Origin of the sequence: Mesorhizobium sp. AA22, from assembly GCF_001672375.2 — a bacterium.
Classification (GTDB): Bacteria; Pseudomonadota; Alphaproteobacteria; order Rhizobiales; family Rhizobiaceae; genus Mesorhizobium; species Mesorhizobium wenxiniae.
The window spans coordinates 1,302,661-1,355,956 of the sequence record NZ_CP048406.1; the positions used below are offsets into that span (position 1 = coordinate 1,302,661).

General features: G+C 62.3%; 66 protein-coding genes (2 of these 66 running past the window's edge). 30 read left to right on the plus strand and 36 right to left on the minus strand.

All coding sequences use genetic code 11. From position 1 onward, the window contains the following. Window positions 1–2,192: the 3' portion of an efflux RND transporter permease subunit gene (locus A9K68_RS06190; protein ID WP_065011287.1), read on the plus strand. 985 nt of this gene lie to the left of the window's left edge; 2,192 of the gene's 3,177 nt are visible here — the last part of the coding sequence; its start codon lies off the left edge, out of view; it ends in the stop codon at window positions 2,190–2,192. A 118-nt stretch (window positions 2,193–2,310) separates the two neighbouring features. Then, the gene (locus A9K68_RS06195) at window positions 2,311–2,469 is read left to right on the plus strand and encodes a DUF3309 family protein (protein ID WP_036267059.1); all 159 of its coding nucleotides are present in this window, start codon (window positions 2,311–2,313) and stop codon (window positions 2,467–2,469) included. 137 nt (window positions 2,470–2,606) lie between these two features. On the opposite strand, the gene A9K68_RS06200 is transcribed toward A9K68_RS06195, so the two are convergent. Further along, window positions 2,607–3,566 (minus strand): SDR family oxidoreductase, encoded by a 960-nt coding sequence (locus A9K68_RS06200; RefSeq protein ID WP_065011288.1) that lies wholly within the window; start codon window positions 3,564–3,566, stop codon window positions 2,607–2,609. A 94-nt stretch (window positions 3,567–3,660) separates the two neighbouring features. Between A9K68_RS06200 and A9K68_RS06205 the strand changes: the two genes are divergently transcribed. Then, window positions 3,661–4,572, plus strand: coding sequence for a LysR family transcriptional regulator (locus tag A9K68_RS06205; protein WP_065011289.1), 912 nt, complete (start codon window positions 3,661–3,663; stop codon window positions 4,570–4,572). On the opposite strand, the gene A9K68_RS06210 is transcribed toward A9K68_RS06205, so the two are convergent. The 3 genes from A9K68_RS06210 to A9K68_RS06220 all read right to left on the minus strand — a co-directional run bounded on the left by A9K68_RS06210 (window position 4,530) and on the right by A9K68_RS06220 (window position 6,961). After that, window positions 4,530–5,711 (minus strand): MFS transporter, encoded by a 1,182-nt coding sequence (locus A9K68_RS06210; protein WP_065011290.1) that lies wholly within the window; start codon window positions 5,709–5,711, stop codon window positions 4,530–4,532. The two genes, A9K68_RS06205 and A9K68_RS06210, sit on opposite strands and share 43 nt — an antisense overlap. Window positions 5,712–5,844: 133 nt before the next feature. Continuing rightward, a complete protein-coding gene (locus A9K68_RS06215) occupies window positions 5,845–6,153 on the minus strand; it encodes a DUF1244 domain-containing protein (RefSeq protein WP_065011291.1) in 309 nt (102 codons plus the stop codon). 10 nt (window positions 6,154–6,163) lie between these two features. Then, entirely contained in the window at window positions 6,164–6,961 is a 798-nt protein-coding gene (locus A9K68_RS06220; RefSeq protein WP_065011292.1) for an N-formylglutamate amidohydrolase, read from the minus strand. Window positions 6,962–7,248: 287 nt separating this feature from the next. Here A9K68_RS06220 and A9K68_RS06225 point away from each other — a divergent pair, with 287 nt between their 5' ends. Together A9K68_RS06225 and pyk are read left to right on the plus strand one after the other, a co-directional pair. Further along, window positions 7,249–7,695, plus strand: coding sequence for a DUF1036 domain-containing protein (locus A9K68_RS06225; protein ID WP_245316137.1), 447 nt, complete (start codon window positions 7,249–7,251; stop codon window positions 7,693–7,695). After that, a complete protein-coding gene (gene pyk, locus A9K68_RS06230; RefSeq protein ID WP_065011294.1) occupies window positions 7,692–9,128 on the plus strand; it encodes a pyruvate kinase in 1,437 nt (478 codons plus the stop codon). The genes A9K68_RS06225 and pyk overlap by 4 nt, the downstream gene beginning before the upstream one ends. Before the next feature lie 159 nt (window positions 9,129–9,287). Here the strand turns inward: pyk and A9K68_RS31600 are convergent, their stop codons facing one another. The 11 genes from A9K68_RS31600 to A9K68_RS06280 all read right to left on the minus strand — a co-directional run bounded on the left by A9K68_RS31600 (window position 9,288) and on the right by A9K68_RS06280 (window position 17,119). Then, window positions 9,288–9,491, minus strand: a complete 204-nt coding sequence (locus A9K68_RS31600; RefSeq protein WP_065011295.1) for a hypothetical protein — start codon at window positions 9,489–9,491, stop codon at window positions 9,288–9,290. Window positions 9,492–9,657: 166 nt separating this feature from the next. Continuing rightward, window positions 9,658–10,242 (minus strand): hypothetical protein, encoded by a 585-nt coding sequence (locus A9K68_RS06235; protein ID WP_065011296.1) that lies wholly within the window; start codon window positions 10,240–10,242, stop codon window positions 9,658–9,660. A 112-nt stretch (window positions 10,243–10,354) separates the two neighbouring features. Next, window positions 10,355–10,480: a type B 50S ribosomal protein L36 gene (gene ykgO / locus A9K68_RS06240; protein WP_006327841.1), complete on the minus strand. Its 126-nt coding sequence runs from the start codon at window positions 10,478–10,480 to the stop codon at window positions 10,355–10,357. 180 nt (window positions 10,481–10,660) lie between these two features. Then, on the minus strand, window positions 10,661–11,737 hold the full coding sequence (locus tag A9K68_RS06245) for a 5-(carboxyamino)imidazole ribonucleotide synthase (RefSeq protein ID WP_065011297.1): 1,077 nt from the start codon (window positions 11,735–11,737) through the stop codon (window positions 10,661–10,663). Further along, window positions 11,734–12,231, minus strand: a complete 498-nt coding sequence (gene purE / locus A9K68_RS06250) for a 5-(carboxyamino)imidazole ribonucleotide mutase (protein WP_065011353.1) — start codon at window positions 12,229–12,231, stop codon at window positions 11,734–11,736. Before purE ends, A9K68_RS06245 begins: the two co-directional genes overlap by 4 nt. A 102-nt stretch (window positions 12,232–12,333) precedes the next feature. Then, window positions 12,334–13,539, minus strand: a complete 1,206-nt coding sequence (locus A9K68_RS06255; protein WP_065011354.1) for an aminotransferase class V-fold PLP-dependent enzyme — start codon at window positions 13,537–13,539, stop codon at window positions 12,334–12,336. 25 nt (window positions 13,540–13,564) lie between these two features. After that, on the minus strand, window positions 13,565–14,026 hold the full coding sequence (locus A9K68_RS06260; protein ID WP_065011298.1) for a RidA family protein: 462 nt from the start codon (window positions 14,024–14,026) through the stop codon (window positions 13,565–13,567). Window positions 14,027–14,062: 36 nt separating this feature from the next. After that, the gene (locus A9K68_RS06265) at window positions 14,063–14,857 is read right to left on the minus strand and encodes an amino acid ABC transporter ATP-binding protein (protein WP_065011299.1); all 795 of its coding nucleotides are present in this window, start codon (window positions 14,855–14,857) and stop codon (window positions 14,063–14,065) included. Between the two features lie 4 nt (window positions 14,858–14,861). After that, entirely contained in the window at window positions 14,862–15,512 is a 651-nt protein-coding gene (locus tag A9K68_RS06270; RefSeq protein WP_065011300.1) for an amino acid ABC transporter permease, read from the minus strand. 1 nt (window position 15,513) lies between these two features. Next, window positions 15,514–16,179, minus strand: a complete 666-nt coding sequence (locus A9K68_RS06275; protein WP_065011301.1) for an amino acid ABC transporter permease — start codon at window positions 16,177–16,179, stop codon at window positions 15,514–15,516. 70 nt (window positions 16,180–16,249) lie between these two features. Further along, window positions 16,250–17,119, minus strand: a complete 870-nt coding sequence (locus tag A9K68_RS06280; protein ID WP_065011355.1) for a transporter substrate-binding domain-containing protein — start codon at window positions 17,117–17,119, stop codon at window positions 16,250–16,252. A gap of 120 nt (window positions 17,120–17,239) precedes the next feature. On the opposite strand from A9K68_RS06280, the gene A9K68_RS06285 reads away from it, so the two are divergent. Further along, window positions 17,240–18,043: an IclR family transcriptional regulator gene (locus tag A9K68_RS06285; protein WP_065011302.1), complete on the plus strand. Its 804-nt coding sequence runs from the start codon at window positions 17,240–17,242 to the stop codon at window positions 18,041–18,043. A gap of 32 nt (window positions 18,044–18,075) precedes the next feature. Here A9K68_RS06285 and A9K68_RS06290 read toward each other — a convergent pair whose 3' ends face one another. Continuing rightward, complete coding sequence (locus tag A9K68_RS06290) at window positions 18,076–18,279, minus strand: YdcH family protein (protein WP_023797035.1); 204 nt, start codon at window positions 18,277–18,279, stop codon at window positions 18,076–18,078. Between the two features lie 239 nt (window positions 18,280–18,518). On the opposite strand from A9K68_RS06290, the gene A9K68_RS06295 reads away from it, so the two are divergent. The 6 genes from A9K68_RS06295 to A9K68_RS06320 all read left to right on the plus strand — a co-directional run bounded on the left by A9K68_RS06295 (window position 18,519) and on the right by A9K68_RS06320 (window position 23,470). After that, complete coding sequence (locus A9K68_RS06295; RefSeq protein ID WP_023797036.1) at window positions 18,519–18,704, plus strand: YdcH family protein; 186 nt, start codon at window positions 18,519–18,521, stop codon at window positions 18,702–18,704. A gap of 360 nt (window positions 18,705–19,064) precedes the next feature. After that, on the plus strand, window positions 19,065–20,318 hold the full coding sequence (ispG, locus tag A9K68_RS06300; protein ID WP_065011356.1) for a flavodoxin-dependent (E)-4-hydroxy-3-methylbut-2-enyl-diphosphate synthase: 1,254 nt from the start codon (window positions 19,065–19,067) through the stop codon (window positions 20,316–20,318). A 4-nt stretch (window positions 20,319–20,322) separates the two neighbouring features. Next, entirely contained in the window at window positions 20,323–21,195 is an 873-nt protein-coding gene (locus tag A9K68_RS06305) for a lytic transglycosylase domain-containing protein (protein ID WP_065011303.1), read from the plus strand. 38 nt (window positions 21,196–21,233) lie between these two features. Then, a complete protein-coding gene (locus A9K68_RS06310) occupies window positions 21,234–21,440 on the plus strand; it encodes a hypothetical protein (RefSeq protein WP_246811305.1) in 207 nt (68 codons plus the stop codon). A 108-nt stretch (window positions 21,441–21,548) separates the two neighbouring features. Beyond that, window positions 21,549–22,286 (plus strand): class I SAM-dependent methyltransferase, encoded by a 738-nt coding sequence (locus tag A9K68_RS06315; RefSeq protein WP_065011304.1) that lies wholly within the window; start codon window positions 21,549–21,551, stop codon window positions 22,284–22,286. A gap of 293 nt (window positions 22,287–22,579) precedes the next feature. Further along, window positions 22,580–23,470 carry a LysR family transcriptional regulator gene (locus tag A9K68_RS06320; RefSeq protein ID WP_065011305.1) on the plus strand — a complete coding sequence of 297 codons (891 nt, stop codon included), beginning with the start codon at window positions 22,580–22,582 and terminating at the stop codon, window positions 23,468–23,470. 25 nt (window positions 23,471–23,495) lie between these two features. Here the strand turns inward: A9K68_RS06320 and A9K68_RS06325 are convergent, their stop codons facing one another. Further along, the gene (locus A9K68_RS06325) at window positions 23,496–24,413 is read right to left on the minus strand and encodes a polyprenyl synthetase family protein (RefSeq protein ID WP_065011306.1); all 918 of its coding nucleotides are present in this window, start codon (window positions 24,411–24,413) and stop codon (window positions 23,496–23,498) included. A gap of 79 nt (window positions 24,414–24,492) precedes the next feature. Between A9K68_RS06325 and A9K68_RS06330 the strand changes: the two genes are divergently transcribed. The 3 genes from A9K68_RS06330 to A9K68_RS06340 all read left to right on the plus strand — a co-directional run bounded on the left by A9K68_RS06330 (window position 24,493) and on the right by A9K68_RS06340 (window position 26,230). After that, the gene (locus A9K68_RS06330) at window positions 24,493–25,263 is read left to right on the plus strand and encodes a transglycosylase domain-containing protein (RefSeq protein WP_065011307.1); all 771 of its coding nucleotides are present in this window, start codon (window positions 24,493–24,495) and stop codon (window positions 25,261–25,263) included. 138 nt (window positions 25,264–25,401) lie between these two features. Further along, window positions 25,402–25,584, plus strand: a complete 183-nt coding sequence (gene rpmF / locus A9K68_RS06335) for a 50S ribosomal protein L32 (protein WP_029348751.1) — start codon at window positions 25,402–25,404, stop codon at window positions 25,582–25,584. A 244-nt stretch (window positions 25,585–25,828) separates the two neighbouring features. Continuing rightward, on the plus strand, window positions 25,829–26,230 hold the full coding sequence (locus A9K68_RS06340; RefSeq protein ID WP_065011308.1) for a hypothetical protein: 402 nt from the start codon (window positions 25,829–25,831) through the stop codon (window positions 26,228–26,230). 236 nt (window positions 26,231–26,466) lie between these two features. Here the strand turns inward: A9K68_RS06340 and A9K68_RS06345 are convergent, their stop codons facing one another. Further along, window positions 26,467–26,700, minus strand: coding sequence for a hypothetical protein (locus A9K68_RS06345; protein ID WP_029348749.1), 234 nt, complete (start codon window positions 26,698–26,700; stop codon window positions 26,467–26,469). 78 nt (window positions 26,701–26,778) lie between these two features. Beyond that, window positions 26,779–27,306, minus strand: a complete 528-nt coding sequence (locus A9K68_RS06350; protein WP_029348748.1) for a helix-turn-helix domain-containing protein — start codon at window positions 27,304–27,306, stop codon at window positions 26,779–26,781. A gap of 96 nt (window positions 27,307–27,402) precedes the next feature. Between A9K68_RS06350 and A9K68_RS06355 the strand changes: the two genes are divergently transcribed. From A9K68_RS06355 to A9K68_RS06375, 5 genes are all read left to right on the plus strand, one after another. Next, on the plus strand, window positions 27,403–28,284 hold the full coding sequence (locus tag A9K68_RS06355) for an alpha/beta hydrolase (protein ID WP_065011309.1): 882 nt from the start codon (window positions 27,403–27,405) through the stop codon (window positions 28,282–28,284). A 159-nt stretch (window positions 28,285–28,443) separates the two neighbouring features. Further along, entirely contained in the window at window positions 28,444–28,788 is a 345-nt protein-coding gene (locus A9K68_RS06360) for a metalloregulator ArsR/SmtB family transcription factor (RefSeq protein WP_065011310.1), read from the plus strand. 10 nt (window positions 28,789–28,798) lie between these two features. After that, window positions 28,799–29,254: an SRPBCC family protein gene (locus A9K68_RS06365; protein WP_065011311.1), complete on the plus strand. Its 456-nt coding sequence runs from the start codon at window positions 28,799–28,801 to the stop codon at window positions 29,252–29,254. A gap of 43 nt (window positions 29,255–29,297) precedes the next feature. Further along, on the plus strand, window positions 29,298–29,906 hold the full coding sequence (locus tag A9K68_RS06370; RefSeq protein ID WP_065011312.1) for a glutathione S-transferase family protein: 609 nt from the start codon (window positions 29,298–29,300) through the stop codon (window positions 29,904–29,906). A 72-nt stretch (window positions 29,907–29,978) separates the two neighbouring features. Further along, on the plus strand, window positions 29,979–30,347 hold the full coding sequence (locus A9K68_RS06375) for a nuclear transport factor 2 family protein (protein WP_065011313.1): 369 nt from the start codon (window positions 29,979–29,981) through the stop codon (window positions 30,345–30,347). Window positions 30,348–30,498: 151 nt separating this feature from the next. On the opposite strand, the gene A9K68_RS06380 is transcribed toward A9K68_RS06375, so the two are convergent. From A9K68_RS06380 to A9K68_RS06390, 3 genes are all read right to left on the minus strand, one after another. After that, window positions 30,499–30,786, minus strand: a complete 288-nt coding sequence (locus A9K68_RS06380) for a metalloregulator ArsR/SmtB family transcription factor (RefSeq protein WP_065011314.1) — start codon at window positions 30,784–30,786, stop codon at window positions 30,499–30,501. A gap of 31 nt (window positions 30,787–30,817) precedes the next feature. Next, entirely contained in the window at window positions 30,818–32,065 is a 1,248-nt protein-coding gene (locus A9K68_RS06385; RefSeq protein WP_065011315.1) for an MFS transporter, read from the minus strand. A 76-nt stretch (window positions 32,066–32,141) separates the two neighbouring features. After that, window positions 32,142–32,336: a DUF1192 domain-containing protein gene (locus A9K68_RS06390; RefSeq protein ID WP_029348741.1), complete on the minus strand. Its 195-nt coding sequence runs from the start codon at window positions 32,334–32,336 to the stop codon at window positions 32,142–32,144. A gap of 187 nt (window positions 32,337–32,523) precedes the next feature. On the opposite strand from A9K68_RS06390, the gene A9K68_RS06395 reads away from it, so the two are divergent. The 3 genes from A9K68_RS06395 to A9K68_RS06405 all read left to right on the plus strand — a co-directional run bounded on the left by A9K68_RS06395 (window position 32,524) and on the right by A9K68_RS06405 (window position 34,896). Continuing rightward, on the plus strand, window positions 32,524–33,537 hold the full coding sequence (locus A9K68_RS06395; protein WP_065011357.1) for an NAD(P)H-quinone oxidoreductase: 1,014 nt from the start codon (window positions 32,524–32,526) through the stop codon (window positions 33,535–33,537). A gap of 132 nt (window positions 33,538–33,669) precedes the next feature. Continuing rightward, complete coding sequence (locus A9K68_RS06400) at window positions 33,670–33,810, plus strand: DUF1127 domain-containing protein (RefSeq protein WP_065011316.1); 141 nt, start codon at window positions 33,670–33,672, stop codon at window positions 33,808–33,810. A 390-nt stretch (window positions 33,811–34,200) separates the two neighbouring features. Continuing rightward, a complete protein-coding gene (locus tag A9K68_RS06405; RefSeq protein ID WP_065011317.1) occupies window positions 34,201–34,896 on the plus strand; it encodes a DUF1013 domain-containing protein in 696 nt (231 codons plus the stop codon). Between the two features lie 176 nt (window positions 34,897–35,072). Here the strand turns inward: A9K68_RS06405 and A9K68_RS06410 are convergent, their stop codons facing one another. The 5 genes from A9K68_RS06410 to A9K68_RS31245 form a co-directional block, all read right to left on the minus strand. Next, complete coding sequence (locus A9K68_RS06410; protein WP_065007507.1) at window positions 35,073–35,792, minus strand: YafY family protein; 720 nt, start codon at window positions 35,790–35,792, stop codon at window positions 35,073–35,075. Window positions 35,793–35,866: 74 nt separating this feature from the next. Then, entirely contained in the window at window positions 35,867–36,277 is a 411-nt protein-coding gene (locus tag A9K68_RS06415) for a hypothetical protein (protein ID WP_065007506.1), read from the minus strand. Between the two features lie 17 nt (window positions 36,278–36,294). Further along, window positions 36,295–36,660 (minus strand): VOC family protein, encoded by a 366-nt coding sequence (locus tag A9K68_RS06420; RefSeq protein WP_065007505.1) that lies wholly within the window; start codon window positions 36,658–36,660, stop codon window positions 36,295–36,297. Window positions 36,661–36,713: 53 nt separating this feature from the next. Further along, on the minus strand, window positions 36,714–37,316 hold the full coding sequence (locus A9K68_RS06425) for a DJ-1/PfpI family protein (RefSeq protein ID WP_065007504.1): 603 nt from the start codon (window positions 37,314–37,316) through the stop codon (window positions 36,714–36,716). Between the two features lie 85 nt (window positions 37,317–37,401). After that, a complete protein-coding gene (locus A9K68_RS31245) occupies window positions 37,402–37,569 on the minus strand; it encodes a hypothetical protein (protein ID WP_082982284.1) in 168 nt (55 codons plus the stop codon). 269 nt (window positions 37,570–37,838) lie between these two features. Here A9K68_RS31245 and A9K68_RS06430 point away from each other — a divergent pair, with 269 nt between their 5' ends. Together A9K68_RS06430 and A9K68_RS31250 are read left to right on the plus strand one after the other, a co-directional pair. Then, window positions 37,839–38,792 carry a ring-cleaving dioxygenase gene (locus A9K68_RS06430; RefSeq protein ID WP_065007503.1) on the plus strand — a complete coding sequence of 318 codons (954 nt, stop codon included), beginning with the start codon at window positions 37,839–37,841 and terminating at the stop codon, window positions 38,790–38,792. A 179-nt stretch (window positions 38,793–38,971) separates the two neighbouring features. Beyond that, window positions 38,972–39,133: a hypothetical protein gene (locus A9K68_RS31250; protein ID WP_082982283.1), complete on the plus strand. Its 162-nt coding sequence runs from the start codon at window positions 38,972–38,974 to the stop codon at window positions 39,131–39,133. 14 nt (window positions 39,134–39,147) lie between these two features. Here A9K68_RS31250 and A9K68_RS06435 read toward each other — a convergent pair whose 3' ends face one another. The 7 genes from A9K68_RS06435 to tkt all read right to left on the minus strand — a co-directional run bounded on the left by A9K68_RS06435 (window position 39,148) and on the right by tkt (window position 48,617). Then, window positions 39,148–39,879, minus strand: coding sequence for an SGNH/GDSL hydrolase family protein (locus A9K68_RS06435; RefSeq protein WP_065007502.1), 732 nt, complete (start codon window positions 39,877–39,879; stop codon window positions 39,148–39,150). A 99-nt stretch (window positions 39,880–39,978) separates the two neighbouring features. After that, on the minus strand, window positions 39,979–40,719 hold the full coding sequence (locus A9K68_RS06440; RefSeq protein ID WP_065007501.1) for a thioredoxin family protein: 741 nt from the start codon (window positions 40,717–40,719) through the stop codon (window positions 39,979–39,981). Between the two features lie 127 nt (window positions 40,720–40,846). Continuing rightward, window positions 40,847–41,872 (minus strand): class I fructose-bisphosphate aldolase, encoded by a 1,026-nt coding sequence (locus A9K68_RS06445; RefSeq protein ID WP_065007500.1) that lies wholly within the window; start codon window positions 41,870–41,872, stop codon window positions 40,847–40,849. Window positions 41,873–42,010: 138 nt separating this feature from the next. Next, window positions 42,011–43,207, minus strand: coding sequence for a phosphoglycerate kinase (locus tag A9K68_RS06450; RefSeq protein ID WP_065007499.1), 1,197 nt, complete (start codon window positions 43,205–43,207; stop codon window positions 42,011–42,013). A 109-nt stretch (window positions 43,208–43,316) separates the two neighbouring features. Beyond that, the gene (locus A9K68_RS06455; protein WP_065007498.1) at window positions 43,317–45,206 is read right to left on the minus strand and encodes a potassium/proton antiporter; all 1,890 of its coding nucleotides are present in this window, start codon (window positions 45,204–45,206) and stop codon (window positions 43,317–43,319) included. Window positions 45,207–45,460: 254 nt separating this feature from the next. Next, window positions 45,461–46,471, minus strand: coding sequence for a type I glyceraldehyde-3-phosphate dehydrogenase (gene gap / locus A9K68_RS06460; protein WP_065007497.1), 1,011 nt, complete (start codon window positions 46,469–46,471; stop codon window positions 45,461–45,463). Between the two features lie 154 nt (window positions 46,472–46,625). Beyond that, entirely contained in the window at window positions 46,626–48,617 is a 1,992-nt protein-coding gene (gene tkt, locus A9K68_RS06465) for a transketolase (protein WP_065007496.1), read from the minus strand. Between the two features lie 304 nt (window positions 48,618–48,921). On the opposite strand from tkt, the gene A9K68_RS06470 reads away from it, so the two are divergent. The 4 genes from A9K68_RS06470 (at window position 48,922) to A9K68_RS06485 (ending at window position 51,429) form a co-directional block, all read left to right on the plus strand. Beyond that, window positions 48,922–49,194, plus strand: coding sequence for a DUF4164 domain-containing protein (locus A9K68_RS06470; RefSeq protein WP_023797069.1), 273 nt, complete (start codon window positions 48,922–48,924; stop codon window positions 49,192–49,194). A gap of 19 nt (window positions 49,195–49,213) precedes the next feature. Beyond that, window positions 49,214–49,579 carry a cell division protein ZapA gene (locus A9K68_RS06475; RefSeq protein WP_023797070.1) on the plus strand — a complete coding sequence of 122 codons (366 nt, stop codon included), beginning with the start codon at window positions 49,214–49,216 and terminating at the stop codon, window positions 49,577–49,579. A gap of 167 nt (window positions 49,580–49,746) precedes the next feature. Continuing rightward, complete coding sequence (locus tag A9K68_RS06480; RefSeq protein WP_065007495.1) at window positions 49,747–50,406, plus strand: peroxiredoxin; 660 nt, start codon at window positions 49,747–49,749, stop codon at window positions 50,404–50,406. Window positions 50,407–50,556: 150 nt separating this feature from the next. Continuing rightward, on the plus strand, window positions 50,557–51,429 hold the full coding sequence (locus A9K68_RS06485; RefSeq protein WP_065007494.1) for an MBL fold metallo-hydrolase: 873 nt from the start codon (window positions 50,557–50,559) through the stop codon (window positions 51,427–51,429). A gap of 236 nt (window positions 51,430–51,665) precedes the next feature. On the opposite strand, the gene A9K68_RS06490 is transcribed toward A9K68_RS06485, so the two are convergent. After that, window positions 51,666–52,073: a hypothetical protein gene (locus A9K68_RS06490; protein WP_246811306.1), complete on the minus strand. Its 408-nt coding sequence runs from the start codon at window positions 52,071–52,073 to the stop codon at window positions 51,666–51,668. A gap of 34 nt (window positions 52,074–52,107) precedes the next feature. Between A9K68_RS06490 and A9K68_RS32235 the strand changes: the two genes are divergently transcribed. Beyond that, on the plus strand, window positions 52,108–52,473 hold the full coding sequence (locus tag A9K68_RS32235) for a DUF2274 domain-containing protein (protein WP_281409497.1): 366 nt from the start codon (window positions 52,108–52,110) through the stop codon (window positions 52,471–52,473). Between the two features lie 90 nt (window positions 52,474–52,563). On the opposite strand, the gene rpoH is transcribed toward A9K68_RS32235, so the two are convergent. Further along, on the minus strand, window positions 52,564–53,296 hold the 3' portion of the coding sequence (gene rpoH, locus A9K68_RS06500; RefSeq protein WP_029348727.1) for an RNA polymerase sigma factor RpoH. 179 nt of this gene lie beyond the right edge of the window; the window shows 733 of its 912 coding nt (coding positions 180–912); its start codon lies off the right edge, out of view; its stop codon occupies window positions 52,564–52,566.

Here is a 53,296-nt window from a genome sequence, read left to right on the forward strand (position 1 = left end):
GCGATCTGCAGAACCACGTCATGATCGCGGTGATCCTGGTGTTCATCGTCATTCTCTACGCGCTGTCGGGCCGCGCCTCGCTGCTGATTGGCCTCGCCATTCCATCGTCCTTCCTGATCGGCATCCTGCTGTTGGCGATGATGGGCTACACGATCAACATGATCGTGCTGTTCAGCCTCATCCTGGCGGTCGGCATGCTGGTTGACGACGCCATCATCGTCACCGAATTCGCCGAGCGGCGGATGAGCGAAGGCATGCCGAAGGCAGAGGCCTTCGCGCTGGCCGCCAAGCGCATGGCCGGTCCGGTCATCGCCGCGACGATGACGCGCATCGCCGCTTTTTCGCCGCTGCTGTTCTGGCCGGGCATTATCGGCGACTTCATGAAATACATGCCGATCACACTGATCGTCACGCTCTCGGCCTCGATGCTCTATGCACTGGTCTTTGCACCGGCGCTGGGCGCCTTGTTCGCCAAGGCGCCGCCGCATCACGAGAACGACAACCGCGACGGCTGGTACATGGCGGTGGTCAAGCAGGCGGTGCGCTTTCCCATCACCGTGCTCCTGCTCACCATCGGCCTCTTGTTCGGTGTCGGCTTTGCCTATTATAAATACGGCGCCGGCGTCGAGTTCTTCCCGAATGTCGAGCCTGACTACGGCCTGCTTTATGTGCACGCCCGCGGCAACCTTTCGCTCGCCGAAATGGATGCCGCCACGAAGACCGCGGAAAACCGGCTTCTCGGCTGGCCAGGCGTGAAATCGGTCTACACCCGCGTCGGCAAGACGCAAGGCGGCGGCCAGGACATTCCTGAAGACGTGGTCGGCGTGATCCAGTACGAGTTCGTCGACTGGCGCGAGCGCAAATCGGCGAACGCGATCCTGGACGAACTGCGCGGCGTCATGGCCGGCATTCCCGGCGTCGACGTCGAGGTTCGCGTGCCCGAGGCCGGCCCGCCCACCGGCAAGCCGATCCAGATCAGGCTTTCGGCCGTCGACCCGAAAGGCCTCGACGACAAGGCGCGCGCCGTCGCCGCGGGCATTGCCAAGGTACCCGGTGTCATCGATATTTCCGACGGCCTGCCGCCGCCCGGCGTCGACTGGGCGCTCGATGTCGATCGCGCTAAGGCGGCGCAATACGGCATCAGCCCGACCTCGGTCGGCACGGTGGTGCAACTGGTGACGAACGGACTGAAGCTCAGTGAATACCGGCCCGCCGGTGCGGACGACGCCGTCGACATCAGGCTGCGCCTGCCCGAGGACCGGCGCACGCTGTCGACACTCGACGACCTCAGGGTGCAGACTTCGCAAGGGTCGGTGCCGATCTCGAATTTCGTCGTGCGCAAGCCCGAGCCGACCGTCGGTATCCTCAACCGCATCGACGGCGCGCGCACCGTGGTTGTCCAGGCCAATGTCGCCGCCGGCGAGCAAGTCGCTTCTGTCCAGCAGCAGGTCACCCAGGCTGTCGCCGATATGGATCTCGGCAGCGGCATACGCTGGAAGCTTGCCGGCTCGAACGAGGACAGCGCCGAGGCCAGCGCCTTCCTCAGCAAGGCCTTCGGTGCCGCGATCTTCCTGATCTTCCTCGTACTTCTAATGCAGTTCAACAAGTTCACCAGCGTCTGGCTGGTGCTGTCCTGCGTGGTTATGGCGACGGTCGGGGTGTTCCTGGGATTGCTTTTGACAGGAGAGGCGTTCGGCATCGTCATGTCGGGCATCGGCGTCATCGCGCTCGCCGGCGTGGTGGTGAACAACAACATCGTGCTGATCGACACTTATGACCGGCTGCGCGAAGAGGGCTGGGACAAGATGGACGCGGTGCTGCAGACCTGCCGTGAGCGTGCCCGGCCGGTCGTGCTGACGGCGGTGTCGGCGATCCTCGGCGTGCTGCCGATCGCTTTCGGCCTCGGTCTCGAAATCTTCCATCACGAGACGACGATCAACGCGCCGTCGACGCAATGGTGGATATCGCTGTCGTCGGCGATCGTCTTCGGCCTGTCCTTCGCCACCTTGCTGACGCTGGTGGTGACACCGTCGATGCTGATGGTGTTCACGCGCAGTAAGAACAGCCGCTTCTATGCATTCTTCCGTCGGGTGTTCCGGCGCGGCAAGACAGTCGGGGCGACTGTCGAGGCGCCCGCAAGACCGGGCTCGCTTGACGAGTCGGCGATCGCCTTCCCGAAGGCCGCCGAATAGGCCAACTTTGCTTGGAGTGCCGAGCGTATTCTGATCGCGCAAAGAAAAGGCCGCCGGGAACAACCCAGCGGCCTTTTGCATTGTCTGTCATGCGACACCTCAAAGCGGGGAGTTTCTCATGACGCTCAGCACCATTCTCGTCATCATTCTGATCCTCATTCTGATCGGCGCGGTGCCGGCATGGCCTCATTCGCGTTCCTGGGGTTATGGTCCCTCCGGCATCGTCGGCGTCATCCTGATCGTGCTGCTGGTGTTGCTGCTGATGGGCAGGATTTGACCCGGACGTTGGTGCGCTCGACAACGTACAGCGCTGCGCGCCTTCTGAGGGCGCAGCGCTGTAGCATTTGATTTTCGCTTGGTTCTTTCCGAGCCTTCGGTTCGGATCATCCGCTGGGTAGTGACCACTTTCCGTTTTCAGGCAGCTTTCGAAAGGCCGTTAATCGTGGCGACACTGAGATCATCGAGAGCGCCTGCCACCGCCTTATGCAAGGGCGTATGCGGGATCGTGTCGATGATGCCTTCCAGCCTTGCCGAGACCAGCCGGTGCGGTTCGAAGCGCAGATAGGACATCGAGACGATCTCGCGCCACATTGCCACGAACGGGCTGCCAGCGCGCAGCACCCACCACGGCATCGACGTCAATTTCAGCGTGCGCCCGAGCGCTTTTTCCGCGGCCGCCTTGATCTCGAGATCGGTAACGGCGTGGCCGGGAAAGTTCAGCGCTTCGTAGGAGCCGAGCTTGTCGAGATTCTCGGCTAGCCCGACGAACACCTTGGCCAAGTCCGGAAGGTAGGCCCATTCATGCACGAGATCGACCGGCCCGGGAGCGGTATAGACGCCCTTGTCCATCTTGGCGGCGACGATCAGATCGAACCACGCTCCGCTGCCGGTGCCGCCGAAGAAATCGCCGGCCCGCAGCAGAATGGTGCGCACTCGACCCGCTTCGGCCTCGCGGCGAAAGAGGTCTTCCATGGCGACGCGGATGCGGCCCTTTTCGGTCGTCGGGTGGAATGGCGTGTCTTCGGTGATGACCTCCGGCATCGGCGAGCCGTAATTGTAAACGCTACCGGGAGCGAGGTGCAATGAGTCGTTCGCCCGGCACGCGGCCATGACATTCTCGGCCATCGGCAGGCACTTGCCCCAGTCGGTGTAGATCGGGTTGAGGCCGTTGAAGATGATGTCGACGCCTTCGGTGGCGCGGATAAGCGCTTCGCGATCGAGCCCGTCGCCGGCGACGGCGATGGCGCCTGTGAGTTCTGCCGCGATCTTGCCGCTGCGGGTGATGGCGCGGACTTCATAACCAGCGTCGATGAAGGCCTTGGCCACCACGCGGCCGAGCCGGCCATTGGCACCCAGAATTGCGATCTTAGTCATTTTTCGTCTCCGTGTTTGCGTTACAGTCACAATATGAGCCGTCTGCAAACGAATAGAAATTGACTGAATTTTGCGACGTGATATTCAGTTTTGAATGGAATTCGACTGGAACCTGATCAAGAGTTTCGTCACAGTGGCGGAAACCGGCAGTCTGTCCGCTGCCGCGCGCAAGCTGGCTGCAAGCCAGCCGACGCTCGGCCGCCATATCGCCGAGCTGGAGCAGGCGCTCGGCGTCACCCTGTTCCGGCGCGGGCGGCGCGGCTATGCGCTGACGGAAGCCGGCAGCACGCTCTACGAACGCGGCCGGGCAGTGAGCGAGCAGGCAAGCGCCTTTTCGCTATTGGCGCTGGGATCGGTCCAGGCGATCGAAGGCACGGTACGGATTGCCGCCAGCGAGGTGGTGGCTGCCTATGTCCTGCCCGAGATGACGGCTCGGCTGGGCGCCGAGGAACCCGGCATCGAGGTCGAGATCATCGCGTCGAACCAGGTCGAGAATCTCTTGCGCCGCGATGCAGACATTGCCATCCGCATGGTGAAGCCGGCGCAGAACGAGTTGGTGGCGCGTAAAGTGGCAGACATTCCGCTCCGCGCCTGCGCGGCAAAATCCTATCTCGACCGGTGTGGCCGTCCGCGCGAACCCGGCGATCTTGCCGGCCACGATCTGATCGGCTTCGACCGCAGCGATGAGATCATTCGCGGCTTTGCCCAGTTTGGTGTCCCGCTCACCCGCAATGCCTTCCGCTTCAGGACCGACAATCAAATCGTGCTTTGGGAGGCGGTGCGGGCGGGAAACGGCATCGGCTTCGGCCAGGAGCCGCTGGCCAATCGCGATCCGCTGGTGGAGACAGTGCTGCCGGCCCTCGCGCTGCCGACGCTGCCGGTATGGCTGGCCATGCACCGGGACGTGCGCACCAGCGTGCGCATCCGTCGTGTCGCGGATTTCCTCTATGAGGAGTTGAAACGCTATTCGGCTGGTGCTGGGTCGGGCGCGAATTCGGCGCGGTGAGCGAGCCCGGCCATCAAAAATACGACGACCAGCAGTCCCGACAAAGCCACGAAGATCGGACCGAAGCTTGAATGCTCGGCGATGAAGCCGATTGCCGACGGCGCCACCAGAATGCCGGAATAGCCCATGGTGGTGACGACGCTCATGCCGGTGCCGGACGACATGCCTTCCTGGTTGCCACCGGCCGAAAACAGGATCGGCACCATATTGGCGATGCCGAAGCCGCAAAAGGCAAAGGCTGAGATGGCGAGCCAGGGCGAGGGCGCCAGCCCGGCCACCAGCATGCCGGCGGCGGCGACAAGCGCCGAGACGCGCAGCGTCGTCACGGCACCGAAACGGTTGCGGACTCCGTCGCCAGCGAATCGCATGACGGCCATGACGCCGGAAAAAGCGGCGTAGGCCAAACCCGCTATGGCAAGGTCGGTGCCGAGTTCCTGTTGCAGGTAAAGCGCCGCCCAGTCGAGCACCGCACCCTCGGAGATCATCGTCAGCAGCGCCATCAGTCCGACCAGATAGACCAGCGGATTTCCAGGAAGGGCGAATTTGTGATAGTCGGTCACCTGAGGCCTATCCTCGGCGATCAGGTAGCGGACTGCCACTGCAATCACGGCGAAAGCGAGAGCCGTCACGACCATCGCATGGGCGAGATGACCGTAGTTCTGGATGGCGAAGCCGCCGAGAGCGCCGCCGGCGAAACCGCCAAGGCTCCAGAAGCCGTGCGAGGACGACATGATGGCGCGGGACAACCGCCGTTCCACCACGACCGCATTGGCGTTCATAGCGACATCCATGCCGCCGATCGAACCGCCGAAGATGAACATGGCTATGGCCGCCAGCGGCACGTTGGGGGCAAGCGCCACAACCAGCAGGCCGAAGCTGCCGATGAGACCGAACCAGCGCAGCACGGTGCGCGAACCATGCCTGGAGATCAGGTGGCCGCACCAAGTCATGGCTGTGACCGCGCCGGCGCCGAACAGCAAGATCAGCAGGCCAAGCGTAAATTTACTGATTTCCAGCCGGGTCAGGACCACCGGGATCTGCGGCGCCCAGGCGCCGGTCAGAAAACCATTGGCGAGGAAGATGGCCGCCACGGCCCATCGTCCACGAATGGCGGTCTGCATGATTTTTAGCGTGTCCATCGAGTAGAATCCGGTGCGAAAATAGCTTCGCGCGGCAAATTAGATCGATTCAATCCTCAGTCAAGCGCTCGTTGTTGAAAGTGCTTGGGCCAAGTGACTCGCTTGAACTCGAGGTTGGTGAGAGCCGATCGGGTTAGTGATCCCTGGGGCCTCTTGCCTCGAACTCCGCCTTCTTGGCATCGGAGGCATCAGTCTGGTTGAGCGCCTGCCATTCGGCATAGGGCATGCCGTAGATGATCTCGCGCGATTGGTCCTTGCTGAGATCGACGCCCTCGGCCTCCGCGGCGTCGCGATACCAGTTGGAGAGACAGTTGCGGCAGAAGCCGGCGAGGTTCATCAGGTCGATGTTCTGCACGTCCGTGCGTTCGCGCAGATGCGCGACCAGCCGGCGGAAGGCGGCGGCTTCGAAATCGCGTTTTTGCGCGTCGCTGAGTTCCGTCATCGAGACCTCCTTACAGCGGCCCGGTGCGCGAGCCGAATCGTTTGACGTGATGTATATCGGGACGGCGGTTGATCGCGTCAACGATCGGCGCCAGCCGTTCGGCCCAGGCGACCGCATCCTTCCGACCGGCGATCAGGTCCTGACGGATTTCGATCAGCGCATGGGCAAAGCCGTTGACTATGGCATGCCTGAACATGGTGTCGCCGCGCAATGCGCCGTCATAGGGCTCGTTGTCGCCAACGATAAGGCTTTTGTCCTCGGCAAGCATTTCGATCAGCGGTTGCGCCACCCGGTCGTCGCGATCCCACAAGACACCAACATGCCAAGGGCGCACGAATCCCTGCAAGGATGGGGTGAAGGAATGTACCGAAAAGATGAAGGGCGCGCTTGCGGAAGCCTGTGCCACCGAGGCGATCATAGCGCCGACCGCATCGTGATAGGGCCGATAGAAGCGGTCGAGCCGCCTTTCACGTTCTTTCAAGGCAAGTGGATAATTTCCCGAAATGACGGTGCCGTCATAGAGTTGGCGGATCAGCGTCGGATCGTCCTCGCCGCGATTGGGATCGATCAGAAGTCGCGAAAAATTGGCGAGTACCGCCGGCACGCCGAGCAAAGCTGCCAGTTCGCGCGTCACCGTCTCGACACCGATGTCGTAGGCGATATGGCGATCGAATTCCGCCGCCGGCAGGCCGAGGCTGCCATACTCTTCCGGCAAGTCGCGACGGGCGTGATCGGCCAAAAGCACGATGCCTCGCTTGCGGTCGCCCTCGACGATGTCGAAAGGCGCGAAAACTGTGGATCGGGTCATCGGCGGGAAATGGTCTGTTCGCTGGCTTCCGGGGAGGATGGTATCGTCATTCCACGAAGGGGATGATTACGCAATGCCGTCGTTTGGCCACGGTTTCTGCGGAAATCTGGCGGAAGGCAAAAGATCGTGCGCCGAAGCCTTTCTAAATCGATTGGAATTGAGCAAAAGGGCGCGTTGACATGCGCCCGGACTTTTCCGAAAAGGGGCGTTGAGAGATGCGAATGTGGTTCTTGAGGGATTTCAGGATGGGTTCCGCCGGCAGGCCGCGCGTGCGCTATGCCTTCGCCATGCCGCTCCTCACCCTTGCTGTGGGCCTGGCCGCGATGGTTGCGGCCTCGCCGGCGCGCGCCGACTTCCGTGTCTGCAACGCCACGCAGAACCTGGTCGGCGTCGGCATCGGCTATCGCGCCAAAGCCGGCTGGATCACCGAAGGCTGGTGGCACATCGAGGGATCGAGCTGCAAGACGCTGATCGAAGGGCCGCTGTCATCAAGATTTTACTATCTTTATGCAGAAGACGCCGAGCGCGGCGGGCGCTGGGATGGCCCGATCAACATGTGCGTGGCCGAAAAAGAGTTCAAGATCGCCGGCGTTACCGATTGCGTCGCTCGGGGCTTCCAGCGCGCCGGATTCCAGGAATATGACACGGGCGAGCAGGCAAGCTGGATGGTCCAGCTGACCGATGACCCCGCAACGGGGGGCGTTCCAGCCGCCCCGGGAACAAACAGTCAATGAGACGCAGCCGCAAGGTCAAGATACTCGCCACTATCGGTCCGGCCTCCTCCTCCGAGGACATGCTGAAGAAGCTCTTCGAAGCCGGCGCCGACGTGTTTCGCATCAATATGAGCCACACCGATCATGAATTGATGCGCACACTTGTCGGTCGCATCCGCACCGTCGAGAAAGCGGTCGGCCGGCCGATTGGCATTCTCGCCGATCTGCAGGGGCCCAAGCTGCGGGTCGGCAAGTTTGCCAACGGCAAAGAGACGCTGACACTCGGCCAGACCTTCACGCTCGACGACAATCCCGAGCCCGGCAATTCGACCAGGGTCTATCTGCCCCACCCGGAAATCCTGAGATCGGTCGAGGCCGGTCACCGCCTTTTGATCGACGACGGCAAGCTTGAGCTGAAGGCGGTGAAGAGCGACGGCAAGGCGATCGTCTGCACCGTCGTCGCCGGCACCAGCATCTCAGACAAGAAGGGCGTCAGCCTGCCCGACACCGATCTGCCGGTCGGCGCGCTGACCGAAAAGGACCGCAGGGATCTCGATGCGGTGCTGGCCACCGGCGTCGACTGGGTGGCGCTGTCATTCGTCCAGCGCCCGGAGGATTTGGCCGAAGCGCGCAAGATCGCGCGCGGCCGGGCGCTCATCATGGCCAAGATCGAAAAGCCTCAGGCCGTCGCCCGGCTGGCCGAGATCATCGAACTTTCGGATGCCTTGATGGTTGCCCGCGGCGATCTCGGCGTCGAAATGCCGCTCGAAGCCGTGCCCGGCATCCAGAAGCAGATCACCCGCGCCGCGCGCCGCGCCGGCAAGCCGGTGGTGATCGCCACGCAGATGCTGGAATCGATGATCACCGCGCCGGTGCCGACCCGCGCCGAGGTGTCGGACGTCTCGATCGCCGTGTTCGAAGGCGCCGACGCTATCATGCTCTCGGCCGAGTCCGCGGCCGGCGCCTACCCGGTCGAGGCAGTGGCGATGATGAACCGCATCGCCAGCAAGGTCGAAACCGACCCGACCTATGCCGGCATCATCAATGCGCAGCGCTCGGAGCCGGAAGCGACCGGCGCCGACGCCATCTCGCTCGCCGCCCGCGAAATCGCCGAGACGCTGAAACTGTCGGCGATCATCAGCTATACGGCGTCGGGCACGACCGGCCTGCGCGCCGCGCGCGAGCGGCCGCAGGTGCCGATCGTCGCGCTGTCGCCGATCGTCAACACGGCGCGGCGGCTGTCGCTTCTGTGGGGCACGCATTGCGTCGTCTCGCCCGACGCCATTGACCTCGACGACATGGTCGACCGCGCCTGCCGCATCGCTTTGGATGAAGGGTTCGGCAAGCCGGGCGATCGGGTCATCATCACGGCCGGCGTGCCGCTGAGGACGCCTGGCTCCACCAACATGCTGCGCATCGCTTATGTCGGGTCGGACGTGCAGGCCAGAGGCTAATGCAAGTCGCCCAAAATGCGCAGCGATCTAGGGATGAAAACAAACATCCAAAGCGCGTCGCATGAATCTCTTCAAACGCGACGGGCCTTAAGCCGCTCACCGGCGAATTCACCAAGCTGACGCCTTGCCTCTATGGGACCATGAGCGGCCGCGACCGAATCAAGTCGGTGAGGCGACAGCGAGTACGATCGAGATTATCAGCAAGAGCGGCCCCATCCATTTGAAATGGCTGGGAAGGCGTGCCAACCAGGCCCGTTGTCCAGCTTGGGGTTGGTTTGGCATCTGGAGAAACCCGTAGCCGATGCCCGACATCCATAGGCCGACGCAAAACATTATAAATTCGTCGATATAAGCTGCAATCATGATGCCTAACAACCCCAATCCTGGACAGGAAACCACACGTCGCGCTGACCGACAAGCAGTGCCGAGATAGGTCTAGCTAGATTGCAATGGCATGACCACCGCAAGAGGACAACAGTTTGAAATTACCGTGGCAGCGTCGCAGTCGAGGCGCACTGGCCTGCCGGTATTAAATACCTTCGCCGGCAAGTTCTTCCGAAAGCGTGCCGACCTGATCCTGCGCGCTGCGCATCATCGGGTAGATACTGAGCACGCGCTGCCACGCTTCCAGCGCCGACTGCTTGTGGCCGGTTACGGCCATGATCTGCGCCAGGCCGGACAGTGCGCCGAAATGGCGCGGCTCGAGCTGCAGTGTGCGGTCGATGTCCGCCATCGATTTTCCAAAGTTATTCATCATGAAATGTACGGTGGCGCGCCGGTTCCAACCTTCCGCATAGGCCGGTTGCAAGGTCACCACCTGGTCGAGGAAGTCGAGCGCCACGTCGAACTTTTTTTCTTCGGCCGCCTTTTGCGACCATTGCATCATCAGGTCGATCGAGGCGCTGCCGGATTGCGACCACTCGTGCGAGATGCGCGCGGCGATGCGCTCGGCGGCCTTTTCATTGCGCTCGCGCTTCAGGTCGACAAACAGCTGGTCGAGCCTTGCCTCCCTGGTCGTGGCAATCGGAGGGGCGACCGCATCGTCCGCTTGAGCCAGAAGCGAGGCGGAACCGAAAAGAAAAAGCGCCGCGAAGAATGCAAAGAGAATCCGCATGATCCGGAATCTAACCCCGGACAGCAGATCGTCAAACTGAATTTAGCGTGAGAGGGCCGGCAGGCCGGCAAATCATGCAAGCGCGGAGGCACGCGCCCCCACGCGAAAAGACTCAGCCCTGGCGCGCCTTGTAGCGCGGAGCGGTCTTGTTGATGATGTATACGCGGCCCTTGCGGCGAACCAGCTGGTTGTCGCGGTGACGCGCCTTGAGCGCCTTGAGCGAATTCTTGATCTTCATGGTCTTGCCCGTCGGTCTGGGCCCAGTCTTGGGCCGAATTATTAAGGCGCGCTCGGAAAGCGCGCCTCTGAACTTGTGCGTGGCTCATAAACGAGGAGCCTTGCCCGTGTCAACCGCAGCATGTGGCGAGTTTGAGTTTCCGCCCTATCGAAGGCATTAGAGCAGCGCCGTCCAATAGCCTCAAACGTGACGGCTCATTCGCGTAAAATGGCCCATCTTGCGGCCGGGACGCGCTTCGGCCTTGCCGTAGAGATGCAGCATCAGATCGGGCTCGGCGAGCAGGGCCGGGACGCCCAGGACATCGTCGCCGATCAGGTTCTCCATGACGCAGTCGAGATGGCGGCCGGGATTTCCCAGCGGCAGGCCGGCGACGGCGCGAATGTGCTGCTCGAACTGCGAGACAATGCAGGCGGCTTCCGTCCAGTGGCCGGAATTGTGAACGCGCGGCGCGATCTCATTGGCCAGCAGCGCGCCGTCGGCAAGGACAAAGAACTCGATACCGATGACGCCGACATAATCGAGCGCCGCAAGTACTTTTGCCGCCGCCGCCTGCGCTGCAGCGGCGGTTTCGGACCCTATCCTGGCCGGCAGGGTCGAGCGGTGCAAGATGCCGTCACGGTGGACGTTTTCTGCCGGATCGTAGGCGGCGAGCGAACCGTCCATGCCGCGCGCCGCGATCACCGAAATCTCGCGTTCGAAGCCGACGAAGGATTCGAGGATCAACGGCACGTTGCCCATCGACTCGCAGGTGCCGGCAAAGCCGCCCGTTTCCATGTTGCGGAACACCCGCTGGCCCTTGCCGTCATAGCCCATGCGCCGCGTCTTCAAAACGCCGCTGCCGTCGAACTTTTTCAGCGCCGCCGTCAACTCGTCGTCATTGTCGACGGAACAGAAATCTGCCGTGGGAATGCCGATGCCGTTGAGGAATTTCTTCTCCGCCACCCGGTCCTGCGCCACTTCCAGTGCGCGTGCCGGCGGATAGACCGGGACCGTGACGGCAAGCGCGCTGGCGGCCATGACCGGCACGTTCTCGAACTCATAGGTGACGACGGCGCTGACTGCCGCCAGTTCGGCGAGCGCAGCCGTGTCGTCATAGGCGGCGGCAATCTGCCGGTTGGCGACCTGTGCCGCCGGGCAATCCGGCTGCGGCTCCAGCACGACGGTACGATAGCCGAGGCGGGCCGCGGCCATGGCCAGCATGCGGCCGAGCTGGCCGCCGCCGATAATGCCGATGGTCGATCCGGCTGGCAGGCTCATGGCGTGTCCGTGGGCTCGGCGGCGACCTTGGCGGTCTGGGCGGCGCGCCAGGCATCGAGCCGGGCAGCGAGCTTTTCGTCGGTCAGCGCCAGCACCGCCGCAGCCAGAAGAGCGGCATTGGTGGCGCCCGCCTTGCCGATGGCCAGCGTGCCGACCGGAATGCCGGCCGGCATCTGTACGATGGAGAGCAGCGAGTCCTGTCCGGAAAGTGCCTTCGACTCCACCGGCACGCCAAAAACGGGGAGCGGCGTCATCGCCGCCGTCATTCCGGGCAGGTGCGCCGCACCGCCGGCGCCGGCGATGATTACCCGAAAGCCGGCGGCCTTGGCGCCCTTGGCAAAGTCATAGAGCCGGTCGGGGGTTCGGTGGGCCGAGACGATCAGCCGCTTGTGCGGGATACCTAGCGCCTCCAGCGTTTCGGCGGCGTGGCGCATCGTCGCCCAGTCGGACTGGCTGCCCATGATGATGGCGACGTCGGCGCGGTGATCGTCCAAGCTTCTGCTCCCGGCGGCAAAGGCGCGCATTAGCGGAATTCGGGATCGACGGCAAGGATATCATGCCTCGGCGCAGCATTCAGGCGTATGGCGCCATGTTACTTAATCCGGCCAGCGCAAGGCGCCGGCGCTATCCTTGCGAGGCGACTTCATGGCATCCGCAGGACGGTCACTTGCGCTCAACACTGCCCGCAGGCGCTCGGCGACGATCTCCGCCTCGCCAGGATGAAGGTTGCAAGGGTCGAGGAAGAAGTGACCGCGCTCGACCTCGTGGTTGCGGACGATAATGGGAGGCGAACCTGCCGCCAGCGCCGAGGCAAGGCCGGCGGCGGTGAACCTGCTTTCGGGCGTAACAAACACCTGCAGGCGGTCGAGCGGATTGCCGGTCGGATCGGGAATGACATGCGCAGCGATACCGGGCAGCCCTTGCAATGCGTCTCTCCACAGATGCAAAGCCACTTTTTCCCGCTTGCGGATACCGGCATGGTCGCGCCGCTCCCAGGCCTCCAGGGCGGCCATGGTGCCGGCGATGCTTTCCTTGCCGATTTTCATCGCCCGAGCAACGCCACGATTCTGCAGATAGGCGGCCCGCACCAGATCCTTGCGCCCGGTGACGATGCCGCTTGTCGGTCCGCTGAGGAATTTGTGCCCGCTATAGACGACGATGTCGGCGCCGCGTGCGAGAAAGCCGCGCAAATCGTATTCGGAGGCGGCGTCAACGATCACCGGGACGCCCCTGGCATGGCAGATTTCACAGAATTCCTCGAGCGAAAGCATGCCGTATTGCACGGTGTGATGCGCAACGACATAGAGGCCTGCCGCGGTACGGTCGGAGATCGCCTCGCGCACATGATAGTCCTGCGTCACGCTGACCGTGCCGGCCGGTACGGTCCTGGCCCCGGCAAGCCGGATCGACTGGTCGATCGGCGCCCCGTAGTTGACGATGTGACCGAGCTGGACAATGACCTCGGACTTGAGGCCCTCCGTGTCGTCCGGCAGCCGCTCGATCGCGAGTAGGTTGGTGCCGGTCATCGTGCCGGCAATCGCCATGGTGATGCCGCTGGCGCAGCAAGCCGTGACGAAGCCGGCCTCGCCTCCGGTGAGGCGCGCGACGACCGTGCTTGCGGCGCGTTGCAGATCGTCCATCTCCACCCACTGCGACGAGATCTCCGACATCGCGGCGATCGCTTCCGGGACGATGATCGAGGCGCCGAGCGCTGTCATCGTGCCGGAAACGTTGATGATCGGGCGAAGGCCCAGCCGTTCGCGAATTGTCGTGTTGGAGCCGTTTGCCGAATAGGTTTTCATTTTTGCGAATCCCATTTGGTAGACATCAGGCGGCGATCTCGACCACCGCCTCGATTTCGACAGTGATGTTGCCCGGCAATGAGCCGACACCGATCGCCGAGCGGGCGTGCCCGCCGATATTATCAAAGACAGCGGCGAAAAGATCGGAGCAGCCGTTGACCACTTTCGGATGGTCACTGAAGGTCGGGATCGCGTTGACGAAGCCAAGCAGCTTGACGACGCGCACGACGCGGCCGAGGTCGCCTGCCGCGGCATGCATGACGGCGAGCAGGTTCAGCCCGGTGAGACGGGCATGCTTATAGGCCTCTTCAACAGTGACGTCCTCGCCCACCTTGCCAGTGCAAAGCGTGCCGTCGGCGCGCAACGGCCCCTGGCCGGAGAGGAAGATCAGCCGTCCGCTTTCGGCGTAGGTGACGAAGTTGGCGATCGGCGCCGGCGGCTCGGGCAGCGTCAGGCCCAATTCGGCGAGCCGGATGTAAGGCGTCATGAAAGGCTCCTTGCGACAGCTTTCGCCGTCCGGATGTCAGAAATGCGAGGCACGAAACCGCGCCAGGAAACTGCGGAGACGCTCATTGTCGATCTCGGTGCCCAGAATCTCGGCAGGCGGGCCTGCGGCGCTGACGCCGCCATCCGCCATGAAGACGATGCGGCTCGAGGCGTCGCGCGCAAAGGCCATCTCGTGCGTGACCATCACCATCGTCATGCCGTCCTCGGCCAGGCTGCGCACGACCTCGAGCACCTCGCCGACGAGTTCCGGGTCGAGCGCGGATGTTATCTCGTCGAGAAGTAGGATTTTCGGCTCCATCGCCACCGCCCGGGCGATGCCGACGCGCTGCTGCTGGCCGCCGGAAAGCTCGGCCGGCAGGCTGTCGGCCTTGTGGGCAAGTCCGACCCGGCCGAGCCAGTGCTCGGCAATGGCACGTGCTTCGGTACTGCTCTTGCCGCGCACCTTGCGCAGGCCAAGCATGATGTTGCCGGCCGCCGTCAGATGCGGAAACAGATTGAAACTTTGGAACACCATTCCGGTTTCGGCGCGCATCTTCGCCAGGTCGCGCTCGCTGCGGCGCTGGCGTGTTCCCGTGTCGCGGAAGCCGACCTCCTTGCCGTCGATACGGATCGAGCCGCCGTCGTAGCTCTCCAGGAAGTTGACGCAGCGCAGCAGCGTGGTCTTGCCGCTGCCGGAAGGTCCGATGACAGTCACCACCTCGCCGCGTGTCACCTGCAGGCTGACGGAGCGCAGGACCTCGACGGATCCAAAGGATTTGGAAACGTCGGAGATGTCGAGAAGCGCCGGATTGGCGGGCGGGGCGATGGACATCTTGCTATTCCCGGATAAAGGAGAAACGCCGCTCCAACCGTCGGCTGGCCAGGGAGAGGGCGTAATTGACGACGAAGTAGATGACCGCACCGAGGATGTAGAGCGGCATCGCCTCGTAGGTGCGGCCGATGACCTGGTTGATGGCGTGCATCAGGTCGGTGATGCCGAGCAGCGAGACCAGCGCGCTACCCTTCACCGCATCGGTAACGCCATTGATCCAAGGCGGCAGGAAGCGCCTGAACGCTTGCGGGAAGATGACGTAAGCCAGTCGCTGGCGAAAGGTCAGCCCGATCGCCATCGCCGCTTCGGACTGCCCCTTCGGTATGGAACCGACCGCACCGCGCAGATACTCGATGACCTGCGCCGTCTTGAACAGGGTGAGTGCCAGGACGGCTGCCCAGAAGGATTCCAGATGGATGCCGACGGCAGGCAGGCCGTAATAGACGAAGAAGATGAGCACCAGGATCGGAATGCCGCGTATGGTGTCGCTGAAAATCCGCACCGCCCAGCGCAGCGGAGCCGGGCCATAGACAAGGCCGACGCCCATCATCACGCCGGCGACGAGCGACAACACCACGACCAGCAGCGACACCCATAGTGTCACGGCAAAACCCTGGGCCACGAAAGGCAAGGCATAGGCGATCTGGCCAAGCATCCTAGTGCGCCGCTCTGAACCGGCGCTCGACAAGCCGAAGCGCATAAAGAAGCGCATAGCCGGTCAAGAGGTACATCGCCGTCACTACAAGATAGACCTCGACGATGCGGAAGGTGTTGAAGTTGATCCACTGGGCGCCGTAGGTGAGTTCGGGCACCGAAATGACCGAGGCAACGGACGTGTCCTTGAACAGCGACAGGAACGTGTTGGAAAGCGCGGGCAGCGTTATCCGCAACATCGTCGGCAGGCGCACATGGACCAGCCTTTGCCAGGGCGTCAGGCCGATCGCCTTGCCGGCGTCGAGCTGTCCGCGCGGAACCGCTTCGAGCCCCGAGCGGAACACCTCGACCAGATAGGCGCCGCTATAGAGCGACAGCGTAGCAATGAATGAGGTCTGCGCGCTGTAGGCGATGTCGACCACCGTCGGCAGGCCGTAGAAGACGAGATAGACGAGCAGGATCAGCGGCACGTTGCGGATGAACTCGACATAGGCGGCGATGACGGTCCGCACCGCACGCCCGGCCGACACGTACCAGACCGCCAGAAGCAGCCCGATGACGATGCCGATCGCAATGGAGATCACGGCCAGCTCGAGGCTGAGCAGCAGCCCTCCCCAGAGCTTGTCGAAATGCCGCCAGATCAGGTTGAAGTTGAGGGTATAGCCCATGTGTCCCTGTGATATCGAGGGCGGTCGACGAGAAGGAGGCGGAAGGGCGCGGCCCTTCCGCCAGCTTGCATCAGATGACCGGGAAGCCGGGATGGCGCGCCGGCGGCTCCTGTCCGAAATAGTCCTTGAATGCAGCGTCGTAGAGCGCCGTCTCATGGCCGAACATGGCGGTGGTGAAGGTCGTGTTGACGAAGGTCAGCCAGTCGAGGTCGCCTTGCCGAAGTGCGGCGCCGTAAAGCATCGAGAACCAGCTCTTGCCGGCATCGAAGTACTTGTCCGGATTACGCGAGGCGAGCCAGCGGACCGTCGACAGATCGACGGCGGCGCCGTCGACGCGCTTCGATTCCAGTGCCTGCAGCACGTTGGCCTGCGTGTCTATCTGCATCACCTGCGCCTCCGGCAGGACGATTCGCACATTTGCCTCGGCATCGACGTTCTGCAGGATGGAAATCCGTGTCGCCGAACCGCCGGCAAGCAGCTTGTCGAAGGTCTTGTTTTCGGCGTTCGGAAGGGTCAGCAAGGCGATGCCTTCGACGTAATAGGGCCGGGAGAAGTGGATCAGCTGCGAGCGCTGGGCGGTCATGGTCATGAACTGGATCGAGATGTCGACCTTGTTGGTGGTCACGTTCGGAATGCGCTGTGCCGGATCCTGCATGACGAATTCGACCTTGGTCGTATCGTCGAATAGCCCCTTGGCAAGAATGCGCCCCATTGTGATGTCCATGCCCACCAGCTCGCCAGCATCGTTTTCGAAGTGCCAGGGCGCGTTGGTGCTGCCGGTGCCGACGATCACCTTGCCGCGCTCGAGAACAGTGCGCAGGAGGCTGTCCGGTGCAGCTTGCGCTGCCGCCTTCGTTGCTGCTGCGCCCACCACTCCGGCCGTTGCAAGCCCTGCCATTCCCAGTTTCAGAAATTCACGTCTTTTGGATGTGTCGTTCACGGCGACCTCCTTCGTGTTGTGTTCCCCTTGCCGATACATGCGTCAGTGGTCTGCTGGATTGTCTCTTACAAAAGACACATGTATCCTGTACAAGACAGATATTAACATCAGGAATCAGTAATGCAAGATGGCAATGCCTTGGCAGCGCGGTCGGAAGCTGGTCCGGACGAAGACAAGATTGCGAGCTCCCGCGAGAAGGGTCTCAACCGGGTGCTCCATATCCTGGAGTTTCTTCACGCGAACCAGCGAGCGATCGGGATTGGCGATCTCGCCAAAGGAGTGAATGCGCCGCGGTCGACGATCTACACGCTTGTGCGCTCGCTCGTCGATGCGGGCCTGCTGGAAATGGCCGGCGACGGCAATCGGGTCTATTTCGGGAAGAAGCTTTATCTCTACGGAATGGACTATGTGCGCGGCAACGACTTGCTCAGGAGAGGACGTCAGGAAGTCGACAATCTGTCGCGCGAGACAGGCGAGACCTCTGAATTGTGTATGCTGCAAAGCGGACGCTATACGATTGTCCATTCAAGCCCGGGCACCAGGCCGTTCCGGATCAGTTCGGCCACAGGTTTGCAGATCCCGCTTCCCTGGACCGCTTCCGGGCGATTGCTACTCGCCGGTTTCGAACGGGCCGTGATCGAAGACATGGTGTCTGAGAACGATCTCGTCCTGCCGGACGGCCGCAGATTGCTGCTGGACGACTTCATAGAAGATATCGTCACGGCCGGGTCTGCCGGCTACTGTGTGACCTCCGGTCTTGTCGACGCCTATACAAAATGCCTTGCAGCGCCAGTCTTTTCAGCTGCCGGCAAGGTCGAGGCGACGATATGCCTGGTGGTTCCCATCGACACTTCCGAGGAGAAGACCGGCCATCTCATTGCCTTGCTGCGCGAACGCGCCGCAAGGCTTTCGATCACGGGATGAGCAGGATTTGTCGCGACGGTAAGTGGATTCGCTCACGCAATGATGTCGGGGATGATCCGGTCTTCCAGCGCCATCAGCCGATCTTTCAGGAAGAGTTTTTTCTTCTTCATGCGCTGGATCTGCAGAGGGTCGCAGCCCATGGCGATCATCGCGTTGATCGCCGCGTCGAAATCGGCATGCTCTTGCTTCAGCCGAGAATATTCGAGGCGGATATCGGCCTGTTCCTGTTCGGACATTATCTACCGTCTGCACGTCTGCGGCGCCCAAAAATGGGCCTGATTGGGCGGGGCCGGAGGTATCTTGCACCGGCGCGCAGCCAATACCACATTTCGTATTGTCGTGAAATGCTACCACGCAGCATTCGACATCGATGCCCGATAGTGGCACACTGTCATTATGCCGTCACAGAAGCGAGCCTGCGGTGGACGCGCCTTGACGGCTGCAATCGAGGAAACCATGAAAGGGAGAACCAATCATGTCTCTTGCATCCCATCTTGATGAGCTGCAGCGGAAACACGGCGACATCGAACGCGAAATCGATGATGCGATGAACCATCCATCGGTCGATGACCTCGAAATCGTGAATCTCAAGCGGCGCAAGCTGGCGCTCAAGGACGAGATTGAAAAACTGAAGGCGAAACCGAAACCGACCACGCACTGACGTTCTTCTACAGCGCCGCGCGTCCTTTGGACGCGCAAAGGGCGTTGTCGTGCTTTCTGATTTTGGCGCATGATCCTTTCCGAAATCGTTTCGATTTCGAGGTCACGTGCAGGGATAGCTGCGCGCTTTGCGCGCCATCATCTTCTCCGGTGGCAACCAATGCCGCCGGAACGGTCGATTTGACAGGTCTGCCTGCCTGTCGCCATTGACAAGCCATCTTTGCTCCTCCACCTCATGCCGGACCTTCTACGGCGCCGCGCGTCCTTTCGGACGCGCAAACGACGCTGTATTTTGATTTTTGCGCATGATTGTTTCCGGAAACCGATTCCGGAATTCGGCGCTAACAAAGGGCAGCCGGCCATGACCGGATATTTTTCTTCACCCTTCCCGCGCCGTACATCGGTCGGTGTCGATGTCGGCGGCGTGATGGTCGGCGGGGGTGCGCCTGTCGTCGTTCAGTCGATGACCAACACCGACACCGCCGACGTCGACCAGACAGTCGCTCAAGTTGCGGCGCTGCATCGCGCCGGCTCCGAGATCGTGCGCATCACCGTCGATCGTGACGAGAGTGCTGCCGCCGTGCCCGCCATCCGCGAGCGGCTCGAACGGCTCGGCATCGATGTGCCGCTGGTCGGCGATTTCCACTATATCGGCCACAAGCTGCTCGCCGACCACCCGGCTTGCGCCGAGGCGCTGGCCAAATACCGCATCAATCCGGGCAATGTCGGCTTCAAGGACAAGAAGGACCGGCAGTTCGCGGCGATCGTCGAGATGGCGATCCGGTACGACAAGCCGGTGCGCATCGGCGTCAACTGGGGGTCGCTCGACCAGGAGCTTCTGACCCGGCTGATGGACGACAACCAGCGCCAAGGCTTTCCGCTGACCGCGCAGGAGGTAACGCGCGAGGCGATCGTGCAGTCGGCGATCCTTTCGGCCGAAATGGCCGAGGAGATCGGCCTTGGCCGCGAGAAGATCATCCTGTCGGCCAAGGTCAGCGGCGTGCAGGATCTGATCGCCGTCTACACCGAACTCGCCACCCGCTCCAACCACGCGCTGCATCTCGGCCTCACCGAGGCCGGCATGGGTTCGAAAGGCATCGTCGCCTCGTCCGCGGCGATGGGCATCCTGCTCCAGCAAGGCATTGGCGATACGATCCGCATCTCGCTGACGCCGGAGCCGAATGGCGACCGCACGCGCGAGGTGCAGGTGTCGCAAGAACTCCTGCAGACCATGGGATTCCGGCAGTTCGTGCCGATCGTCGCCGCCTGCCCCGGCTGCGGTCGCACGACCTCTACCGTGTTCCAGGAACTCGCCCAGAATATCCAGGCGGATCTGCGCAAAAACATGCCGCTGTGGCGTGAAAAATATCCCGGCGTCGAAAACCTCAAGGTCGCGGTGATGGGCTGCATCGTCAACGGTCCAGGTGAATCCAAGCATGCCGACATCGGCATTTCGCTGCCCGGTACCGGCGAGACGCCGACGGCGCCGGTGTTCGTCGACGGCAGGAAGGCGGCGACGCTGCGCGGCCCTTCGATTGCCGCCGACTTCGAAAAAATGGTCGCCGATTACATCGAGCAGCGTTTTGGGCAACCTGGCAAGGCCGCGGCGGAGTAGGTCGATGCGGCGCTTCCTCTGGGCGACGCCGGTTTTGCTTGGTGAATTGGTTTTGCTCGGCGCGCTCGGCTGGGCGACAGCCGCCCACGCCGATCCGCCCCGCCCCGCCAAGCAGCGGCTGCTCGACCGTGTTTGCAACCTGATCGAGGCCCATGCCGATCAAAACGGCCTGTCCAAGGATTTCTTTGCCCGGCTGATCTGGAAGGAAAGCCGCTTCGATCCCAATGCGGTCAGTCCGGTCGGCGCCGAAGGCATAGCCCAGTTCATGCCGGGCACCGCCAGGATACGCGGCCTTGCCAATTCCTTCGATATCGAGCAGGCCATCCCGGCCTCGGCAAAATATCTCGCCGAGATGAAAACCGGCTTCGGCAATCTGGGCCTGGCGGCCGCCGCCTACAATGCCGGTGAAAACCGGGTGTCGCGCTGGCTGAGTTCCGGCGGCTTCCTGCCGATGGAGACCGAAGACTACGTTCTGGACATCATGGGCGAGCCGGCCGACAGGTTCACCGACACCGCCTATGCTGGCACCATCCGGCCGCTCGACACGAAAGCGAGCTTCGCGGTCGCCTGCCGCAGGCTGCCGGTCATCAAGTCCCAAACCGTGGCCATGGCGTCGATCAACATCAAGCCGTGGGGCGTGCAGGTGGCCGGCAATTTCCGCCGCGCCGCGGCTCTCAGTCAATGGAATGGTGTGAAGCGCCGGTTTCCGGCCTTGCTTAAGGACCATAATCCGGTGGTCAGCCGGGTGCGCACGCCGATCGGCAGGCGCGGCATCTATGCAGTCCGGATCGGCGCCGACTCCAAAGCCAAGGCCAACAATATCTGCCAGAAACTGCAAAGCGTCGGCGGTGCATGCATTGTGGTGCGGAATCGGTAGCGATATGTCGGCGCTTGTTCGAACCTGAAAGTGCTGGCATGCGGCACGCCATCGCCGCGATGGCGGCACAAGGCAACAACCTCATTGTCGATAATGTGCTGTGCGACGGCGAGATGCCGGAGTATCTGAGGTTGCTGTCGGATTTCGATCTATCCCTGGTCGGCGTCATTGCTCCGCTGGACATTCTCGAGGCTCGCGAAATCCAGCGGGCCGACCGCTTGCCGGGGCTGTCGCGCTGGCAATAGACCGCGTGCACAAGAATATCGGCTATGATCTCGAAATCGACACCAGCACGCTCACGCCGCTGCAGTGCGCCAGGCGCATAAAAGCAAAATTCCAGCTATAGGCCCACCATGTCCGACCGTCTCTACAGCGATCCCGACCTTGTCCAGTTCTATGACATCGAGAACGAAGGCGGCGTGGACTTCGACTATTGGGTTGGCTTTGCCAAGCAAGCAGGCTCGATTCTCGATCTCGGCTGCGGTACCGGGCAATTGGCGGCGGCGCTCGCCGATCGGCGCAGCGTGACCGGCGTCGATCCGGCACCGGCGATGCTCGACGTCGCGCGCCGCAGAGCCGGCGGGCAGAGGGTCGACTGGGTCGAGGCCGATGCGCGCAACGTCCGGCTTGGACGACGCTTCGACCTGGTGATTTTGACCGGGCACGCCTTCCAGGTGTTTCTGACGCCAGAAGATCGAGAGGCGGTGCTTGCCACGATCGCCGCTCATCTGGCTGCCGACGGGTGCTTCATCTTCGATACGCGAAATCCAGTCGCGCAGGAATGGCTCGAGTGGACGCCGAAACGGTCGCAACGGGAACTCAGTCATCCCGAATTGGGCACCGTAAGAGCGTGGAACGATTTTCGGCGCGATCCCGCTACCGGTGTCGTCACCTACTCGACCCATTATGAAATCCCCGGCAGTGGACGGGTGCTCAGCGCCGAATCGAAAATCGCCTTCCCGACAAAGGAAAGCCTTGCGCAGATGCTGGACCAGACCGGGCTGGCCGTCGAAGAATGGCTCGGCAACTGGCGTGGCGAGCCATACGCTCCAACATCGCCAGAAATCATTCCGATCGGCCGGCTGCGCTAGCCCGGACATTGCTTCGCCTTGCGCGTTTTCCTATTCCTTGACGTGACCGATCGAGCGCACGGATAAGCCAAAGACACCATCGCCCAATTGCGGCGCTGCGCTGACGACGTGCCCACCGATGCAGCTCGTGAGCATCTCGCAGGTTTACGTGTTCCGATCCCATGGCACCTCCTCTCCAGCATTTTGCATGCTGAAAAGGAAAACATATTATGGTTCGCATCTGCCGATAATCGGTGATAGTTTCCGTTCATCTGTGACGAATTGGAATAGATATCATCGACCGGCAAGAGACGATGGCTGTGTTCCTGGCAATTGTCGAGGAAGGCGATTTCTCGGCGGCGGCACGCCGGCTGCGGTTGAGCCCATCGGCCGTCAGCAAGATCATCGGGCGGCTTGAGTCCCGCCTTGGCGTGCGATTGCTGCAACGCTCGACGCGGCGCATCAGCTTGACGGCGGAAGGCAGCACCTATGCCGATAGCGCTCGCCGTATCCTGAACGACATCAAAGAGGCTGAAATCGCGATTCAACCCGGCGCAGAACCGCGCGGCCGGCTGCGGGTCAGTCTTCCAAGCGCCTTCGGCCATCGTTTGATCGTGCCGATGTTACCGGCCTTCATCGATCGCTACCCTGCCGTCGAGCTCGAGCTAATGTTCACAGATGCGATTGTCGACCTATTGGCTGAGGAAACGGACGTCGCCGTGCGGGTTGCCGCCCAGAGCGATTCCAGGCTGGTGATGCGGCGGCTGGCGCCCAATCACCGTGTCATTTGCGCGTCAGCTCGGTATCTCGAAAAACACGGTATCCCGATGACGCCAGGCGATCTTCAACATCATACATGTCTTGGCATCACATCACGTGGCGGCCTCAACATCTGGGAATTCGATGGCCCGGACGGTCCGCAAAGCATGCGTATCCGCAGCCCGATAGAGGCCAACAGCACGGAAGCGCTACGCCGGCTGGCGCTCGCCGGTGTCGGCATCGTGCGCATGTCGGAGATATTGGTTGGACCGGATATCAGGATAGGCAGACTGACCGCATTGCTCACCGGATACAATCATCATGATGGACCGCCAATCTGCGCTGTCTATCCGCCTGGTCGAATCCTGGCGCCGCGTGTGCGCGTGTTCGTGGATTTCCTGGCCGAACAATTCGCCAACCCTCCTTGGCTACACGGCGGGCTGTAGGATGGCAGTACAGCCTGGAACAGCGTCAGCTGTTGCGGGCCGCCACGAATTCCGCTGCCTGCTTCAGAAGCGCGGCGTGTCCGCCATAGGGATGAAGCAAGGCGTGAGCCTGGTCGACGAGGCCTTGAAGCTGGCCCCGCGCCCAATTGGCGCCGTGCAGCGCCACCAGCGTCGCCTTGCCGGCGGCTGCATCCTTGCCGGTTGCCTTGCCCATCTGGTGCGCGTCCGCCGTCAGATCGAGCAAATCGTCGGCAAGTTGAAAGGCAAGCCCGATCGCGGAGCCGAATTCCGCCAGTCTTTCACGGTCCGCCGCTGGCGCGCCGGCAAGGATTGCGCCCGCCTCGCAGGCGAAGCGGATCAGTGCGCCGGTCTTCATCGCCTGAAGCCGGATGATGCCGGCCTCGTCCGGCCTGATACGCTCAGCTTCGAGATCGAGCATCTGGCCGCCGACCATGCCGCCAGCTCCGGCAGCGCGGGCCAGCGCCAGCACCAGCGCCGCCCGTCGCTCGGCCGGCAGCATTGTTGCTTCGTCGGCAATGATGTCGAAGGCGAGCGCCAGCAAGGCGTCGCCGGCGAGGATAGCGGTCGCCTCGTCGAAGGCCTTGTGCACGGTCGGCTGGCCACGGCGCAAATCGTCGTCGTCCATGGCCGGCAGATCGTCATGGATCAGCGAATAGCAATGCACGCATTCGAGCGCCGCCGCCACGCGCAGCGCCGCCTCGCCGTCCGCGGAAAACAGCGCGGCGCTTTCCATGACCAGGAAGGGGCGCAGGCGCTTGCCGCCGTTCAGCACGCCGTGGCGCATCGCCTCCATCAGACGTTGCGGCCGCGCGATCTCGCCTGAAAGGGGGCGGTCGTCGAGCAGTCGCCTAAGCAGCGCCTCGACCGGACCTGTGCGCGCGACAAGCGCTGCCTCGAACGGCATTTGATCGTCTTTCGTCATGCCGGGGACGGGTAGCCGACACTCAGACGTTGCGCAAGAAGCCAAGCGCCATTATGCCGGGGGCAGGGAGCAGCATGGATTGAGCGGCTTGGCGGAACCGATCGTCGATTACGAAACCGAAGGGCTGGACATGGTGAGGCCGAAACGCGGCAACCGCATCGGTCTCAAACGTTGGCCCCGGCACTGGGTCCGGCGCGGTATCACCGTCGCCGTCGTGCTGGCGCTGATGCCGGTGGTGCTGACCTTTCTTTATCTCCCGCCGTTCGTTCATCCGGTATCGACACTGATGCTGAAGGATCTGGCGACGTTTTCCGGCTATGACCGGCGCTGGGTCTCGATCGACGATGTGGCGCCGGCGCTGGCGAATTCGGTCATCATGTCGGAAGACGGGCAGTTCTGTTTCCATCGCGGCATCGACCTTGGCGAGTTGAGGGGCGTCGTCGACGATGCGCTGGCCGGCGAGATGACGCGCGGCGCCTCGACCATCCCCATGCAGACCGTGAAGAACCTTTATCTGTGGTCGCGGCCGCTGGGCTCGGTCCGGAAAGTCGTCGAGCTGCCGCTGGCCGTCTATGTCGACATGGTGATGTCGAAACGGCGCATCATGGAAATCTATCTCAATATCGCCGAATGGGGGCCGGGCATCTATGGCATCGAGGCCGCCGCCCAGCACCATTTCGGGGTTTCGGCAAAACGATTGTCGCGTCGCCAGGCGGCGCTGCTTGCCGTCACCTTGCCGAACCCAATCGCGCGCAACCCGGCGAAGCCCGGACCGGGGCTGAGACGGCTGGCCGCGCTGATCGAGCGGCGCGCGGGCCGGTCCGGCGCCTATGTCGGCTGTCTGCGTTAGCTTAAAAAAATTTGCGGCGACGCTGGCCAAAACGGCGCAGGGCGTGTATAGGCACCCGACTTTCTCAGATTCCGGCCCCTGACGCGGCCCTTTCACGAGGGCAGCCGGGGCATTTTGACCATGTAATGGAGCGTATCCATGGCCGTACCGAAACGAAAAACCTCTCCGTCGAAGCGCGGCATGCGCCGTTCGGCCGATGCCTTGAAGGCCCCGACCTATGTCGAGGACAAGAATTCCGGCGAGATGCGCCGCCCGCACCATATCGACATGAAGACCGGCATGTATCGCGGTCGCCAGGTTCTGGAGCCGAAGGAAAGCTGAGAACGCTTTCGACGGTTTTGTGACTCCCGAAGACCGGCGATCGCGCCGGTCTTTTTGCATTTGGCGGAGATGATCGCCCACCGAACCAATTTCAGAGAGCTCAGCAGCCGTACCGGACGGCAGCCGCGCCGGCTGACATGGTTATTTCGCACCGTCTTGGTCCGTGTTCGCGGTCACGTACGAAAATTCTTGACGGCGAACGCCGAGCGCATACTAGAGAAGGTTGTCCAACCGGAGCCTTCTGATGTTCGGTGCCATCCCGCTGCTGATCGTGCCCTTCGTCCTCTATAATCTGGGGCTTCTGGGAATATTCGGCGGCGGCGACGATCCTTGGGCAAGCCAAATGTTCTCGATCCGCATGATGTCGGGCGGAGTGTTCTCGATGACGCTCGGCGATCTGATCGTGCTGATCGGGCTGCTTCTCTTCTTCATCGAAATCGTGAAATCGACGCGCACGTCGAACGCCTCGATCATGGACCACCTGTTGTCGACCTTCGTCTTCGTGGCGTTCCTGGTCGAGTTCCTGCTGGTGAAGGGCGCCGCGCACTCGGTTTTCTTCACACTGATGGTCATCACACTGGTCGACGTCCTGGCCGGCTTCTCGGTGTCGATGCGAGCGGCCACTCGTGACATAAATATGGGCTAGAGGGGCCCGGCCTCAACAGCGCCGATGATGGCGCCGGCCTCGTCGCGGATCAGCACCCGCCGGCGACGGGCAGGACACGCCCGCGCCGGCACGTCGGAGACGCCGGCGATTTTCAGATAGGTTATCGAAGATTAGAGCGCAGTGCGAGACGCAAAGGATGGTCTGCAATTTGAATCGCGAAAGCTTCTTTCTGGAAACCGATTCCGGCTTCCAGCATTATGCGCTGCGAACCAGCCCTATTTTTTCTTGGCGCGCGCCGGCTTCTTCACAGGAGCAGCCGGCGCATTGGCGAGGTCTTCCGCTTCTTTGGCAAGGCGGAGCGCCCTCAGTTTGTTGGTCTTTATCTGGCGGGCGTCGCTCTCGGCGACATATTCCGCCATCGCCTTCTGGCGAACCGTGGCTGCCTCTTCCTGCTTCTTGAAACGCAAATCGGCCCGCGCGCGGGCAGTATCCTTAGAGTTCTCAACCAAGGGCTTTTCCAATCCCGTAAATTATAGTTTTCATTCCTTTAATAGCAGAGCCGACCTGCAATGGGGAAAATAAGTTGGTTAGGCGCGGGAATCGCACCTGGCGCCCGGCGCCTTTCGGGCGGCAATCGCCTCATATTCGGCCCGCAGGGTGGCACGCACGGTGGCATCCGGGGGCGTGTCGGAAGGCGTGCCCAGGTGTTCGTGGCGCAGTTCGTCCATGAACTTTTCCCACATCGGCGGGCCGCCCTTCTCCAGAAGCTCGGCGCGGATCGAGAGCTCCTCGCTGACAGGCAGCCAGACGCGACCCCAGGCGCCGAGATGCGCCAGGATCGGCACCAGCGTGATCGCCATTTCGGTCAGGCTGTAGATTGCCTTCTGCTTGTGGGTGGGATCGTCCGCCCTGGTCAGCATGCCGAGCTCCATCAGCCGCTTCAGCCGGTCAGCGAGTATGTTGGAAGCGATTCCTTCCAGCGACCCGTTGAGCAGGTCGCGAAAGTGGCGTTTGCCGCCGAAAATCATGTCGCGAAGGATGATCAGGCTCCACCGGTCGCCAAACACTTCAAGCGACAGATTGATCGGGCACCCAGACCGGCGATCGATGCTCATGCGATTCTCCGAGAGAAACCGGTTGCATTATCATATCAGTCTTATTATCGTGCAACTGATTGCAAAAAGCAATCGGTTTAGGAGGAGACTGCGAAGATGACGAAGGTAATGGAACCGGAAATCGCGTCCCAGACATTTGGCGATCCCGCGCATCCACCGATGCTGCTGATTATGGGCGCCATGGCTTCGATGCTCTGGTGGCCGGAGGCGTTCTGCCGGAAATTGGCCGGCAAGGGTCTATTCGTGATCCGCTATGACAATCGTGATACCGGCCGTTCGACCAAATATGCGCCGGGCGAACCGCCTTACACTTTCGTCGACATGGCGGACGACGCCATCCGCGTACTAGACAGTTATGGCATCGCGAAAGCGCATGTGGCCGGCATGTCGATGGGCGGCATGATCGCGCAGCTTGTCGCGCTGAAACATCCGTCGCGGGTCATCTCGCTTACGGCGATCAGCACTTCGCCAATCGGGATCGACACGTCGCATCTGCCAGCCATGACCGACGCCTATATGAAGCATTCCGCCAAAGGCGCGAAAGTCGACTGGTCGAACCGTGACCAGGTGGTCGACTTCATGGTCAAGGACGCGCACGCAATCGCCGGCACCGCGCATCCATTCGACGAGAAGCTGACGAGGGCGTTCGTCGAACAGGATTACGACCGATCCGGCGGCTTCTTGAGCGCGACCAATCACTTCCTGCTCACGAGCGGTGAAGATCGGGGCGGTGAAGATCGGGGCGGCGAAGATCGGGGCGGCGAAGACTGGAGGGGTCGCCTGCACGAGTTGAAGGTTCCGCTCCTCGTTATCCACGGCACAGCGGATCCGATTTTTCCGGTCGAGCACGGCGCCGCCCTTGCCGAAGCGGTTGCCGGCGCAAGCCTTGTCCGCATCGAGGGCGGCGGCCATGAACTGCATCCCGACGACTGGGCCGCGATCGTTGATGCCATCGTCACCCATAGCCAAGCCAAATAAGCGCGGAGCCGGACCTTGACACTCTATCTCCGTGGCAATAGTTAAGTAATCGCTTCAGTGTTTCAGCCCTCCGTAAACCACGCAGCGGCGAACCACCAAAGGAACGAGCGAAACAATGTCTTACTTCAAGCTCGTCCCCTGCAACAACGGTTAAGCCCGATGCTGCAAGATAGCGCCCAACTCGACCTGATGTTCCAGGCGCTCGCCGACCCGGCGCGGCGGCACATGGTGGAGCGGCTGTCGCGCAGCTCCGCCTCGGTCAGCCAGTTGGCCGAGCCGCTGGCGATGTCGCTGTCGGCGGTGGTCCAGCACCTGAACGTGCTGGAGGCGAGCGGCCTCGTCCACACCGAAAAGCTCGGCCGGGTGCGCACCTGCCGGATCGAGCCGAAGGCGCTGAGGACCGCCGAACACTGGATCAACGAACGGCGCCTGAACTGGGAACAGCGGCTCGACCGGCTCGGCGCCTTTCTTGCCGAAACCAAGGACGAAACGGAAGGAAACTGAGGAGGCCAACATGAGCGAACGCTCCGTCGTCCATTCGACCATAGTGCTCGAACGCAGCTACGCCGCTTCGCCGGCGCGGGTGTTCGCCGCCTGGTCCGATCCCGCCGCATTGCAGCGCTGGGGCTCGCCCGGCGAGGGGTGGGAAACCAGCATTGACTGCTTCGAGTTCCAGGTGGGCGGCATTGCGCTCAGCCGTTTCGGACCCAAGGCTGGCGAGAGTTATGTAAACGAGACGCGCTACCTCGACATCGTGCGCGACCAACGCATCGTCTCGGCTGGCGGCATGACCAGCAGCGGCCAGCGATTGTTTGTCGGCCTGCTGACGGTTGAATTCCGTCGAGAAGGCACAGGCTGCCGGCTGGTGATGACCGAGCAAGGCGCCTTTCTTGATGGCCATGATCAGCCCGAAAACCATCAGGCCGGCTGGAGCCAGATGCTCGACAACCTGCGGGTAGAATGCGCGTGAGCGCCGCAGCCCGAGCCAAGACCAGCAGAATTGGGAGGATAGTATGAAACTCTACTGCGGCATCGGTCCGAATTCCTACCGCGTTCGCATCTTCATGGCTGAGAAAGGCATCGACGTTCCGCGGGTTAATGTCGACCTCACAAAAGGCGAGCACAAGGCGCCGCAATTCCTTGAGCTCAACTCACTAGGCCAGATTCCCGTGCTCGTGCTCGACGACGGCACGGCGATCACCGAAAGTATCGCCATCTGCCGCTATCTGGAGGCGCTGCATCCGACGCCGGCACTGTTCGGCTCGGACGCGGTCAGCCAGGGCAAGGTCGAAATGTGGAACCGCCGCGCCGAGATCGAGATCTTCGGAACGATTGGCAGCATTGCCCAGCATTCCGATCCCATGTTTGCGGAGCGGCTCGTGCAGTTCCCGGCTTTCGCCGAAACGCAGCGAGAAGCCGTTCCGGCAAAGTGGGCGTGGCTCGACCGCGAGATCGCCGATGGCCGTCCGTTCATCGCCGGTGACCAGTACTCCGTCGCCGATATCACCGCCGCCGTCGCAGCGTGGCTTGGCGCTTTCTTCGGAACCGACATTCCGGACGCGCTCGTCAATGTCCATCATTGGCTCGACCGTGTTCAGAAACGTCCAAGTTGGAACGCTTAGGCCGCCCGACACTGTTTCAATGGGACGATGTGCGGCTCAACGCCAGCACCTGAATCCAAAGGAGCTTTCGCCATGCCTGTCAAAAGCAGATCGGACTTGATCCGCAGTTACTTCGCCGCCTACCAGGCCAGCGACCGCAGCGTCATTGAGGCGGTGCTGACAGACGATTTCACCTTCACCAGCCCTTACGACGACGCCATCGACCGCGCGACTTACTTCGCGCGCTGCTGGCCAAACAGCACACTGTTCAAGTCGATCGCCGTCGAGAGGATTTGCGAGGACGGCAACGATGCTTTCGTTCTCTATCGCTGCGAAACGCTCGACGGCAAGGTCTTCCGCAACACCGAACTGCATTCGTTCCAGGACGGTAGGCTGCGCAGCGTCGAGGTTTATTTCGGCGCTACCTACAAGGACGGCGTTTTCGTCCCGCAACAACCTTGAGCTAGCTCATCGGCTTGCCAGGCGGTAGGACCGAGCAGGGATGCCTTCTCGACAGCCACGATGATTTCGGCACTCGCAAGCATGACACAGGCGAGCTGCTCGACGCGCTCGACGCGCTTGGTGCGCCACGGCCAAGACGTCACGGCGCAACTCAGTTTCCTGGCGAGCCAAGCTGCTCTGCATCCCAGAACTGGTCGAGCCAGATGTTGAGCTTCAGGAAGCCGGCATTGCTGACCGTATAGACGCGCCTTGTCCCTTCCGGCTTGGCATTGACCAGTCCGGCGTCGAGCAGCACCTTTAGATGCTGCGAAACAGCCGGACGCGAGACCGGCAACCCGGCGGCCAGTTCGTTGACGGTCTTCGGGCCGCGCCGGAGCTCTTCCAAAAGATAGCGCCGGTTGGGATCGGCAATCGCCATGAAGGCGTCGGAAAACATCATGCCTTATTTGTGAGGCAAAGTTTTCTAAATCTCAACCGTTGGTTTCAGGCTTTCTGCGCGGATCGAGCCGCAATGCTTCCGGCGTGATCGAGCGCTCGGCCGGTTGCGTCTTGAAGGCGTCGCGGTCTTCGATCGGCACCGGCGCGCGCCGGCTGATGCGCAGCAGCGTATAGCCCGCCAGGCAAAGATGCGCGAAGGCCGTCGCAAGGAACAGGCCTTCCGGCCGCATCCAGCCCATCAGGCCGGCGGCCAGCAGCGGACCGATCATCGTGCCGAAACCATAGAGCAGCAGCAGGCCGCCCGACACTTTGACGAAATCCTCGGCCCGGGCGTGGTCGTTGGCGTGGGCCACGGCGATCGAATATAGCGTATAGGCAAAAGCGCCGTAGGCGGCGGTGCAGACGATGACGAAGACGCCGGAGCGCGGTTCGAACAGGAAGACCGCGAGGGCGAACAGCGCCGCGCCGAAGGCCAGGCCCGCCAGCACAAAGCGGCGGTCGGTCTTGTCGGAAAGACGCCCGGCCGGAAGTTGCATGGCTGCGCCGGCGACGACCACCAAGCTCATCATCAGCGCGATCTCGGCCGTGGAAATGCCGATACGGGCGCCATAGACGGCACCAAGCGTGCCCCAGGCGCCGTTAGCCATGCCGATCAAAACGCAGGCGATCGCCGACACCGGCGAATTGACATAGAGCCCCTTGACGTCGAGCGAGACGTCCTGCAGCGGCTTGGGGTGCGAAGCCGTCGACACCGCGGTCGGAATGAGCGATAGGCAGAACAGGATACCGGTGATCATGAACAGCGAGGCCGACTTCACGTCGCCGCCGGCAACGATCATCTGGCCGCCCATGATCGAGGCGTAGGTGACCATCATGTAAAGACCGAAGACGGTGCCGCGGTTCTCGTTGGTGGACTTCTCGTTCAGCCAGCTTTCGATGACCATGAAGGCGCCGGCCATGGTGAAGCCGGTGAAGGCGCGCAGCAGGATCCAGACATATTCGTCGATGATCAGGCCGGTGAGCAGTGCGACGATGGCTCCCGATGCCGCAAAGGCGCCGAAAGCGCGTACGTGACCGGCTCGACGCACGAGGCGCGGCGCAAAGAAGCAGCCGGTGACGAAGCCGCCGGCCCAGGCCGTGCCCATCAGGCCGAGCGATGCGGTCGAGAAACCTTCCAACTGGCCGCGCAGCGGCAACAGCAGCCCGTGCAGTCCGGTCGCCGCCAGCAGGAAAGCGGTGCCGCGAAGCAGCGAGAGGATCGGTCGGTAGCTTGCAAACATTTAGCTGATCCGGCTGGAATTTAGGGAGGGTCTGAATATTCGAGCTTTTCGGCGGCGGGCGCTTCGGCTCTGGAAACTATCCGCGGCGGAACAGCGCCTCGGCCGCTGATTTGGTGGTGCTCTTGGTCTTGAGCTCGGCTTCGAGACGGGCGATCTCGTCGCGCAAGATTGCGATCCGCTCGGACAGTTCATCAACGGAAAGCAGCGACAGATCCTGCCCGATCTCATGCGGGCGGGCTTTCTTTTTGGGTTCGTCGTCGAAGATCGCCATCGTCGCTCCTCGCTCATGCGCAAAAAATCAACTGCTACCTCTGCGCGTCCAATTCGAACGCCCGACGCTGCAGTGGCCATTTGCCTGATTTGGCAATCAGCATACATAGGGCAGGGGCATGGATGCAAACAGTCGGCAAGAAAACCGGCAGCTGGAAAGAAACTGGCGAAGCGAGACGGGAAAACTCATGGCGAGTGGACAGAACAAAATTCCGGCGAAGATGACGGCCATTGCGATTTCGGAACCCGGCGGACCGCGAGTGCTGAAACCGGAAACGCGCGACGTGCCCGTGCCCGGTCCCGGCGAAATCCTGATCCGGGTGCGCGCTGCCGGTATCAACCGGCCGGATGTGCAGCAGCGCAAGGGCGTCTATCCGCCGCCGCCCGGTGCGTCGGACCTGCCGGGCCTCGAAGCGTCGGGCGAAGTTGCAGCTCTTGGCGACGAGATATCACGGTGGCGTGTCGGCGACCGGGTCTGCGCGCTGACACCCGGTGGCGGCTATGCCGAATACGTCAAGGTCCATGCCGGCAGCGTGCTGCCGCTGCCCGCCGGCTTTACCCACACGGAAGCGGCGGCGGTACCGGAAAACTACTTCACCGTCTGGCATAATGTCTTCGAGCGCGGCGGCCTGAAGGGCGGCGAGACGCTGCTCGTCCATGGCGGTTCGTCCGGGATAGGCACCACGGCGATCCAGCTCGCCTCGGCCTTCGGCGCCTATGTCATCACCACCGCCGGCAGCCAGGAGAAATGCGACGCCTGTCTGAAGCTTGGCGCCGACCGCGCGATCAACTACCGTGAGGAGGATTTCGTCGCGGCGGTCAAGGACGCGACCGGCGGCAAGGGTGCCAACGTCATCCTCGACATGGTCGGAGGCGACTATGTGGCGCGAAACTACGAGGCCGCGGCGGTGGAAGGCCGCATAGTCCAGATCGCCACGCAGAGCGGGGCGGTGGCAAGCGCCGATTTCTCGAAGATGATGGTCAAGCGGCTCACCCACACCGGCTCGACGCTGCGGCCGCGCACCGTCGAATTCAAGGCGGCGATCGCCGCGGCGCTGGAGGCGCAGGTGTGGCCGCTGCTCGGCACCCGCAAGGTAGCACCCGTCATGGACATGATCTTCCCGCTCAAGGAAGCGTGGCGGGCGCATGAGCGAATGGAGGACGGCGACCACATCGGCAAGATCGTGCTCGATGTCGGCTGACGGTCGGCAAACAAGCTGAACAAAGGCTTAATTGTGCAATGCAACAAACGCATTGCGGCCATGCAAAAGCGTCTGTTCAACTTTTCATCAACGATGCCTATTTGAGCGGCATCGAAACGATGGAGGACTACCATGAACCCGATCCGTGCTTTCCGTAACTGGCGCATGTACAATGAAACCGTGCGCGAACTGAACCGCCTGAACGCCCGTCAGCTCAACGACCTCGGCATCAACCGTGGTGACATCGAGAGGATCGCCCGCAAGGCGCTTTGATCTCAAGCGTGATCTCGCCTGAAAGCGGTCCGAGATCATGCTTTAGAAGCCAGAGCCGCAGCAGACGGGTTTCCCGTCGCCGGTTCCGAGCCCGCTGGACCCTGTCCGGCGGGTTTTGTCGTTTTGAAGTCCGTGCAGCAGCAGCTGCGATGATCGATCGGTGCCACGAAGGCGCCGGCAAGATGCTGCAAAAAGTTCCACGCCCCCAGCGGCGCAACACTCCCACAAACTTCTGCATTCTCCGGTCCTGCAGCCATGCTTACGACAGTGCCTTCCAAAACCGTTGCGAAACGGCAACGGAGTGGTTATATACGCAGCGAATTTCCCATTTTGGTGGCTCTAAACCACCGCCCGCGCGGGAACGCGGGCGAACGAGAAGGATATCTCATAATGGCCAATACGCTGCTGATGCCCAAGGCGACTGCCGTCTGGCTGGTCGACAACACCGCGCTCTCCTTCGAGCAGATCGCGCAGTTCTGCGGGCTGCATCCGCTCGAGGTCAAGGCGATCGCCGATGGCGAATCGGCGCAGGGCATCAAGGGCATGGACCCGATCATGACCGGCCAGCTGACCCGCGACGAGATTGCACGTGCCGAGAAGGACCCGAACCATCGGCTGAAGCTGTCCGACCCCAAAGTGCGGGTGCCGGAATCCAAGCGCAAGGGTCCGCGCTACACGCCGCTGTCGAAACGCCAGGACCGGCCCAACGCCATCCTCTGGCTGGTGCGTAACCATCCCGAGCTGAAGGACGCGCAGATCGCGCGCCTCGTCGGCACCACCAAGTCGACCATCGACCAGATCCGTGACAGGAAGCACTGGAACTCGGCCAATCTGCAGCCGATGGATCCGGTGACGTTGGGTCTCACCTCGCAGATCGACCTCGACATGGAAGTCAACCGCGCCTCGCGTGGCCGCGAGCAGGCACAGCCGGCCGGCGACACGCTGCTGCCGGCGGCATTGACCGAGCGCCTCGTGCCGGCAGCGGAGAAGCCAAAGGATGAGGATGCGGAGCTCGACGCCAACGCGGTCTTCGCCAAGCTTTCGGCGCTGAAGTCGAAGGACGAGGATAAGGACGACGAGGAGTAGGTGAGGGCACCTGCCTTCTCCCCTTGTTGTGGGAGAAGGTGGATTGGCGCGCAGCGCCAGACGGAAGAGGCCGTTGGAAGAAACGCCAACGCCGCGATCCGTCCAGCACCCCTCAGCCAACCGAGCTTCGCTCGGCCACCTTCTCCCACAAGGGGAGGGGGAAGACGTCACCTAATTTAGGTTTGCGCGGCTCGGTCCGGTGCCATGCCGTAATCCTCGCTGCGCTCAACCGCACGATAGAAATCGGCGAGCTGCTTGCCGCGCTCCGGCTTGAAGACGCGGCCGGCTATGACCACCGAAGCGATGCGATCGATACGGAAAGCGCGGAAATCGTCGCGCATCTCGCACCAGGCGACCAGCGTCCACACCTTGCCCCAGAACCACAGGCCCAATGGCCTGATGTCGCGCGCGGTGCCGCGGCCTGCTTCGTCGGAGTAGTCGATAGTCAGCACCTGGCGTTTCTCCACTGCGCGCTCGATCAGGTCGATTGCTTCGCGGGCGGCGTCGCTCACCACCCACATCGGCGTGTGGATTTCGGTGCGGGCGATGCGGTCCTTTTCTGCATCGGGCAGCACGGCGCCGATCTTGACCAGCGCCTCGTCGGCGGCCCGCGCCATGGCAGCGCCGCCAAACGCGCGCACCATGCGGGCGCCGGCGACCAGCGCGACGATCTCGTCACGCGTGAACATCAGCGGCGGAAGGTCGAAACCCTCCCTCATCATGTAGCCGACGCCGGCCTCGCCGTCGATCGGCACGCCCGTCGACTGCAGGTCGGCGATGTCGCGGTAGATGGTTCGCTCGGAAACCTCGAGCCACGTGCCCAGCTTCTGGGCGGTGACCAGACGGCCACCGCGCAGATGCTGCACGATCTGGAAGAGCCTGTCGGCGCGGCGCATCGTATGGTCCCTCGATGTTATTTTTATGCATGTCGTTGTTCCAAAAACCGGTTCCCACTTTTGGGCGACATGCATTATGGTTCGAGCCCTTCTCGCTTGCGCTGCGCGGCGACGAATGCCGCGCCGAAGGACAATTTCGCTGTTGTCGGCGTCTTTGCATCCAGAACCCGCCAGAACGGCGCGATGTCGCTCAGCGTCATGCCGCGTTCCAGATCCTCGTTGGCTGCCTCGGCGACAGTGCGCAGATGATAGCCGATGGTGACCGGACATGTCACTTCGGCGCCGTGCTCGATGGCGAGCGCAGTGCGCAATGCGCGGACATCCATGGCCACGCCCTTTGAAATGGAGCGGATGAAATCATCAACCAGCCGTGCCGTCGGCACCAGCATCGGCTGGCCCTCGACGACGTCGCCAACAGTGGGCGGCGTCGGCTTGATACCGTTGATGCCTGGCGTGTTCAGCCTGTCGTTCCAGCTTTTCACCATTCCGGTTGCTTCCACCTCTAAACGAAAAGGCCGAAACTGTTGCCCTCCGGGTCTAGGCAATAGGCGAATGTGCCGGCCGGGATGGAGATCGCCGGCGAGACGACCTGACCGCCGTTCTGCCTCACCCGTTCCATAGCGTCCTCGATCGGTCTGGCGACCGACAGATGGATGGTCGGGCCGGTTCCCGGTGCCGCGGGTTTCCCGGGGTAGATGTGCCCGGAGGCCGTTCGGTCCTGGGCGACGAACATGGCCATCGGGTTCGGGCCGCTCTCCTCCAGAATGAGATCGTTCTGGAGCACCGACCCATAAAAGGCGCGCGCCCGATCCATGTCGGTGACGGGAATCTCGAACCATGCCGAAGCTTTTGCAGGGATGAAGGCCATGTCTGTCTCCTGATACCGCCGCACTATTGCACGCCGCTCCTGACACCATACTGTCAGGAGGCTTCAGCATATTCCCCTTCAGCGTACTCCTTGGCGAACAGCATACGCATCTCAGCAACGTCGCTGCTTCTCTGGGGATAGAGCGTCTTCAAATAGGTAAGAGCGAAGGTGCCGGGAGCCGAACCCGGCGCGGACACGATGCGGCCGTCGGCGACGGCAAAGGGCACGTCCTGATAGTTCTGGGCGCCCGGGTAACCCGGTTCCTTTTCATTGATCCAGTCACGGCCATTGCTGGTGTGTTTGGCCTTGTCGAACAGGCCGGCACGCGCAAGTGCCAGCGTTCCAGCGCAGATGCCGCCGACCACGCCGCCGCGCGCCGCAATCGCCGTCAGCAGTCCGGAGACATCAGGCGGGGCATCGACCCACTGGTCGGAGCCGATGACCGCGACGGCGTCGAGATCGGTGTTTTCATCAACCTCGGCGGAGCGGTCGGGCGTCAGCACAAATCCGCTGGCCGAGGTCACCGGCTTGCCGTTCGGGGTCAGCGACACCGCGCGCGCACCGAACCATTCGACCGCCGAAGCCGCCAGCAAGCCGTATTCCCAGTCGGCGAAGCGATCGATGAAAAGGACGCCGATGGTCTTCTGTTCGGACATTTCCTGCTCCGTCTTTCGGCCCGCCGGACTTATTTATCTGGGCGCTGTGGCGTCCGCATCCAACTGCTGCCGCGAAAAAATCGCCTCAATGGCCGCGGCCGTGGCGGCCTTCGTAATTATCCGGCCAACCGATGTCCTTGCGGATGCTCTGCGGCAAGCCATTCATGAAACGCCGGGTGCGGATCTCGTTGCGCATCGTCCTGATCTTGCCGACATAGTGCTGTACGCTGCGCAGAATGGTAAAACCGTTCATAACTGGTCTCCTCTCTGTTGATGGAGACACTATCGCACACCCCTCCTGACAGCAGTCTGTCAGGAGGATTGATGGCCTTTGGTGATGCTGCCGGTTGTCTTCCCGAGCTCGCCGGTGCGCGGCACGCCGGCTTGTTCATCGCAGGTCGCTGTCAGGGTTGAGATCGTTCAGCTTGCAGCGACGGACTGTCGGAATTCGCATCCTTCTGCGATAGGCTCGGCGTTCTGATATTGAAGGAGAAAAATTTTCCAGAGATCAGGGAGACGACCATGGGCCTGCAACTGACGGGAATCCACCATCTAACCGCTATCACCGCGAATGCGCCGGGAAACCTTCGTTTCTACACCGGGACTTTGGGGCTGCGGCTGGTCAAGAAGACGGTCAATCAGGACGATACGTCAGCCTATCACCTTTTCTATGCCGACGCCGAGGCGACGCCTGGCACCGATCTTACCTTCTTCGATTGGCCGGTCGGACGCGAACGGCGCGGCACCAACAGCATCGTGCGGACCAGCCTGAGGGTCGCCAGCCCCGAAAGCCTTGTCTGGTGGAAGGAGCGCCTGGCCGGCGAGACCGTCGCGACGGGAGAGATCGGCGATGTTGGCGGCTACCCGTCGCTGGATTTCGAAGACCCAGAAGGCCAGCGCCTGCGTCTCGTCAGCGATGGCGGCAAGGGCGACAGTCATCCCTGGGCTCAAAGCCCGGTCCCAATCGAGCACCAGATACGCGGGCTCGGGCCTATCGTGATCAGCGTTCCCGACATCACCAACACCGAAGCGGTGCTGACCAGGGTGATGAACATGCACAAGGCGCGGGATTATGTCTCGCCGGATGGTCAGGGCCAGGTTCATGTCTTCGAGATGGGAAAAGGCGGCCCGGCGGCGGAACTTCATGTCGCGGTGCAGCCGGGCCTGGCGCCGGCACGGCAAGGTGCCGGGGCGGTCCACCACGTCGCATTCAGGGCGCCGGACCGGGAGACCTTACATCAATGGACGGCACGGCTGGCCGAATTCCGCCTGCCGTCAAGCGGTGAAGTCGAACGATACTACTTCCGTTCGCTCTATTTCCGTGAGCCGAACGGCATATTGTTCGAGATCGCCACCGACGGCCCCGGGTTCACGGCCGACGAGCCGCTGGAAACGCTGGGCGAAAGTCTGGCCTTGCCGCCCTTCCTCGAACCAAAGCGGGCCTCGATCGAGGCCGGCCTCAAGCCGCTGGCATAGCACCTCTCAGCGTGATGGCGATCTGGCATGAGCGGAGCGCTTTGACAGCCGGCCGTGATACTAGAGCGCCGCGCGTCCTTCTGGACGCGCAAAGGACGCTCCAGCACCTTTGAATCTACGCATCGTGCTTTCCGAAAATCGATATCGATTTTCGGGCCGATGCGCTAGTCAAAAGCGGCATGTCGAAACTCCTCGCGCTCGTTATCATTATCATGATGGTCATCCAGCTGATCAAGCCGCTCGGCTGGCCGGGGCTGAAGCGGCGCAGCGATTTCTGGAAGCTGGCGGTGCTGGCGATGGCGGCGATTTCGATAACAGCGGCGCTGGGGCATTGGACGTAGAGCTGGCGGCCCCGCTACGCTACGCGTGGTTCGTTGGCCAGCACCAGGTCGACGAGATGTTCCGCCCAGGCCCGGTAGCCGGCTTCCGAGGCATGAAATCCGTCGGAGGCAAAACCGGCTTCGGCATCGGTGATCGGCAGGCGCGGCGCCGGCACTGCGCCGCGTTCGAGGCAGAGGCGCTCGCCCATCCGGTTCATCTCGGCGGCGCGGATCTCCAGGATCGTTCCAAGCAGCGGCGGCATTGCCGGCGCCCGGGTGAATTCCAGCACCGGCGACCACACCACGCGCGCCTCCGGCCATTTAGCGCGCAACGCGTAGAGCAGGCCGCCAAAATCGCTCTTGAAGCGTGGCACCGAGTGGAAGTTCTTGGTGTCGTTGGTGCCGATGGCAAGCACGATATGCGTCCAGGGATCGGCCGACAGGTTGGGCAGCACGTGGTCGCGGATCTGGCCCGAGGTCGCCGAGTTGAAGCCGGCTGCCCGCCAGCGCACCGCACGGCCAGTGCGTTTCGAGATTAGCTCGGCCAGTTGCGCGGCCAGCCCGTACTCGGAATTGCCGATGCCGACCGAGGCCGCGGAAGAATCGCCAAGCATCAGAAGCGAGACCGCCGGAGCCTGGCCTGATATCTCGTGCATGACCGGACCTTGCGCCGGTAGCATGCGGGTGGTGCGGCGGCGCACGCCGAGCCCCTGCCAGACATAGACCGGAAAGGCGAGCCAGGTGAGGAGGGCAAGAAAGCGCTGCATCGCAAACCGTTAATGGGGCAAGTCCGTTAAAGGGCATAGCGAGCAGCACTTAGCGCATATCGGGCTAGAGGCGAAAGCCCTTGCGTCGACTGCCCGTCGTCAATGGCAACAGGCGTCCTGCACCTCGGGCATGTCTGCATATTCATCGTGCAGCCGCACCCAGTCCATCAGGCTGTGGTAGGGACCTGTCTCGTTGCGGCCTTTCGGCGTCAGGTCGAGATAGTGATAAGCGCCGATCAGCGGATCGCCGCCCCTGGAGCGCGACATGAAGGTCAGGAAGATGTCGCCGTTCTCATCCCTGTAGAACACGCTGATGCCGGGAAGGTCCTTCGATTTCAGCGCGCGCTGCTCGAAATTGTAGGTCGTGTCGCCTGATTGGATCTGTTTGTCGGTGAAGGAAACCTGCATGTCGAAGTTGAAGTCTGACGCGTAGGACGACACCCAGTCGAATTTCCACCCCATGCGCTGTTTGTAGGGCAGAAATTCGGCCAACGGCGCCCGCGAGATCACGACCAGCGACACATCGTGGTGCTTGAGGTGCTGGTTGGCGCCGTCGATATGGTCGGCAAGGAAGGAACACCCTTCGCAACGATAATCGGCGCCCGGCCCGAACATAAAGTGGTAGACGATCAGCTGGCTTGCGCCTCCGAATAGGCCGGCCAGTTTCTTCGGGCCCTGTTCGGTCTCGAAGACATAGTCCTTCCGGATCTTCAGCCAGGGCAATTCCCGCCGTTCGGCAGCGATGCGGTCGCGAAATCGCGTCAATTCCTTCTCGCGGGCCAGATGCGCCTTGTGCGCCTGGAACCAGTCTTCCCGTGAAACGATCTTGTTGTTTGGCATGAGTCTGCTCCTCTTTGAGCCCCAAGGACGTTGGGGCTCAACGCAAGCCGACACGGCCGTCGGTTTTTTGAGCATAATTGAACCCGGGCACATGGCCCGGGTTCGGACGAAGGCAGAAAAAAACCGGTCAGGCGGCCTGTTCCAGGTCCGGCTGCCATTTTCCAAGTGCGGCCAAATGGTTCATGTGGGCGCGGTGGGCGAAAGCGGCCTGGGCAGCGGCAACGTTGGCCGCCTTGCCGCTCCAGGCCTTCTGTGGCGCCGCCTGCAAGGCGCGGCCATAGGAAAAGGTCAGCTTCCATGGATGCGGGCCGATGGCATTGATGGCATTGAGGTTGGCGGTCGCCTCCTCGTCCGATTGCCCGCCCGAGAGAAAGGCGATGCCGCCGATTGCGGCCGGCACCGTTTCGCGGAACAGTCTTATGGTCTTTTCGGCGACTTCCTCGGGGCTGCTGGTCTTGCCCGACTTCTTGCCGGCGAGAACCATGTTCGGCTTCAAGATGGTGCCTTCGAGGACGACGCGGGCCGCGTAGAGCTCGGTGTAGAGTTTTGTCAGCGTTGCCTTGCTGATCTCGTAGCAGGTGCCGATGTCATGGGCGCCATCCATCAGCACCTCCGGCTCGACGATCGGCACGATGCCGGCCTCCTGGCAAAGCGCCGCATAGCGGGCGAGCGCATGCGCATTCGAACCGATCGACGTGGCTGAAGGCACGCCCTTGGCGACGTCGATGTCGATCACCGCACGCCATTTGGCGAAACGGGCGCCGAGCTTGTAATAGTCGGTGAGCCGCTCGCGCAGGCCGTCGAGGCCTTCGGTGATCGTGTCGCCAGGGAAACCGGCGAGAGGCTTGGCGCCGGTATCGACCTTGATGCCTGGAATGGCGCCGGTCGCCTTGATGATGTCGACCAGCGGCGTGCCGTCGGCGGCCTTCTGGCGGATAGTCTCGTCGTAGAGGATGACGCCGGAGATGTATCTGGCCATCGCCTCCTTGGCGCGGAACATCATCTCGCGATAGTCGCGGCGGCTGTCGGCGGTCGATTCGACGCCGATCACGTCGAAGCGCTTCTTGATGGTGCCGGAGCTTTCGTCGGCGGCCAAAAGACCCTTGCCGTCGGCCACCATCGCGGCGGCAATGTCCTCGAGACGTTCGCTCATTGTGCATCCTCCTGAACCGTTTGTTCCAACCTAGCAGACCACTAGAGCAAGGCAGGTTCAAGTCGAACCATTCCAAGCGGAAAGCTCGAATCGATTGAAACGCGCAAACGCCCCTCGTTCGCCTGTCGCCCCAGGGCCTCAGCGCTTCAGCACATCGACACCGGGCAGCGGCTTGCCTTCCATCCATTCCAGAAAGGCGCCGCCGGCGGTCGAGACATAGGTGAAGTCGTCGGCGACGCCGGCATGGTTGAGTGCTGCCACCGTGTCGCCGCCGCCAGCCACCGAGACCAGTTTGCCGGCCTTGGTGCGGGCCGCGGCGTGCTTGGCTGCCGCCACCGTCGCCCGGTCGAACGGTTCGATCTCGAAGGCGCCGAGCGGACCGTTCCAGACCAGCGTCGCAGCGCGGTCGATCCAGTCGGCAACGGTCTTCACGGTCTTTTCGCCGACATCGAGGATCATCCCATCGGCCGGCACCTCTGATATGGCGACGGTTTCGCTGGCGGCGCCCGCCTTGAATTCCCCGGCGACGACACCGTCGACCGGCAGGATGACGGCGCAGCCGGCTTCGGCGGCCTCGATCATGATCTGCTTGGCGGTCCCGGCGAGATCATGCTCGCACAGCGATTTTCCGACATCGGTGCCGCGCGCGGCGAGAAAGGTGTTGGCCATGCCGCCGCCGATGACCAGCGCGTCGACCTTCTTCACCAGATTCATCAGGAGGTCGATCTTGCTCGACACCTTGGCGCCGCCGACGATGGCGACGACAGGGCGGACGGGATTGCCGAGGCCCTTTTCCAGCGCGTCGAGTTCGGCCTGCATGGTACGGCCGGCGAAGGCCGGCAGCAGGTGTGCGAGCCCCTCCGTCGAAGAATGGGCGCGGTGGGCGGCGGAAAAGGCGTCGTTGACGAAGATGTCGCCATTGGCGGCGAGCTTTTCGGTGAAGGCCGCGTCGTTCTTCTCCTCGCCCTTGTAGAAGCGGGTGTTTTCGAGCAGCAGCACGTCGCCGTTGTTCATGGCGGCGACGGCGCTTGCCGCTGCGTCGCCGATGCAATCCGGCGCGAAGCCGACAGGGCAGCCAAGCACCTTCGCGCTCGCCTTGGCGATCGGCTCAAGCGAGAATTCGGGCGACGGTCCCTCCTTGGGCCGGCCGAAATGGGCAAGCAGGATGACCTTGGCGCCCTTGCCGGAAAGCTCGGCGATGGTGGGCGCGATGCGCTCGATGCGGGTGGCGTCGGTCACCTTGCCGTCGGCGACGGGAACGTTGAGGTCGACGCGCACCAGCACACGCTTGCCGTCGATGTTGCCGATGTCGTCCAGTGTCTTGAAGCCGGCCATGCTGTTCCCTTTCGCGAAAAATCGCCGGGACCTTACCCCGCATCAACGACGATGCAAGACCTGCAATGGTGCTACGCGGAAAATATGACACGGCATGTGTCGGGAGCAGTCAGCCCTCGTCGGTTGCCCTTTCCAGCACCGGCTGTGGAGACCGTTCCGCGTCGTCCGGCGCCTCGGCACTCTGCTTTTTGATCCGCTTGCGCCAATTGCGCACAAAGCCAGCGACGCGGTCGGCGATCTCGCCAGCACTCAGGAACACCGGCACCCGTGCCACCGGCGCGGTCGGCTCGAGGGAAAGACCGAGGCCAGTGATCTTGCCTTTGTCGTCGACATCGCGGACGATCAGCTCGATCGGACCAATCAGCACGCGGTCAGCATATTCGGCGTGACCGCCGAGCCGCTCCGTCACCAGGTCGCCGACGGTCAGCTTGCGTTCCTCCTCGGTCAGGCCCGGCGCGTAAGCGGCTTCAAGTTCCGCGGCGGAGCGCGCCGGATCGACGGCGAAGGCGCCGAAGAAGTCCGCGTCCTCGGGATCGACCACGGCCCGGCTGGCGAACAGCTTGTCGAGCAGGGCTGGATAGCGATCCGGCACGAAAATGTAGACATGGTCGCCGGCGGCGAGCCTACCCATGTCCTGGAAGCGCATCGAGCGCCCGTCGCGCAGCACCAGCGACGGCCGCGCCCAGCGCGGAATGCGCTCGCCGCGCGCCACCGGGCTGCCGGGTGCTACGCGATAGGCCAGAAGCTCGTGGTGGGCGGAGCCCGGCAATTCGAGTTCGACTTTGTCCAACGGGCCTAGGCGGGCCGGCACGATCAGGCCGAGGCGGCGTGCCAGCGGTCCGACGGTCCATCCCTGGATGACCAGCGACACCAGCACGACGATGAAGGCGGTGTTGAAGATGAGACGGCCGTTCTCAAGCCCGCCAAGCAGCGGCGTGATGGCGAGCAGGATCGACACGGCGCCGCGCAGACCCACCCATGAGACGAAGGCGACTTCCGGGCGCGGCAGACGGAACGGCATCAGGCAAAGCCAGACGGCAACTGGCCGCGCCACGAATATCAGGAACAGGCCCAGCAGCACCGCCGGCAGCAGGATCGCCGGAAATTGCGAGGGCGTCGCGAACAGGCCGAGGACCAGGAACATGATGATCTGTGCCAGCCACGACATGCCGTCCTGGAAGCGCTTGAGGATGGTGACTGCGCGAATGTCGGAATTGCCGGCAATAAGGCCGGCAATATAGACCGCCAGAAAACCGGAGCCGCCAATGGCGCCGGCGGCGGCGAACACCATCAGCGACAGCGTCAGCACGAAGATCGGCAGCAGCCCATGGTCGAGATTGAGCCGGTCGACAAGACGCACGATGGCGAGGCCGCCGAAAATGCCGACGATGGCGCCAAGCCCCATATTGAGAAGGAAGCCGAGGACGAGATCCGTAACCAGCACCCTGGCCTCGGGACTGGCGTTGGCGGCGATGATCTCGACCAGGCTGATGGTCAGGAAGATGGCGATTGGGTCATTGGTGCCGGATTCCACCTCGAGCGTGGAACGCACGCGTTCGCGCAAATTGATCTCGCCGGCGCGCAACAGGAAGAACACTGCTGCCGCGTCGGTCGAGGCGACAGCAGCCCCGAGCAGGAAGGATTCCAGCCAGCTGAGATCGAGCAGATAATAGGCGACGACGCCGAACAGGCCAGTGGTCAAAAGGACGCCGATGGTCGCCAGCGACAGTGCCGGTCCGGCCGCCTGGCGCAAGGCGTTGAGCGGCGTGCCGAAACCGGAATCGAACAGGATGACCGCCAGCGCCAGTGAGCCGGCAAAATAAGCCAGCCGCGCATTGTCGAATTGGATGCCGAGGCCGTCGGTTCCCGTGGCCAGGCCAATGCAGAGAAACAGCAGCAAGAGAGGGGCGCCGAAGCGGAAGGCGATCAGGCTCGAAAACGCGGCGGCGACGACCAGTGCGGCGCCGACCAGCGTCACGAGATAGATCGCATGCTCCATCCGCCAATTGCCCCTCGAATTCGTGTTCCTCTCGCTTTACGGGAGAGTGAGGCGAAGACATGACCGGTGCAAGGCGTGAGGGTGGTTTTTTGCCCTATGCCGCTGATTATTGAGTGTTTTGGTGTTCTAGGCGCTGTCTTGCCAAACAAACCGTTAGAGCGTCGTTTGCGCATCCAGAAGGGCGCTGGGCGCTCTCATGAAAACGCCCGGACAGAGCCGGGCGTTTTCGAAGTCGCGAGAAGATGGTTCTGCGATCAGGCGATGGTCTTGCCGAAGGCGACTGCGGTGTCGGCCATGCGGTTGGAAAAACCCCATTCATTATCGTACCAGGACAGCACCGAAACGAAGTTGCCGTCCATGACCTTGGTCTGGTCGAGCGCCATGATCGAGGAATGCGGATCGTGGTTGAAGTCGATCGACACGTTCGGGTGATGGGTAACGGCGAGGATGCCCTTCAGCTTGCCGTTGGAGGCGGCGATCACCGCCTCGTTGATCTCCTGCACGGTCGTCGGCCGCTTGGCGATGAACTTGAAATCGACAACCGAGACGTTCGGGGTCGGCACGCGAATGGAGATGCCGTCGAGCTTGCCCTTGAGATCGGGCAGCACCAGGCCGATCGCCTTGGCCGCACCGGTCGAAGTCGGGATCTGCGACAGGGCCGCGGCGCGGGCGCGGTAGAGATCCTTATGCATGGTGTCCAGCGTCGGCTGGTCGCCGGTGTAGGAGTGGATCGTCGTCATCATGCCCTTCTCGATGCCGACGGCCTCATGCAGCACGGCTGCCAGCGGTGCCAAGCAGTTGGTAGTGCAGGAGGCGTTCGAGATGACGATGTGATCCTTGGTCAGCTTGTCATGGTTGATGCCATAGACGACAGTGAGGTCGGCGCCCTCCGCCGGCGCCGAGACGAGGACGCGCTTGGCGCCGGCGGTCAGATGCGCGGCGGCCTTGTCGCGGGCGGTGAAGATGCCGGTGCATTCGAGCGCAATATCGATGCCGAGCTCGTTCCACGGCAACTGCGTCGGGTCCTTGATCGCGGTGACCTTGAATTTTTCGGTGCCGACGGTGATCTGGTCACCGTCAACCGTCACTTCATGCGGGAAGCGGCCATGCACGCTGTCGAAGCGTAGCAGATGCGCGTTGGTTTCGACCGGGCCGAGGTCGTTGACGGCGACAACGTCGATGTCCTTGCGGCCGGATTCGTGGATGGCGCGCAGGATGTTGCGGCCGATGCGGCCGAATCCGTTGATGGCAACTCTGACGGTCATTTTTCTCTCCCTGGGAGTTGGAGGCCGAAGATCAAGTCCGCAGCTTCATAACGGCGGGCTGGCAAAGAATCCAGCCGTCGATGGGTTGGATTTAAGTCCACAGACGGAGGCTGCCCGCAAAACCATTATGCGCGGTTTCGCGGGTGCCTGGCTTTTACTCGCCGTGCAGGCGGGCTTCCGCCGCCTTCACCGTCGCTTCGGCGGTGATGCCGAAATGCGGATAGAGCTGTTCGATCGTGCCAGAGGCGCCGAAGCCGGTCATGCCGATGAAGATGCCGTCGGCGCCAATGAAATAATCCCAGCCTTGGCGGATGCCGGCTTCGATCGCGATCTTGATCGGCGCGTTGCCGATCGTCTTCTTGCGATAGTCGGCGCTCTGCTTGTCGAACAATTCGAAACACGGCACCGAGACGACGCGGGTCGGATGGCCGTGCTTTTCGAGCGCCTCGCGCGCCGCCAGCGCGATTCCGACCTCGGAGCCCGAAGCGAAGATCGTCACCGCCGCATCGCCATTGGCGCCAGCCAACTCATAGGCGCCCTGGCGGCTGAGGTTTTCCGCAACAAAGTCGTTGCGCACGGTCGGCAGGTTCTGCCGGGTCAGCGCCAGCGTCGAAGGCGTCTTTTCCTGCTCGATGGCCAGCTGCCAGCATTCGGCGGTCTCGACCGCGTCGGCCGGACGGAAGACATTGTGGTTCGGGATGGCGCGCAGTGCGGCCAGATGCTCCACCGGTTGATGGGTCGGGCCGTCTTCGCCGAGGCCGATGGAATCATGGGTCATGACGAAGATCGAGCGGATGCCCATCAGCGAGGCAAGCCGCATCGCCGGACGGGCGTAGTCGGAGAAACACATGAACGTGCCGCCATAGGCGATGAGGCCGCCATGCAGCGTCAGCCCGTTGAGGGCGGCCGCCATGCCGTGCTCGCGGATGCCGTAGTGAACGTAGCGCTGGCCGTAATCGTCTGATGTGATGTTCTTGGTCTGGCTGGTCTTGGTGTTGTTCGAGCCAGTCAGGTCGGCCGAGCCGCCGATCGTTTCCGGCACCGCGCCGTTGATGATCTCGAGCGCCATTTCCGACGATTTGCGGGTGGCGACCTTCGGTTTGTCTGCGGCGAGTTTCTTCTTGTAGTCGGTGAGGACGGCGTCGAAATTCGCTGGCAACGTGCCACTGATGCGGCGCTCGAATTCGCTGCGCAATTGGGCGTCGGCCTCGGCAAGGCGGCCTTCCCAGCCGGTGCGTGCCTTGACACTCGTCTTGCCGGCGTCGCGCCAGGCATTGAGGATGTCGGCAGGCACCTCGAAGGGCGGATAGTCCCAGCCGAAGAACTTCCTGGCGCCGGCGATTTCCTCTGCGCCGAGCGGAGAACCGTGCGCCTTGTTGGTACCCGCCTTGGTCGGCGCGCCGAAGCCAATCGTGGTCTTGCAGGCGATCATCGTCGGTTTGTCGGAATGGCGCGCCGCCTCGATAGCATAGGCGATCGCTTCCGGGTCCTGGCCGTCGATGTGGCTGGCGTTCCAGCCGGACGCCTGGAACCGGGCGACCTGATCGGTGTTGTCGGCCAGCGACACCGGGCCGTCGATCGAGATGTTATTGTTGTCCCAGAAGACGATCAGCTTGTTCAGCTTGAGATGCCCGGCAAGTGCGATGGCTTCCTGGGAGACGCCTTCCATCAGGCAGCCGTCGCCGGCCAGCACATAGGTGTAATGGTTGACGAGGTCGTTGCCGAAAGCGGCATTCATGATGCGCTCGCCGAGTGCGAAGCCGACCGAATTGGCAAGCCCCTGGCCGAGCGGGCCGGTCGTCGTCTCGATGCCGGCGGCATGGCCATATTCGGGATGACCCGCCGTCCTCGATCCCAACTGGCGGAAATGCTTGATCTGGTCGAGGGTGATGTCTTCATAGCCGGTCAGATAGAGCAGCGAATAGAGCAGCATCGAACCGTGGCCGGCCGACAGAATGAAACGGTCTCGATCGGGCCAGTGCGGGTTCTTCGGATCGTATTTCAGGAAACGCGTGAACAGCACCGTGGCAACGTCGGCGCAGCCCATTGGCAGGCCGGGGTGGCCGGACTGGGCCTTCTCGACGGCGTCCATGGAAAGAAAACGGATCGCATTGGCCATCCGGTCATGTTGTTCACGCGAGGTCATGCTTCCTCCAGTGTGGGGGGTGGGGCTTTGGGAGCGCCCTTGAAAAGCGTGCGCGACACATAGCAGGCGCGGCTTTTTAGTCAACAAACCGGCGCGCTTTCGCTGATCTTGTTAGTCAATAAACCGGCGCTTTTGCCGGTCTTGTGATGGCGCCAGAAGGGCCTTGGGGGTTCTACATTAGCGTTAGCAGGGGACAGCCGCGAGAGCTTTATTGACGTTGGCTTCACACGGCGGGTAATGTTTCAGACATAACGCGTTCTGAACGTGGATGATTCGGTGATGGGCAGGGCGCAGGACGAAAGCCATGACCGGGGAAACGACACTCAAAGAAGTCATCGCGAGGCTGGGTAAGGCCATCGAGGGGCTGGAAAATGCCGTCGCGGCCAAGCTCGAGCACGAGCGTGACTATACGGAAGCCGAGGCGGAGGTGCAGCGCATGAACGCCGATCGCTCGCGGCTGGCGCAGGAACTCGACAATTCCGAAGCGCGCGCCGAACGGCTGGAAGACGCCAACAAGGAAGTGTCGCGTCGGCTGGTGACCGCCATGGAAACCATCCGCGCCGTGTTGGACAGATAGGGACTGGACAGGTAGGCCAATGGCACAAGTCACGGTTTCCATCGACGGCAAGCAGTATCGCATGGCTTGCGACGAGGGCCAGGAAGAACATCTGATCGACCTTGCCGAGCGCTTCGACCGCTATGTCTCGCATCTGAAAGACTCATTCGGCGAGATCGGCGACCAGCGGCTGACCGTGATGGCCGGCATCATGGTCATGGACGAGCTTTCGGAACTGCAAAAACGCGTCAAGGGCATGGAAAGCGAAGTGCTGACGCTGCGCAAGACGCGTGACGACGCGCTGACCAAGGCCGACAAGAACGATTCGGTGCTGACCCAAGCGCTTGGCGCGCTCGCCCAGCGCATGGAAGATCTGGCGACGACGCTGGCGGTGAACAAGGCCTGAGCCAGCACAGCGAAAATTCCTGCTGCATTTGCCGAGAAGCAATGAAAATTTTTCGCCGCCGGCCTCGATGCCGGTGCAACAGGCGTTTGAAGGACGACGCGGGAGTGGTAGAAAGGCAAAAGCAACGCCGGTCAATGCCGGCTGCAATCACAGGGTAGGGACACGTCATGAGCCTTCGTATCAACGATATCGCGCCGGATTTCACGGCCGAAACCACGCAAGGGACGATCAACTTCCACGAATGGATCGGTGACGGCTGGGCGGTGCTTTTCAGCCATCCGAAGAATTTCACTCCGGTCTGCACGACCGAGCTCGGCACGATGGCGGGCCTGGAAGGCGAGTTCAAGAAGCGCGACGTCAAAATCATCGGCATTTCCGTCGATCCGGTCGAAAGCCATGGCAAATGGCAGGATGATATCAAGAAGGCGACCGGCCAATCGGTGAACTACCCGCTGATCGGCGACAAGGACCTCAAGGTCGCCAAGCTTTACGAGATGCTGCCGGCCGGTGCCGGCGAAACCTCGGAAGGGCGCACGCCCGCCGACAACGCGACGGTGCGTTCGGTCTACGTCATCGGCCCCGACAAGAAGATCAAGCTGGTTCTCACGTATCCGATGACGACCGGCCGCAACTTCGATGAGATCCTGCGTGCGATCGATTCCATGCAACTGACTGCCAAGCACCAGGTGGCGACGCCGGCGAACTGGAAGCAGGGCGAGGACGTCATCATCACCGCCGCCGTTTCCAATGAGGACGCGATCAAGCGTTTCGGCGCCTACGAGACGATCCTGCCGTATCTCCGGAAGACCAAGCAGCCCTCAGCCTGAACGGCTAGGACGGCACGGAAGGATTTTCGGCCTTTTTGCCTCGGCCAAGCATGCGGTGCTTGACGGGGTGGCGCTGGCGAACGACCATGCTCTTCTTTTACCCCGGTAGGGAAAACCATTCCTGCCGGGTGGGCGTTGAGGGAGCCGAGATTGGACGCGACATCGGCCAAGCTGCAGGTGGCAGGCTTTTACGACAAGCCGAGCGGGTCCATCCAGTATGTCGTCGCCGACCCACAGACGCGACGATGCGCAATCATCGATCCCGTTCTTGATTTCGATGAGAAATCCGGCGCCACGGCGACGAAGAATGCCGACGCGATGCTTGAGTTCGTTAGAGATCAACGGCTGGTCGTCGAATGGATTCTCGACACGCATCCCCACGCCGACCATTTCTCGGCGGCGCACTATCTCAACGAGAAGACAGGAGCGCCTACGGCGATCGGCGACAAGATTATCGACGTCCAGAAATTGTGGAAAGCGATCTACAACTGGCCGGATTTTCCTGCCGACGGATCGCAGTGGAACAGGCTGTTTGCCGACGGCGAGACCTTTTCGGTCGGCGGCATTCCGGCAAAGGTACTTTTTTCGCCGGGCCACACACTGGCCTCGATTACCTATGTGATCGGCGACGCCGCTTTCATCCATGATACGCTGTTCATGCCGGACAGCGGCACGGCAAGAGCGGATTTTCCCGGCGGCAGTGCCGCGCGACTCTGGCGCTCGATCCAGGATATCCTCGCGCTACCGGACGAGACACGTCTGTTCGTCGGTCATGACTACCAGGCGGAGGGGCGCGAACCCTTGTGGGAGAGCACTGTTGCGGAACAGAAATCCAAGAACACCCATGTTGCCGCCTGCAGGACAGAGGCCGATTTCGTGGCGTTGCGCGAGGCACGCGACAGGACGCTGCCGATGCCGAGGCTGATCCTGCACGCGCTGCAGGTCAACATGAATGGCGGGCGCTTGCCGGAACCGGAATCCAACGGCCGCCGGTATTTGAAATTTCCGCTCGATTGCTTGTGATGAGATGGGTCGCTGGCACTACAACTCTATTTTAAATTCGGCCCCGCCCTCATCGCCCTGCCGGGCACTTCTCCCCGTATACGGGGAGAAGGAGGCTTTCGCTGACGATTTCGCCAATTTTCGACGTTACAAAAAGAGTGCCGGCGGTGCGATCTGCCTCTTCTCCTCGTCGCTATACGGGGAGAAAGTGTCGGCAGCCGGAGGAGGAGCGGGCGCAGACGCCAGCTACTCTAGCTTCAGGGTTTTGTTCGGCGGGCTAAATGTTCATACGTGATTTGCCAAGGATCGCTCTCGAAAGATCTTTCCTCGCCGATCCAATGGAAGCTGTTGGCAGTGATCTCAGTGAAACGCCATCGAGTTTTCAGACCGCGCGAGTCATTGCCGAGCTGGACAATGTCCTTTCCCTCGGCCCGCCCGATCTGGCGTGAGTGATCTCGGTTGAGCGGGTCGTTCCATACGATGTGCCATCCCTCGATCCCAGGATCGAAGATGCGCAAAGTCGTCCCATACATCGTGGACGGCGCAGGGCGCTTGGGCCTGATCCAAACGTCCTGAATCGCGCGGCCTTCGAGCACCCAGCCAAAATGGCATTCTCCATTGTATTTCTGGATTGTGCCGTCGTGGAGGTAGTGGACCGAGTCCATTTCCCAGCTTCCAATTAGCCATCCATACAGGTCCATGTCTTTCGCTCGGTCGGCTGGGGGACCTTCAGATCCGAGGGCGGTGAGAAACGGAGAAGTCGTCATTGTCATACTGCCTTTGGTTTCCAATAGGCGAGCTCAACTGCCCAGCGCAGCCCGGCGGCCCATTGTCGTGCCGGCCTGCCGCAAGCGCCGCCTTTTGGAATTTCGCGACGGAAGCCCGTGTCGGCGCCGGAACATTGCCGCCACAATTTGTAGCGTTGCGGTTTCCAGGTCTTGGGGAAAATTGCTATATTGCCGCTATGAGCCGGCCAGGCTGATCGCACCGATGATTGAGCGGTTTATCGCGACGGATCGTGCGTCCGCGCAGGTGAGGCGGAACCGGCAACCCCAGCTAGAATGACACCAAGGGACAATCTCCCGGCAGTCGGAGGACCCCATAAAAAAGGCGGCGCCAGTTACCTGACGCCGCCGTTATTTTTCCGTCGGAGCGTTACGCCGCCGGCTGCGCCTCGATGGTGCGCAGCGCCTGCATCTGGCGCTTGGCCGCGGCCTTGACTGCGTCCTGCACCTTCTCGAAGGCGCGCACCTCGATCTGGCGCACGCGCTCGCGGCTGATGTCGAATTCGGCTGACAGTTCTTCCAGCGTCAGCGGCTCCTCGGCCAGGCGGCGCGCCTCGAAGATGCGCCGCTCGCGCTCGTTGAGCACGGCAAGAGCGCCCGACAGCATGCCGCGCCGGTTTTCCAGCTCGTCCTGCTCGATTAGCGCCTCTTCCTGGCTTTCGTGGTCGTCGACCAGCCAGTCCTGCCACTCACCGGACTCGCCTTCGCTCGCCCGGATCGGTGCGTTGAGCGAGGCATCGCCCGACAGGCGGCGGTTCATCGACACCACCTCGGCCTCGGACACGTTGAGGCGGGTGGCGATCTCGGTGATCTGGTCGGGCTTCAAATCGCCGTCGTCGAGCGCCTGGATCTTGCCCTTCACCTTGCGCAGGTTGAAGAATAGGCGCTTCTGGTTGGCGGTCGTGCCCATCTTGACCAGGCTCCACGAGCGCAGGATGTATTCCTGGATCGAGGCCTTGATCCACCACATGGCATAGGTGGCAAGCCGGAAGCCGCGCTCCGGTTCGAATTTCTTGACGGCCTGCATCAGGCCGACATTGCCTTCCGAGATCACCTCGCCGATCGGCAGGCCGTAGCCGCGATAGCCCATGGCGATCTTGGCG

Coding starts and splice junctions, on each gene's coding strand:
- A9K68_RS06195 (WP_036267059.1), top strand. CDS start 2,311: ATGACGCTCAGCACCATTCTCGTCATCATTCTGATCCTCATTCTGATC.
- A9K68_RS06200 (WP_065011288.1), bottom strand. CDS start 3,566: ATGACTAAGATCGCAATTCTGGGTGCCAATGGCCGGCTCGGCCGCGTG.
- A9K68_RS06205 (WP_065011289.1), top strand. CDS start 3,661: ATGGAATTCGACTGGAACCTGATCAAGAGTTTCGTCACAGTGGCGGAA.
- A9K68_RS06210 (WP_065011290.1), bottom strand. CDS start 5,711: ATGGACACGCTAAAAATCATGCAGACCGCCATTCGTGGACGATGGGCC.
- A9K68_RS06215 (WP_065011291.1), bottom strand. CDS start 6,153: ATGACGGAACTCAGCGACGCGCAAAAACGCGATTTCGAAGCCGCCGCC.
- A9K68_RS06220 (WP_065011292.1), bottom strand. CDS start 6,961: ATGACCCGATCCACAGTTTTCGCGCCTTTCGACATCGTCGAGGGCGAC.
- A9K68_RS06225 (WP_245316137.1), top strand. CDS start 7,249: ATGCCGCTCCTCACCCTTGCTGTGGGCCTGGCCGCGATGGTTGCGGCC.
- pyk (WP_065011294.1), top strand. CDS start 7,692: ATGAGACGCAGCCGCAAGGTCAAGATACTCGCCACTATCGGTCCGGCC.
- A9K68_RS31600 (WP_065011295.1), bottom strand. CDS start 9,491: ATGATTGCAGCTTATATCGACGAATTTATAATGTTTTGCGTCGGCCTA.
- A9K68_RS06235 (WP_065011296.1), bottom strand. CDS start 10,242: ATGCGGATTCTCTTTGCATTCTTCGCGGCGCTTTTTCTTTTCGGTTCC.
- ykgO (WP_006327841.1), bottom strand. CDS start 10,480: ATGAAGATCAAGAATTCGCTCAAGGCGCTCAAGGCGCGTCACCGCGAC.
- A9K68_RS06245 (WP_065011297.1), bottom strand. CDS start 11,737: ATGAGCCTGCCAGCCGGATCGACCATCGGCATTATCGGCGGCGGCCAG.
- A9K68_RS06255 (WP_065011354.1), bottom strand. CDS start 13,539: ATGAAAACCTATTCGGCAAACGGCTCCAACACGACAATTCGCGAACGG.
- A9K68_RS06260 (WP_065011298.1), bottom strand. CDS start 14,026: ATGACGCCTTACATCCGGCTCGCCGAATTGGGCCTGACGCTGCCCGAG.
- A9K68_RS06265 (WP_065011299.1), bottom strand. CDS start 14,857: ATGTCCATCGCCCCGCCCGCCAATCCGGCGCTTCTCGACATCTCCGAC.
- A9K68_RS06270 (WP_065011300.1), bottom strand. CDS start 15,512: ATGCTTGGCCAGATCGCCTATGCCTTGCCTTTCGTGGCCCAGGGTTTT.
- A9K68_RS06275 (WP_065011301.1), bottom strand. CDS start 16,179: ATGGGCTATACCCTCAACTTCAACCTGATCTGGCGGCATTTCGACAAG.
- A9K68_RS06285 (WP_065011302.1), top strand. CDS start 17,240: ATGCAAGATGGCAATGCCTTGGCAGCGCGGTCGGAAGCTGGTCCGGAC.
- A9K68_RS06290 (WP_023797035.1), bottom strand. CDS start 18,279: ATGTCCGAACAGGAACAGGCCGATATCCGCCTCGAATATTCTCGGCTG.
- A9K68_RS06295 (WP_023797036.1), top strand. CDS start 18,519: ATGTCTCTTGCATCCCATCTTGATGAGCTGCAGCGGAAACACGGCGAC.
- ispG (WP_065011356.1), top strand. CDS start 19,065: ATGACCGGATATTTTTCTTCACCCTTCCCGCGCCGTACATCGGTCGGT.
- A9K68_RS06305 (WP_065011303.1), top strand. CDS start 20,323: ATGCGGCGCTTCCTCTGGGCGACGCCGGTTTTGCTTGGTGAATTGGTT.
- A9K68_RS06310 (WP_246811305.1), top strand. CDS start 21,234: ATGCGGCACGCCATCGCCGCGATGGCGGCACAAGGCAACAACCTCATT.
- A9K68_RS06315 (WP_065011304.1), top strand. CDS start 21,549: ATGTCCGACCGTCTCTACAGCGATCCCGACCTTGTCCAGTTCTATGAC.
- A9K68_RS06320 (WP_065011305.1), top strand. CDS start 22,580: ATGGCTGTGTTCCTGGCAATTGTCGAGGAAGGCGATTTCTCGGCGGCG.
- A9K68_RS06325 (WP_065011306.1), bottom strand. CDS start 24,413: ATGACGAAAGACGATCAAATGCCGTTCGAGGCAGCGCTTGTCGCGCGC.
- rpmF (WP_029348751.1), top strand. CDS start 25,402: ATGGCCGTACCGAAACGAAAAACCTCTCCGTCGAAGCGCGGCATGCGC.
- A9K68_RS06340 (WP_065011308.1), top strand. CDS start 25,829: ATGTTCGGTGCCATCCCGCTGCTGATCGTGCCCTTCGTCCTCTATAAT.
- A9K68_RS06350 (WP_029348748.1), bottom strand. CDS start 27,306: ATGAGCATCGATCGCCGGTCTGGGTGCCCGATCAATCTGTCGCTTGAA.
- A9K68_RS06355 (WP_065011309.1), top strand. CDS start 27,403: ATGACGAAGGTAATGGAACCGGAAATCGCGTCCCAGACATTTGGCGAT.
- A9K68_RS06360 (WP_065011310.1), top strand. CDS start 28,444: ATGCTGCAAGATAGCGCCCAACTCGACCTGATGTTCCAGGCGCTCGCC.
- A9K68_RS06365 (WP_065011311.1), top strand. CDS start 28,799: ATGAGCGAACGCTCCGTCGTCCATTCGACCATAGTGCTCGAACGCAGC.
- A9K68_RS06370 (WP_065011312.1), top strand. CDS start 29,298: ATGAAACTCTACTGCGGCATCGGTCCGAATTCCTACCGCGTTCGCATC.
- A9K68_RS06375 (WP_065011313.1), top strand. CDS start 29,979: ATGCCTGTCAAAAGCAGATCGGACTTGATCCGCAGTTACTTCGCCGCC.
- A9K68_RS06380 (WP_065011314.1), bottom strand. CDS start 30,786: ATGATGTTTTCCGACGCCTTCATGGCGATTGCCGATCCCAACCGGCGC.
- A9K68_RS06385 (WP_065011315.1), bottom strand. CDS start 32,065: ATGTTTGCAAGCTACCGACCGATCCTCTCGCTGCTTCGCGGCACCGCT.
- A9K68_RS06390 (WP_029348741.1), bottom strand. CDS start 32,336: ATGGCGATCTTCGACGACGAACCCAAAAAGAAAGCCCGCCCGCATGAG.
- A9K68_RS06395 (WP_065011357.1), top strand. CDS start 32,524: ATGGCGAGTGGACAGAACAAAATTCCGGCGAAGATGACGGCCATTGCG.
- A9K68_RS06400 (WP_065011316.1), top strand. CDS start 33,670: ATGAACCCGATCCGTGCTTTCCGTAACTGGCGCATGTACAATGAAACC.
- A9K68_RS06405 (WP_065011317.1), top strand. CDS start 34,201: ATGGCCAATACGCTGCTGATGCCCAAGGCGACTGCCGTCTGGCTGGTC.
- A9K68_RS06410 (WP_065007507.1), bottom strand. CDS start 35,792: ATGCGCCGCGCCGACAGGCTCTTCCAGATCGTGCAGCATCTGCGCGGT.
- A9K68_RS06415 (WP_065007506.1), bottom strand. CDS start 36,277: ATGGTGAAAAGCTGGAACGACAGGCTGAACACGCCAGGCATCAACGGT.
- A9K68_RS06420 (WP_065007505.1), bottom strand. CDS start 36,660: ATGGCCTTCATCCCTGCAAAAGCTTCGGCATGGTTCGAGATTCCCGTC.
- A9K68_RS06425 (WP_065007504.1), bottom strand. CDS start 37,316: ATGTCCGAACAGAAGACCATCGGCGTCCTTTTCATCGATCGCTTCGCC.
- A9K68_RS31245 (WP_082982284.1), bottom strand. CDS start 37,569: ATGAACGGTTTTACCATTCTGCGCAGCGTACAGCACTATGTCGGCAAG.
- A9K68_RS06430 (WP_065007503.1), top strand. CDS start 37,839: ATGGGCCTGCAACTGACGGGAATCCACCATCTAACCGCTATCACCGCG.
- A9K68_RS31250 (WP_082982283.1), top strand. CDS start 38,972: ATGTCGAAACTCCTCGCGCTCGTTATCATTATCATGATGGTCATCCAG.
- A9K68_RS06435 (WP_065007502.1), bottom strand. CDS start 39,879: ATGCAGCGCTTTCTTGCCCTCCTCACCTGGCTCGCCTTTCCGGTCTAT.
- A9K68_RS06440 (WP_065007501.1), bottom strand. CDS start 40,719: ATGCCAAACAACAAGATCGTTTCACGGGAAGACTGGTTCCAGGCGCAC.
- A9K68_RS06445 (WP_065007500.1), bottom strand. CDS start 41,872: ATGAGCGAACGTCTCGAGGACATTGCCGCCGCGATGGTGGCCGACGGC.
- A9K68_RS06450 (WP_065007499.1), bottom strand. CDS start 43,207: ATGGCCGGCTTCAAGACACTGGACGACATCGGCAACATCGACGGCAAG.
- A9K68_RS06455 (WP_065007498.1), bottom strand. CDS start 45,206: ATGGAGCATGCGATCTATCTCGTGACGCTGGTCGGCGCCGCACTGGTC.
- gap (WP_065007497.1), bottom strand. CDS start 46,471: ATGACCGTCAGAGTTGCCATCAACGGATTCGGCCGCATCGGCCGCAAC.
- tkt (WP_065007496.1), bottom strand. CDS start 48,617: ATGACCTCGCGTGAACAACATGACCGGATGGCCAATGCGATCCGTTTT.
- A9K68_RS06470 (WP_023797069.1), top strand. CDS start 48,922: ATGACCGGGGAAACGACACTCAAAGAAGTCATCGCGAGGCTGGGTAAG.
- A9K68_RS06475 (WP_023797070.1), top strand. CDS start 49,214: ATGGCACAAGTCACGGTTTCCATCGACGGCAAGCAGTATCGCATGGCT.
- A9K68_RS06480 (WP_065007495.1), top strand. CDS start 49,747: ATGAGCCTTCGTATCAACGATATCGCGCCGGATTTCACGGCCGAAACC.
- A9K68_RS06490 (WP_246811306.1), bottom strand. CDS start 52,073: ATGGACTCGGTCCACTACCTCCACGACGGCACAATCCAGAAATACAAT.
- A9K68_RS32235 (WP_281409497.1), top strand. CDS start 52,108: ATGTCTTTCGCTCGGTCGGCTGGGGGACCTTCAGATCCGAGGGCGGTG.